The 55,517-nt window shown below is 69.4% G+C and carries 53 protein-coding genes and 2 tRNA genes (1 of these 55 running past the window's edge); 25 read left to right on the forward strand and 30 right to left on the reverse strand.

The window, feature by feature from the left end:
* On the reverse strand, positions 1-206 hold a 206-nt coding region (gene rpmE, locus V6M45_RS08660; RefSeq protein ID WP_332655534.1), incomplete at its 3' end, for a 50S ribosomal protein L31.
* 133 nt (positions 207-339) lie between these two features.
* Here rpmE and V6M45_RS08665 point away from each other — a divergent pair.
* The gene (locus tag V6M45_RS08665; protein WP_332655535.1) at positions 340-2,190 is read left to right on the forward strand and encodes an ABC transporter transmembrane domain-containing protein; all 1,851 of its coding nucleotides are present in this window, start codon (positions 340-342) and stop codon (positions 2,188-2,190) included.
* Positions 2,191-2,195: 5 nt separating this feature from the next.
* On the opposite strand, the gene V6M45_RS08670 is transcribed toward V6M45_RS08665, so the two are convergent.
* Positions 2,196-2,771, reverse strand: a complete 576-nt coding sequence (locus V6M45_RS08670; RefSeq protein WP_332655536.1) for a superoxide dismutase family protein — start codon at positions 2,769-2,771, stop codon at positions 2,196-2,198.
* Between the two features lie 125 nt (positions 2,772-2,896).
* On the opposite strand from V6M45_RS08670, the gene gyrA reads away from it, so the two are divergent.
* Genes gyrA through V6M45_RS08695 form a run of 5 tightly spaced genes read left to right on the forward strand, consistent with a single transcriptional unit; the run spans position 2,897 to position 8,804 of the window.
* Positions 2,897-5,674: a DNA gyrase subunit A gene (gene gyrA / locus V6M45_RS08675; protein ID WP_332655538.1), complete on the forward strand. Its 2,778-nt coding sequence runs from the start codon at positions 2,897-2,899 to the stop codon at positions 5,672-5,674.
* Positions 5,675-5,693: 19 nt separating this feature from the next.
* Positions 5,694-6,491 carry an aminotransferase class IV gene (locus V6M45_RS08680; protein ID WP_332655539.1) on the forward strand — a complete coding sequence of 266 codons (798 nt, stop codon included), beginning with the start codon at positions 5,694-5,696 and terminating at the stop codon, positions 6,489-6,491.
* Positions 6,492-6,541: 50 nt separating this feature from the next.
* Positions 6,542-7,024, forward strand: coding sequence for a pantetheine-phosphate adenylyltransferase (gene coaD, locus V6M45_RS08685; RefSeq protein ID WP_332655541.1), 483 nt, complete (start codon positions 6,542-6,544; stop codon positions 7,022-7,024).
* Between the two features lie 8 nt (positions 7,025-7,032).
* Positions 7,033-7,875: a peptidylprolyl isomerase gene (locus V6M45_RS08690; protein WP_332655543.1), complete on the forward strand. Its 843-nt coding sequence runs from the start codon at positions 7,033-7,035 to the stop codon at positions 7,873-7,875.
* Positions 7,876-7,907: 32 nt separating this feature from the next.
* Positions 7,908-8,804 carry a peptidylprolyl isomerase gene (locus V6M45_RS08695; RefSeq protein ID WP_332655545.1) on the forward strand — a complete coding sequence of 299 codons (897 nt, stop codon included), beginning with the start codon at positions 7,908-7,910 and terminating at the stop codon, positions 8,802-8,804.
* Between the two features lies 1 nt (position 8,805).
* Here V6M45_RS08695 and V6M45_RS08700 read toward each other — a convergent pair whose 3' ends face one another.
* On the reverse strand, positions 8,806-9,918 hold the full coding sequence (locus V6M45_RS08700) for a Ppx/GppA phosphatase family protein (RefSeq protein ID WP_332655547.1): 1,113 nt from the start codon (positions 9,916-9,918) through the stop codon (positions 8,806-8,808).
* A gap of 147 nt (positions 9,919-10,065) precedes the next feature.
* On the opposite strand from V6M45_RS08700, the gene hspQ reads away from it, so the two are divergent.
* Both hspQ and phhA read left to right on the forward strand, forming a co-directional pair.
* Complete coding sequence (gene hspQ / locus V6M45_RS08705) at positions 10,066-10,380, forward strand: heat shock protein HspQ (protein ID WP_332655548.1); 315 nt, start codon at positions 10,066-10,068, stop codon at positions 10,378-10,380.
* A 76-nt stretch (positions 10,381-10,456) separates the two neighbouring features.
* Positions 10,457-11,332, forward strand: coding sequence for a phenylalanine 4-monooxygenase (gene phhA / locus V6M45_RS08710; RefSeq protein WP_332655551.1), 876 nt, complete (start codon positions 10,457-10,459; stop codon positions 11,330-11,332).
* Here the strand turns inward: phhA and V6M45_RS08715 are convergent, their stop codons facing one another.
* The 6 genes from V6M45_RS08715 to V6M45_RS08740 are packed head-to-tail and all read right to left on the reverse strand — an operon-like array spanning position 11,333 to position 18,214.
* Positions 11,333-12,625: an MFS transporter gene (locus tag V6M45_RS08715; protein ID WP_332655552.1), complete on the reverse strand. Its 1,293-nt coding sequence runs from the start codon at positions 12,623-12,625 to the stop codon at positions 11,333-11,335.
* A gap of 13 nt (positions 12,626-12,638) precedes the next feature.
* Positions 12,639-13,178: a GNAT family N-acetyltransferase gene (locus V6M45_RS08720; RefSeq protein ID WP_332655553.1), complete on the reverse strand. Its 540-nt coding sequence runs from the start codon at positions 13,176-13,178 to the stop codon at positions 12,639-12,641.
* Positions 13,178-14,518: an N-succinylarginine dihydrolase gene (astB, locus tag V6M45_RS08725; protein WP_332655555.1), complete on the reverse strand. Its 1,341-nt coding sequence runs from the start codon at positions 14,516-14,518 to the stop codon at positions 13,178-13,180. Before astB ends, V6M45_RS08720 begins: the two co-directional genes overlap by 1 nt.
* The gene (astD, locus tag V6M45_RS08730; RefSeq protein WP_442880569.1) at positions 14,515-15,954 is read right to left on the reverse strand and encodes a succinylglutamate-semialdehyde dehydrogenase; all 1,440 of its coding nucleotides are present in this window, start codon (positions 15,952-15,954) and stop codon (positions 14,515-14,517) included. The genes astB and astD overlap by 4 nt, the downstream gene beginning before the upstream one ends.
* Positions 15,951-16,958, reverse strand: coding sequence for an arginine N-succinyltransferase (locus tag V6M45_RS08735; protein ID WP_332655557.1), 1,008 nt, complete (start codon positions 16,956-16,958; stop codon positions 15,951-15,953). Before V6M45_RS08735 ends, astD begins: the two co-directional genes overlap by 4 nt.
* Before the next feature lie 5 nt (positions 16,959-16,963).
* Positions 16,964-18,214 (reverse strand): hydrolase, encoded by a 1,251-nt coding sequence (locus V6M45_RS08740; RefSeq protein WP_332655559.1) that lies wholly within the window; start codon positions 18,212-18,214, stop codon positions 16,964-16,966.
* A 112-nt stretch (positions 18,215-18,326) separates the two neighbouring features.
* On the opposite strand from V6M45_RS08740, the gene V6M45_RS08745 reads away from it, so the two are divergent.
* On the forward strand, positions 18,327-18,857 hold the full coding sequence (locus tag V6M45_RS08745; protein ID WP_332655560.1) for a hypothetical protein: 531 nt from the start codon (positions 18,327-18,329) through the stop codon (positions 18,855-18,857).
* 3 nt (positions 18,858-18,860) lie between these two features.
* Here the strand turns inward: V6M45_RS08745 and V6M45_RS08750 are convergent, their stop codons facing one another.
* From V6M45_RS08750 to V6M45_RS08760, 3 genes are all read right to left on the reverse strand, one after another.
* Entirely contained in the window at positions 18,861-23,039 is a 4,179-nt protein-coding gene (locus tag V6M45_RS08750; protein WP_332655561.1) for a translocation/assembly module TamB domain-containing protein, read from the reverse strand.
* Positions 23,040-23,080: 41 nt separating this feature from the next.
* Positions 23,081-24,871: an autotransporter assembly complex protein TamA gene (locus tag V6M45_RS08755; protein ID WP_442880570.1), complete on the reverse strand. Its 1,791-nt coding sequence runs from the start codon at positions 24,869-24,871 to the stop codon at positions 23,081-23,083.
* A 101-nt stretch (positions 24,872-24,972) separates the two neighbouring features.
* Positions 24,973-25,230, reverse strand: a complete 258-nt coding sequence (locus V6M45_RS08760) for a hypothetical protein (RefSeq protein ID WP_332655562.1) — start codon at positions 25,228-25,230, stop codon at positions 24,973-24,975.
* A 137-nt stretch (positions 25,231-25,367) separates the two neighbouring features.
* On the opposite strand from V6M45_RS08760, the gene V6M45_RS08765 reads away from it, so the two are divergent.
* Positions 25,368-27,104 carry an ATP-binding protein gene (locus V6M45_RS08765; protein WP_332655563.1) on the forward strand — a complete coding sequence of 579 codons (1,737 nt, stop codon included), beginning with the start codon at positions 25,368-25,370 and terminating at the stop codon, positions 27,102-27,104.
* On the opposite strand, the gene V6M45_RS08770 is transcribed toward V6M45_RS08765, so the two are convergent.
* On the reverse strand, positions 27,074-28,189 hold the full coding sequence (locus V6M45_RS08770) for a CaiB/BaiF CoA transferase family protein (protein ID WP_332655564.1): 1,116 nt from the start codon (positions 28,187-28,189) through the stop codon (positions 27,074-27,076). The two genes, V6M45_RS08765 and V6M45_RS08770, sit on opposite strands and share 31 nt — an antisense overlap.
* A 106-nt stretch (positions 28,190-28,295) precedes the next feature.
* Between V6M45_RS08770 and V6M45_RS08775 the strand changes: the two genes are divergently transcribed.
* From V6M45_RS08775 to V6M45_RS08785, 3 genes are all read left to right on the forward strand, one after another.
* Positions 28,296-28,372 (forward strand) — tRNA-Lys (locus V6M45_RS08775).
* 61 nt (positions 28,373-28,433) lie between these two features.
* A complete protein-coding gene (locus V6M45_RS08780) occupies positions 28,434-28,682 on the forward strand; it encodes a hypothetical protein (RefSeq protein WP_332655566.1) in 249 nt (82 codons plus the stop codon).
* Positions 28,683-28,758: 76 nt separating this feature from the next.
* Positions 28,759-29,292 (forward strand): hypothetical protein, encoded by a 534-nt coding sequence (locus V6M45_RS08785; protein ID WP_332655568.1) that lies wholly within the window; start codon positions 28,759-28,761, stop codon positions 29,290-29,292.
* Here V6M45_RS08785 and tgt read toward each other — a convergent pair.
* From tgt to queA, 3 genes are read right to left on the reverse strand one after another with little or no spacing between them, the layout of a single operon-like run.
* On the reverse strand, positions 29,289-30,410 hold the full coding sequence (gene tgt, locus V6M45_RS08790; protein ID WP_332655724.1) for a tRNA guanosine(34) transglycosylase Tgt: 1,122 nt from the start codon (positions 30,408-30,410) through the stop codon (positions 29,289-29,291). The two genes, V6M45_RS08785 and tgt, sit on opposite strands and share 4 nt — an antisense overlap.
* Positions 30,407-30,877, reverse strand: a complete 471-nt coding sequence (locus tag V6M45_RS08795) for a hypothetical protein (protein ID WP_332655570.1) — start codon at positions 30,875-30,877, stop codon at positions 30,407-30,409. The genes tgt and V6M45_RS08795 overlap by 4 nt, the downstream gene beginning before the upstream one ends.
* Entirely contained in the window at positions 30,874-31,965 is a 1,092-nt protein-coding gene (gene queA, locus V6M45_RS08800) for a tRNA preQ1(34) S-adenosylmethionine ribosyltransferase-isomerase QueA (RefSeq protein WP_332655571.1), read from the reverse strand. The genes V6M45_RS08795 and queA overlap by 4 nt, the downstream gene beginning before the upstream one ends.
* Before the next feature lie 89 nt (positions 31,966-32,054).
* Between queA and V6M45_RS08805 the strand changes: the two genes are divergently transcribed.
* A complete protein-coding gene (locus V6M45_RS08805) occupies positions 32,055-33,725 on the forward strand; it encodes a lysine--tRNA ligase (protein ID WP_332655726.1) in 1,671 nt (556 codons plus the stop codon).
* Between the two features lie 127 nt (positions 33,726-33,852).
* Positions 33,853-34,341 (forward strand): SH3 domain-containing protein, encoded by a 489-nt coding sequence (locus V6M45_RS08810; RefSeq protein WP_332655573.1) that lies wholly within the window; start codon positions 33,853-33,855, stop codon positions 34,339-34,341.
* A gap of 56 nt (positions 34,342-34,397) precedes the next feature.
* Here the strand turns inward: V6M45_RS08810 and V6M45_RS08815 are convergent, their stop codons facing one another.
* The 7 genes from V6M45_RS08815 to V6M45_RS08845 all read right to left on the reverse strand — a co-directional run bounded on the left by V6M45_RS08815 (position 34,398) and on the right by V6M45_RS08845 (position 37,822).
* A complete protein-coding gene (locus V6M45_RS08815) occupies positions 34,398-35,033 on the reverse strand; it encodes a S24 family peptidase (protein ID WP_332655575.1) in 636 nt (211 codons plus the stop codon).
* Between the two features lie 93 nt (positions 35,034-35,126).
* The gene (locus V6M45_RS08820; RefSeq protein ID WP_332655577.1) at positions 35,127-35,555 is read right to left on the reverse strand and encodes a hypothetical protein; all 429 of its coding nucleotides are present in this window, start codon (positions 35,553-35,555) and stop codon (positions 35,127-35,129) included.
* Positions 35,556-35,599: 44 nt separating this feature from the next.
* Entirely contained in the window at positions 35,600-36,040 is a 441-nt protein-coding gene (locus V6M45_RS08825) for a hypothetical protein (RefSeq protein ID WP_332655579.1), read from the reverse strand.
* An 87-nt stretch (positions 36,041-36,127) separates the two neighbouring features.
* Positions 36,128-36,466 carry a hypothetical protein gene (locus V6M45_RS08830; protein ID WP_332655581.1) on the reverse strand — a complete coding sequence of 113 codons (339 nt, stop codon included), beginning with the start codon at positions 36,464-36,466 and terminating at the stop codon, positions 36,128-36,130.
* Positions 36,467-36,497: 31 nt separating this feature from the next.
* Positions 36,498-36,887, reverse strand: a complete 390-nt coding sequence (locus V6M45_RS08835; protein WP_332655583.1) for a hypothetical protein — start codon at positions 36,885-36,887, stop codon at positions 36,498-36,500.
* A 63-nt stretch (positions 36,888-36,950) separates the two neighbouring features.
* Complete coding sequence (locus tag V6M45_RS08840) at positions 36,951-37,349, reverse strand: PaaI family thioesterase (RefSeq protein ID WP_332655585.1); 399 nt, start codon at positions 37,347-37,349, stop codon at positions 36,951-36,953.
* Positions 37,346-37,822, reverse strand: coding sequence for a PaaI family thioesterase (locus tag V6M45_RS08845; protein ID WP_332655587.1), 477 nt, complete (start codon positions 37,820-37,822; stop codon positions 37,346-37,348). Before V6M45_RS08845 ends, V6M45_RS08840 begins: the two co-directional genes overlap by 4 nt.
* Before the next feature lie 85 nt (positions 37,823-37,907).
* Between V6M45_RS08845 and V6M45_RS08850 the strand changes: the two genes are divergently transcribed.
* The gene (locus V6M45_RS08850; protein WP_332655589.1) at positions 37,908-38,939 is read left to right on the forward strand and encodes a ligase-associated DNA damage response exonuclease; all 1,032 of its coding nucleotides are present in this window, start codon (positions 37,908-37,910) and stop codon (positions 38,937-38,939) included.
* On the opposite strand, the gene V6M45_RS08855 is transcribed toward V6M45_RS08850, so the two are convergent.
* Positions 38,936-40,573: a response regulator gene (locus V6M45_RS08855; protein WP_332655591.1), complete on the reverse strand. Its 1,638-nt coding sequence runs from the start codon at positions 40,571-40,573 to the stop codon at positions 38,936-38,938. The genes V6M45_RS08850 and V6M45_RS08855 overlap by 4 nt on opposite strands.
* A 185-nt stretch (positions 40,574-40,758) precedes the next feature.
* Here V6M45_RS08855 and queC point away from each other — a divergent pair, with 185 nt between their 5' ends.
* From queC to V6M45_RS08870, 3 genes are read left to right on the forward strand one after another with little or no spacing between them, the layout of a single operon-like run.
* Entirely contained in the window at positions 40,759-41,478 is a 720-nt protein-coding gene (gene queC, locus V6M45_RS08860) for a 7-cyano-7-deazaguanine synthase QueC (protein ID WP_332655593.1), read from the forward strand.
* Entirely contained in the window at positions 41,475-42,110 is a 636-nt protein-coding gene (gene queE / locus V6M45_RS08865; RefSeq protein ID WP_332655595.1) for a 7-carboxy-7-deazaguanine synthase, read from the forward strand. Before queC ends, queE begins: the two co-directional genes overlap by 4 nt.
* Positions 42,107-42,475 carry a 6-pyruvoyl trahydropterin synthase family protein gene (locus tag V6M45_RS08870; RefSeq protein WP_332655597.1) on the forward strand — a complete coding sequence of 123 codons (369 nt, stop codon included), beginning with the start codon at positions 42,107-42,109 and terminating at the stop codon, positions 42,473-42,475. Before queE ends, V6M45_RS08870 begins: the two co-directional genes overlap by 4 nt.
* 93 nt (positions 42,476-42,568) lie before the next feature.
* Here V6M45_RS08870 and V6M45_RS08875 read toward each other — a convergent pair whose 3' ends face one another.
* Entirely contained in the window at positions 42,569-42,841 is a 273-nt protein-coding gene (locus V6M45_RS08875; protein WP_332655599.1) for a hypothetical protein, read from the reverse strand.
* Positions 42,842-43,002: 161 nt separating this feature from the next.
* On the opposite strand from V6M45_RS08875, the gene V6M45_RS08880 reads away from it, so the two are divergent.
* Positions 43,003-43,716: a hypothetical protein gene (locus V6M45_RS08880; protein ID WP_332655600.1), complete on the forward strand. Its 714-nt coding sequence runs from the start codon at positions 43,003-43,005 to the stop codon at positions 43,714-43,716.
* A 15-nt stretch (positions 43,717-43,731) separates the two neighbouring features.
* Here the strand turns inward: V6M45_RS08880 and V6M45_RS08885 are convergent.
* Both V6M45_RS08885 and V6M45_RS08890 read right to left on the reverse strand, forming a co-directional pair.
* Positions 43,732-43,808, reverse strand: a tRNA-Val gene (locus V6M45_RS08885).
* Positions 43,809-43,866: 58 nt separating this feature from the next.
* Positions 43,867-47,175 (reverse strand): autotransporter outer membrane beta-barrel domain-containing protein, encoded by a 3,309-nt coding sequence (locus tag V6M45_RS08890; RefSeq protein WP_332655602.1) that lies wholly within the window; start codon positions 47,173-47,175, stop codon positions 43,867-43,869.
* Positions 47,176-47,374: 199 nt separating this feature from the next.
* On the opposite strand from V6M45_RS08890, the gene V6M45_RS08895 reads away from it, so the two are divergent.
* The 4 genes from V6M45_RS08895 (at position 47,375) to V6M45_RS08910 (ending at position 50,443) form a co-directional block, all read left to right on the forward strand.
* Positions 47,375-48,268: an SPFH domain-containing protein gene (locus tag V6M45_RS08895; protein ID WP_332655605.1), complete on the forward strand. Its 894-nt coding sequence runs from the start codon at positions 47,375-47,377 to the stop codon at positions 48,266-48,268.
* A gap of 28 nt (positions 48,269-48,296) precedes the next feature.
* Complete coding sequence (locus tag V6M45_RS08900; protein ID WP_332655606.1) at positions 48,297-48,452, forward strand: hypothetical protein; 156 nt, start codon at positions 48,297-48,299, stop codon at positions 48,450-48,452.
* A 133-nt stretch (positions 48,453-48,585) separates the two neighbouring features.
* Entirely contained in the window at positions 48,586-49,836 is a 1,251-nt protein-coding gene (locus V6M45_RS08905) for a glycosyltransferase (protein WP_332655728.1), read from the forward strand.
* A 55-nt stretch (positions 49,837-49,891) separates the two neighbouring features.
* A complete protein-coding gene (locus V6M45_RS08910; protein WP_332655607.1) occupies positions 49,892-50,443 on the forward strand; it encodes a phosphoglycerate mutase family protein in 552 nt (183 codons plus the stop codon).
* On the opposite strand, the gene parE is transcribed toward V6M45_RS08910, so the two are convergent.
* Both parE and V6M45_RS08920 read right to left on the reverse strand, forming a co-directional pair.
* A complete protein-coding gene (gene parE / locus V6M45_RS08915; protein ID WP_442880571.1) occupies positions 50,440-52,545 on the reverse strand; it encodes a DNA topoisomerase IV subunit B in 2,106 nt (701 codons plus the stop codon). The two genes, V6M45_RS08910 and parE, sit on opposite strands and share 4 nt — an antisense overlap.
* A complete protein-coding gene (locus tag V6M45_RS08920) occupies positions 52,511-53,956 on the reverse strand; it encodes an O-antigen ligase family protein (RefSeq protein WP_332655610.1) in 1,446 nt (481 codons plus the stop codon). Before V6M45_RS08920 ends, parE begins: the two co-directional genes overlap by 35 nt.
* A gap of 52 nt (positions 53,957-54,008) precedes the next feature.
* On the opposite strand from V6M45_RS08920, the gene V6M45_RS08925 reads away from it, so the two are divergent.
* The gene (locus V6M45_RS08925; protein ID WP_332655611.1) at positions 54,009-55,085 is read left to right on the forward strand and encodes a serine hydrolase domain-containing protein; all 1,077 of its coding nucleotides are present in this window, start codon (positions 54,009-54,011) and stop codon (positions 55,083-55,085) included.
* 6 nt (positions 55,086-55,091) lie between these two features.
* Here V6M45_RS08925 and V6M45_RS08930 read toward each other — a convergent pair whose 3' ends face one another.
* Positions 55,092-55,517: the final stretch of an ATP-dependent helicase gene (locus V6M45_RS08930; protein WP_332655612.1), read on the reverse strand. Its footprint extends 1,914 nt past the window's final position; 426 of the gene's 2,340 nt are visible here — the last part of the coding sequence; its start codon lies beyond the right edge, outside the window; the stop codon is at positions 55,092-55,094.

Genomic DNA, 55,517 nt, shown 5'->3' on the forward strand with positions numbered 1-55,517 from the left:
CCGAACTTGTTGTTGAAGCGCGAAACGCGGCCGCCACGGTCCATCAGCTGCTGATTGCCGCCGGTCCAGGCCGGGTGCGTCAGCGGGTCGATGTCGAGGTTCAGGACAGCGCCTTCCTTCTGGTAGGTGGAGCGCGTCTTGTAGGTCGTGCCATCCGTCATCGTCACGGTGATGAAGTGGTAGTCGGGGTGCGTATCGGCCTTCATGGTCGGTATCCGGTCTCTGCGCGATGACGATGCCGACCGTCGGTGCGCGAAAATGAGAAAACCCGCCGGGAGGCGGCGGGAATGAGCGGCGGCGTTTACACCGGGGGCCGTTCCGGGGCAAGAGGCGCGCGCCATGACAGACACGACCGCTCCCGTCCCCGACGCCGCCGACCTTCGCGGGCGGCCCGGCGCCGGCGCGCTGCTGATGGAGCAGATGGGCGAGGCGGGCCAGCGACGGGCGAAGCGGCGCGACATCCGTCCGCTGGGCCGGCTGCTGCCCTACGCCCTGCGGCACAAGGGCCATATGGCCATGGCGGCGATCTGGCTGATCCTGTCCACGAGCGCCTCCCTGGCCCTGACGGTGGCCGCACGCGGGGCGATCGACCACGGCTTCGAGAACAACGGCGAGCGGCTGAACCTGTGGTTCATGGTGCTGGCGGCCAACGCCCTGTTCCTCGGTCTGGCCACGGCCGTGCGCTACTATTTCGTCACCAAGACCGGCGAGCGGGTCGTCGCGGACGTGCGCAAGGGGCTGTTCGAGCGCATCCTGACGCTGGATCCGTCCTTCTACGCCCAGATGCGGACGGGCGAGGTGCTGTCGCGGCTGACCACCGACATCGCCTTGGTCGAGACGCTGCTGACGACCTCGGTCTCCTACGCCTTGCGCAACTTCCTGACCCTGATCGGCGGGACCATCCTGCTGTTCATCGTCAGCCCCAAGCTGACCGGTCTGGTGCTGCTGGTCGTGCCGCTGCTGCTGGGGCCGTTGTTCCTGTTCGGACGCAAGGTCCGCAAGCTGACGGTGGCCTCGCAGGACCGGTTCGCCAGCGCGGTGGGCTTCGCCGGCGAAAGCGTCGACGCTATCGAGACGGTGCAGGCCTTCGGCCGCGAGAAGAGCGCCATCGTCCGCTTCGGCGAGGCGGTCGAGGCGGCGTTCGGCGTGTCTCTGGTCCGGATCAAGGCCCGGGCCCTGATGACCGCCATGATCATCGCGGTGATGTTCGGCGGGGTCACCCTGGTGCTCTGGCTGGGGGCCCAGGACGTGATCGCCGGACGGATGACCCCGGGAGCGCTGCTGCAGTTCGTGCTTCTGTCGGTATTTGCAGCCGGGGCCGTCGGCGCGCTCGGCGAGAGCTGGGGCGACGTCCAGAAGGCCGCGGGGGCCATGGAGCGGATCGACGAGTTGATGCGCAGTTCGCCCTCGATCGCGCCGCCGGCCACGCCGCGCGCCCTGCCGCAGCCGCCTATCGGCGAGGTGTCGATGTCGGCGGTCCGGTTCAGCTATCCCGGGCGGCCCGACCTGCCGGCGCTGAAGGGCTTCTCCCTGACCGTGCGGCCCGGCGAGACGGTGGCTCTGGTCGGGCCGTCGGGGGCGGGCAAGAGCACGGTCTTCCGCCTGCTGCTGCGGTTCTACGATCCGCAGTCCGGCGTGGTGTCGGTGGATGGCGTCGACGTGCGCGAGGCCGATCCGGTGGCCGTGCGCGATCGCTTCGCCTGGGTCTCGCAGGAGGCGCCGCTGTTCTCGGGATCAGCGACGGAAAACATTCGCTTCGGGCGGGAAGCCGCCACGCAGGATGAAGTCCGTGCGGCCGCCGACGAGGCTCAGGCCCTGGGCTTCATCGAGGCGCTGCCGGAAGGCTTCAACACCCCGCTGGGCGAACGCGGCAAGAGCCTGTCGGGCGGCCAGCGCCAGCGGATGGCCATCGCCCGCGCCCTGGTTCGCGACGCCCCCATCCTGCTGCTGGACGAGGCGACCTCGGCCCTTGACGCCGAAAGCGAGCGGCTGGTGCAGGCGGCCCTGGACAAGGCGATGTCGGCCCGCACCACGCTGGTCATCGCCCACCGCCTCGCCACCGTCCTCCGGGCCGACCGCATCGTGGTGATGGAAGACGGCCGGGTGGTGGAGGAGGGGACCCATGCGGCTCTGATGGCCCAGGGCGGCCTGTACGCGCGGCTGGCGGAGCTGCAGTTCCGGGCCGGGTAAGGCCGCTACCCGGCGGCCATGATTCCGCAGGCGACCCGGTCGCCGGCGCCGCCGATCGGCTGGCTGCGGTGGTCGTCGACGTTGGCGTGGATCACGAGGGCCGAGCCGTCGGCGTCCCACAGCCACTGGCCCGGGCCGTCGGCGGCGATGCGGGCTCGGGTGGTGAAGACCTCGGCCCGCACCTGGCCCTGGGCGTCGGCATGGATGTTGGGCAGGTCGCCGTCGTCGGGTCCCTGGGCGTTCAGCAGGCCATGCGGCGCCTTCGGTTCGCCGTGGTTGATGTGGGCGCCAGCCGAGGTGAAGGGGGCGGCGCACTGGCCCGTGGCGTGGATGTGGACGCCGTGCCAGCCGGGGGTCAGGCCATCGGCCTCGATGCGGATCAGCAGGCCGGTCGGGCCCTGGGTCAGTATGGCCCGGCCGACATTGGCGCCGGACGCGTTGATCAGCGTCGCCTCGCCGAAATCACCCACGGCGGCCCGTTCGGGCGCGTCGCTATAGTCGTTGGCGGTGACGCTGACGCAGGCCGCCAGCGAGGCGGCGAGCGGCAAGGCGGCGAGAGCGGCGAGGCGGCCAGGACGCATGGTGATAATTCCCTGTCTGTCGGGAGGCGGTCCCGGCGGCTTCGCTTTGCCACCACAGCCCCCGGATGCTAGAAAACCCGTTAGCGGATCACGTTCCGATTCCGGCCATTTAAAGCCCGATTTCCTTGACCGACGACAGCTATAACAACGCCCTGCCGCCTTCGTCGGGCGCAGGCGGCGATATCTCCACCATCACGATCGAGGACGAACTGCGCCGTTCGTACCTCGACTACGCCATGAGCGTGATCGTGTCGCGCGCCCTGCCGGACGCGCGCGACGGGCTGAAGCCCGTGCACCGCCGCATCCTGTACTCGATGCACGACCTGAAGATGACGCCCGACCGCTCCTACATGAAGTGCGCGCGGGTCGTCGGCGACGTGCTGGGCCGTTTCCACCCGCACGGCGACGCCTCGGTCTATATGGCGCTGGTGCGGATGGCCCAGCCGTTCTCGATGGGCATGATGCTGGTCGACGGCCAGGGCAATTTCGGTTCGGTCGACGGCGATATGCCGGCCTCGATGCGATACACCGAGTGCCGCATGGCCCCCGCGGCGATGGCGCTGCTGACCGACATCGACAAGGACACGGTCGATTTCCAGCCGAACTACGACGAGAAGGAGCTGGAGCCGGTCGTCCTGCCGGCGCGGATCCCGAACCTGCTGGTCAACGGCGCCGGCGGCATCGCCGTCGGCATGGCCACCAACATCCCGCCCCATAATCTGGGGGAGATCGTCGACGCCTGCGTCGCCCTGCTGGACGACCCGAACGTCGCTGACGAGGCCCTGCTCGACATCGTTCCGGGCCCGGACTTCCCGACCGGCGGCGAGATCATGGGCCGCACCGCGCCGCGCAACGCCCTGCGCGAGGGCCGCGGCTCGGTCATCGTGCGCGGCAAGGCGACGATCGAGACCATCCGCAAGGACCGCGAGGCGATTGTCGTCACCGAGCTGCCGTTCCAGGTCAACAAGCAGACCCTGATCGAGCGGATCGTCGAAATGGTCCGCGAGAAGCGGATCGAGGGCATCTCGGACGTCCGCGATGAATCCGACCGCGACGGCATGCGGATGGTCATCGAGCTGAAGCGCGACGCCTCGGGCGACGTGGTCCTGAACCAGCTGTGGCGCTTTACGGCGATGCAGAGCTCGTTCGGCGTCAACATGCTGGCCCTGAACCATGGCCGTCCGATCCAGATGGGCCTGCGCCAGCTGCTGGAGGCCTTCCTCGAGTTCCGCGAAGAGGTGGTGGTCCGCCGCATCAAGTTCGAACTGGCCAAGGCCCGCGACCGCGGCCATGTGCTGGTCGGTCTGGCCGTGGCCGTGGCCAATATCGACGAGGTCATCCACATCATCCGCAGCTCGGCCGATCCGGCCGAGGCGCGCGAGCGGCTGCAGGCCAAGGCCTGGCCGGTGGGCGACATGATGGCCCTGATCGAGCTGATCGCCGATCCGCGCTCCATGTTGGTCGACGGCGACAAGCTGAACCTGACCGACGAACAGGCCCGCGCCATCCTGGGCCTGACCCTGAGCCGCCTGACCGGCCTTGGCCGCGACGACATCTTCGGCGAGGCGCGGGGCCTGGCCGACACCATCCAGGGTCACCTGACCCTGCTGTCGGATCGGGCCAACATCCTGGCGGTGATCCGCGAGGATCTGCTGCTGGTGAAGGAAGAGTTCGCCGTCCCGCGGCGGACCCTGATTGGCGACGGCGACTTCGAGCTGGAAGACGAGGACCTGATCCCGCGCGAGGACATGGTCGTCACGGTCACCCACGGCGGCTATGTCAAACGCGTGGCGCTGAACGCCTATCGGACCCAGCATCGCGGCGGCAAGGGCCGCTCGGGCGTGGCGATGAAGGACGATGACGCCGTGGTCGGCGTGTTCTCGGCCTCGACCCACACCCCGGTCCTGTTCTTCGCCACCAACGGCAAGGCCTACAAGCTGAAGACCTGGCGGCTGCCGCTGGGCAATCCGCAGTCGCGCGGCAAGGCCTTCGTCAACCTGCTGCCGATCGAGCCGGGCGACAGCATCATGAACGTGCTGCCCCTGCCTGAGGACGAGGCGGACTGGGGCGCCTATGACATCATGTTCGCCACGCGGTCGGGCGACGTGCGCCGCAACAAGCTGTCGGACTTCGCCACCGTCAACCGGGCCGGCAAGATCGCCATGAAGCTGGAAGACGGCGACCGCATGGTCGGCGTGGCCCTGTGCAAGGCCGAGGATGACGTCATGCTGACGACCGCCCTGGGCCGGGCCATCCGCTTCAAGGCCGACGATGTCCGCGTCTTCAAGGGCCGGGATTCCACCGGCGTGCGCGGCGTCCGTCTGCAGAAGGACGACGAGGTCATCTCCATGGCGGTGCTGGGCCGGGTCGACGCCACACCGGAAGAGCGGGCCGCCTATGTCAAACACGCCAACGCCATGCGCCGCGCCGCCGGCGACGAGGACGACACGCCGGTGGATGCGGACGACGAGGCTGTCGCCGACGCCGCCCTGTCGGTCGAGCGCATCGCCGAACTGGGGGCCGCCGAGCAGTTCATCCTGACGGTGACCGAGACCGGCTTCGGCAAGCGGTCTTCGGCCTATGAATACCGGCGCACGGGTCGTGGCGGCCAAGGGCTGACGGCCCACGGCCTCGGCGGCCGGGCCGGGACCCGGCTGGCCGCGTCCTTCCCGGTCGAGGAGGGCGACGACCTGCTGCTGGTCACCTCGGGCGGACAGATGATCCGCACCCCGGTTGGACAGGTCCGCATCGTCGGCCGCTCCAGCCAGGGCGTGACCATCTTCCGCACCGCGGAAGGCGAACGCGTCGTCTCGGTCGAGCGGCTGCCGGACTCCGGCGGCGAAGAGATCGAAGCGGGCGTTGACGGCGCCGCCGAGGGCGAGGGAGGCGGCGGCGAGAGCTGATCTCACCGCCGAACCTGACATGGCGCACGCCGGGGACATCCTGATCGACGGCGTCCCGGCCGCCCCGGGGGACTTGGCCCATGTCGCCCTGGTCAACTACGGCGCCTACACCTCCTTCCGCGTCGAGGGCGGCGGGGTGCGGGGGCTGGACCTGCATCTGCAGCGGCTCGAAGCCTCGGCGCTGGAGCTGTTCGGCGAGGCTGTCGGCGAGGCGCGGCTGCGCGAACTGATGGGCGCAGCGGTCGGGGGGCGGGGCGATTGCTGGCTGCGGGTCAGTCTGTTCGCCCCGGAGATATCGCCGCGGACGCCGGGCTGGATCGGGCGGCCGAAGGTGATGACCGCCGTTTTTCCGTCGCCCGCGCCCCTGGCGGAAAGCGTGCGGCTGCAGACCCGGCCCTATGCCCGCGAGGCGGCGCATCTGAAACATGTGGCGACCTTCGGCCTGATCCGGGCGCGGCGCGAGGCGCAGGCCGCGGGGTTCGACGACGCCCTGTTCGTGGACGCGGCCGGGCGGGTGTCCGAGGGCAGTCTGTGGAACATCGGCTTCCTGCGGGGCGGTCAGGTGGTCTGGCCGCAGGCGCCGATGCTGGCGGGCGCGGCCCAGGCGCTGGTTCAACGCGGGCTTGAAGCGGCGGGCCTGACTGGCGTGACCGAACCGGTCGTCGCCGCCGACCTGCCGCGGTTCGACGGAGCCTTCATCTGCAACAGCGCGACCCCAGCCTGCGCCGTCGACTCGATCGATGATCACCGGTATCGACCGCCGCCGCTGCCGGCCTTGCAGGCGGCATGGGCTTCACAGCCCTGTCAGCCGATCTAGGCCGTCCCTTTCGCACCTGCTAGACGACGGGAAAGGCGGGGGAGGAACGCATGCGCATCGGCCTGTACCCAGGCACATTCGACCCCGTCACCAACGGGCATATGGACATCATCGGCCGGGCCGTGAAGCTGGTCGACCGGCTGGTCATCGGCGTGGCGCGCAACGACGACAAGGGACCGCTGTTCACGACGGACGAGCGGGTGGTGATGCTGCGGGCCGAGGTCGCGCACCTTGGCGAGAGGGTGGAGGTGAGGGCCTTCGACAGCCTGCTGATGCATTTCGCCGAATCGCTGGACGCCAACATCATCGTGCGCGGCCTGCGCGCCGTCGCGGACTTCGAATACGAGTTCCAGATGACGGCGATGAACCAGCGCCTCAATGCCGACATCGAGACGGTCTTCCTGATGGCCGATCCGCGTCACCAGGCCATCGCCTCGCGGCTGGTCAAGGAAATCGCCCGGCTGGACGGCGCGATCGACAGTTTCGTCAGCCCCGCCGTCGCCGAAGCGGTGCGGGGCAAGGTCAAGGGATAGTCACCGCTTTGAAGATCATCACCGCCGCCGCGCTTTCGCTCTCCCTGCTCGCCGCCGCCCCGGCTGTCTCCCAGACGGCGTCGGCGGACTGGCGCACGGTCGCCCCCGGGAACCTGCTGATCATAGACACCGCCAAGGGCCGCATCCTGGTCGAGCTGGAGCCGCGCATGGCGCCGCAGGCGGTCGAGCGCATTCGCACCCTGGCCGACCAGGGTTTCTATGACGGGCTGAAATTCCACCGCGTGATCCCGAACTTCATGGCCCAGACCGGCGATCCGCTGGGGACCGGGCAGGGCGGCAGCGAACTGCCGGACCTCGCCGGCGAGTTCCAGTTCCGGCGCGGGCGCGACGCGGGCTTCGTTCCGGTGACGGCGACGCCCGAGGGGCAGGCGGGCCTGATCGGCTCCGTGCCGGTGGTCACCCAGCCCGACGCCCAGATGATGATCACGGCCGACTTCAAAACGGGCGCCCAGGGACTGTTTTGTCCCGGCGTGGCCGGCATGGCCCGGGCCAGTTCACCGGACAGCGCCAATAGCCAGTTCTTCCTGATGACCGGGCCGAAGGACGAGCTGAACGGTCGATACACGCCGTTTGGACGCGTCGTCGCGGGCATGGACGTGGTCCGCGCGCTCGAGGCGGGCTCCGAGGCCCAGAACGGCGCAGTCGAGAACCCCGATGTAATGACCCGCGCCCGCACGGCCGCGGCTCTGCCGGAGGGCGAGCGGCCGAACGTGCGCGTCGCCACGGGCGCCGCCGCCGTCCAGGCCGAGGTCGAGCGGGTCCGGGCCGCGCGCGGCGCCGCCTTTACCGTCTGCGATGTGCAGCCGCCGGCCGAGATTGTCGGGGGCTGATCCGGCCGTACTGAATCACTGGGGAGGCTGCCATGAAGTCGATTTCCACCGCCGCGCTGCTCGCCGCCGCCCTGTTCGTCGCGCCGGCCATGGCGCAGGACGTCGGCGGCCCGCCGCCTCCGCCGCCCGCGCCGACGCCTGAGACCACCATCGCCGCGGCCGAGTGGCGCGCCGTGCCGGCTGAGAACCTGCTGGTGATCGACACCACGCGGGGCCGCATCCTTGTCGAGCTGTTCCCCGAGATCGCGCCGCTGCATGTCGAGCGGATCAAGCTGCTGGCGCGGCGCGGCTTTTACGACAACACGCCGTGGCACCGGGTGATCGACTGGTTCATGGCCCAGACCGGCGACCCGCTGGGCAACGGGGAGGGTCAAAGCCCCTATCCGGACCTGAAGGCCGAGTTCACCTTCCGCCGCGACCCGGCCATGCCTTTCGTCGCCGTGGCCGAGCCGACCGGCGCGCGGGTCGGCTTCTTCCATTCGCTTCCGGTCCAGACCCAGCCCGACGCCGCCTTCGCCCAGACCGGAGACGGCAAGGTCCATGGCTGGGGCCTGTACTGCCCCGGCGTCGCCGGCATGGCCCGGGACGAGGGCAACGACACCGCCAACAGCCAGTTCTTCATCATGCGCCAGGCCTATCCGGCGCTGGACAAGCGCTACACCATCTGGGGCATGACGGTGGACGGGCTGCAGGTGGTCCGCGCCCTGCAGGTCGGCGACGGCGAGAACGGCATGATGGCCCAGGCCCAGGCGGACCGCATGACCCGCATGCGCGTGGCCGCCGACATCCCGGAGGCCGAACGGCCCGTGGCCCAGGTGCTCGCCTCCGACTCGCCGCGCTTCCGGGCGCTGGTCGATGAGGCGCGGGCGGGGCGCGGGGCCGACTTCTCGGTCTGCGACGTGACCCTGCCGGTTCAGGTGGCGAACTGAGTCAGCGCCGCCGCCGGCGTCGCCTCGGCCGGCGCTCCTCGCGCATCCGCTGCAGCAACAGGCCTTCGCGCAGACCCCGGTCGGCGACCCTGACCCGTTCCGAGGGCCAGGCGCGCTGCACCGCCTCCATGATCGCTGCTCCCGCCAGCACCAGATCGGCGCGGTCCGGCCCGATGCAGGACTCGGCGGCGCGTCCGTCCGGCCCGAGCTGGATCAACCGCGCGGCGGCCTTTTCGCAGTCGCCGCGCGTCATCCACAGGCCGTCGACGAGGTTGCGCTGATAGCGGCGCAGGCCGAGGTGGATGCCGGCGAGGCTGGTGATGGCCCCCGAGGTGCCGACCAGGTGCGCGCGCCCCGCGGCGAACACCTCGCGCAGGGCCGGATCGATCGGCGCGTGCGACAGGGCCTCGCCCATGTCGATGACCATGGACTCATACCAGTCCTCGATGGCGGCCGGCCCGGCTCCGGTGGGCTCGGGGTGCCGTTCGGCGAGGGTGACGACGCCGATCGGGGCCGACATCCAGCCCTCGAGGGCGAAGCCTGAGGCCGCCCGCCTCAACCAGCTGAGTTCGGTTGAACCGCCGCCGACGTCCACGACCAGCACGGCCTCGGCGCTGTCGTCGAACAGGTTCAGGCAGCCTTCGACGGCCAGCCGCGCCTCCTCGATCGGATCGATGATGCGCAGGCGCAGGCCGGTGCCGGCCCGGACGCGGTCGATGAAGGCGGCGCCGTTGTCGGCCTGACGGCAGGCCTGGGTGGCGACGGCCATGAGGCGGGCGGAGTCGACGCCCTTGCGCGCCACCCGTTCGCTGCACAGGGACAGGGCCTCATACGCCCGCTCCATGGCCGCGTCGTCCAGCCGGCCGGTGCGCGACAGGCCTTCGCCGAGACGAACAATGCGGCTGAAGGAGTCCACCACGCGAAAGCCCTCCCGCGCCGGGCGGGCGATTAGCAGGCGGCAGTTGTTGGTCCCCAGATCGAGCGCCCCATAGAGGGGCGGTTCACGACCTGATGCGCGGGATCCGTCGGAGGCGCCGCCGCGGGCGCGCTGGCCGCCGGACCCGGAACGCTGGGACCGTGGGGCGCTCCCGGGGGCGCCGTCGGTCTCCGGCATGGGCCGAACTTTCAAGGTGGGCGGTCCGAAGCGGCGCCCGTCCCCCACAACCTAGACCCGCAGCCGCGCCCGCGCCAAGGCGAGGTGACGCGAAAATGAACGGGACGACGACCATATCGCTCAGGTTGGGTGGCGCAGTCTGCGGCCATGACTGATGAAATCGTCGCCAAATTCGGCCTCGGCCAGATCGTCCGCCACCGCGAAGCCGCCTTTCGCGGCGTGGTGATCGACGTCGATCCTGTGTTCACGGGCCAGCCAGGGGACACGGGCGAAATCTCGCCTGACCAGCCATTCTACCAGGTGCTCGCCCTGGGCGCCGAGGGCGGCTTCGTCGCCTATGCGCCCGAAGACGCCCTTGAGCACGATCCGGAGCTGTCCGCCGTCGCCCGCGAAGCGGAGGCGCGCTGGTTCACCGTGGATGCCCGTGGCCGGCACGCACCGAAGTCGCACGCCATCCACTGACGCTGGCGCGGCGGGCGCCCGGGGCCTAGATTGGCGTCAGGGACCGCCAGAGTCCGAAGCGAGCAGGAGCGCCTCAATGTCCGATTTCGAACACGTCTTCGAAACGCCGCCCGAGGGCGCGGCGGCGGACTGGACGATCCCGCAGGACTGGGCCGCCTACACCGAGGTTGAGCACTCGACGTGGGACACCCTCTATGCGCGGCAGATGAAGATCCTGCCGGGGCGCGCCGCCGACGTCTTCCTCAAGGGGCTGACGGCGCTGGACCTGAACACCGGCGGCATTCCCGATTTCGAGACCATGAACCCCAAGCTCCAGGCCCTGACCGGCTGGACCGTGGTCTGCGTACCCGGGCTGGTGCCGGATGAGGTGTTCTTCGACCATCTGGCCAACCGACGCTTCCCCTCGGGCCAGTTCATCCGCAAGCCGGACCAGCTGGACTACCTGCAGGAGCCGGACATTTTCCACGACGTGTTCGGCCATGTGCCGATGCTGACCGACTCCGACTTCGCCGCCTATATGGAGGCCTACGGCAAGGGCGGGCAGCGGGCCGCGTCGCTGGGCATGCTGCAGAATCTGGCGCGGCTGTACTGGTACACGGTCGAGTTCGGCTTGATGCAGGACACCGACGGCCTGCGCATCTACGGCGCGGGAATCGTGTCGTCGGCGACCGAGAGCGTATTCTCTCTGGAAGACCCATCGCCCAACCGGCTAGGCTTCGACCTCGAGCGGGTGATGCGGACCCTGTACCGGATCGATGACTTCCAGCAGGTCTATTTCGTCATCGACTCCATCGAGCAGCTGAAGGCCGAGACGCTGAAGGATTTCGGCCCGATCTATGAACGGCTGAAGGGCGCTGACGCCATCGCCATCGACGCCATCCTGCCGACCGACCGGGTCTTCACCCGCGGCACCCAGGCCTATGCCGCGCGGGGCGGGCGGTTCGCGGCCTGATCAGTCCTTGTGGACGATCAGGCTGTTGCGGCCCGTGTCGCGCATCCGGACATAGACCAGCAGAGAGACGCCGATCAGGGCGGTGACGTACCAGAAATAGGCGCTCTCCATGCCTTCGTCCTTGAACCACAGGGCGGCGTATTCGGCCGTGCCGCCGAACAGGGCGTTGGCCACGGCGTAGGGCAGGGCCACGCCGAGGGCGCGGATATGGGCGGGGAACAGCTCGGCCTTCACCACGGCGTTGATCGAAGTGTAGCCGCTGACGATCACCAGCGCCGCCAGCGCCAGCAGGAAGGCGGTGAACGGACTGTCGACGCGGGCCAGGGAGGTCATGATCGGCACGGTGAACAGCACGCCCAGCACGCCGAAGGCGACCATCACCGGCCGCCGCCCGATCCGGTCGGACAGGGCTCCGACGGCCGGCTGGATCAGCATGAAGATCAGCAGGGCCCCGGCGCTGATCTCGGTCGCCGCCGCCTTGCTGAAGCCGCTCGTGTTGACGAGGAATTTCTGCAGGTAGGTGGTGTAGGTATAGAAGGCGACGGTGCCGCCGGCGGTCAGACCGAGCACCATCAGGGCCTCCTTCGGGTGCTTTAGCATCAGCAGCAGGGCGCTGGACCTGGGGGCCTCGCGGGCATCCGTGGCGATGAAGGCCGAGGTCTCGTCCAGCCGCCGTCTGAGCCAGAACACGATCACCGCCAGCGCCGCGCCGACGAAGAAGGGGATGCGCCAGCCCCAGCTCTCCAGCGCCGCTTCGCTGAGGGTGTTCTGCAGCACGATGAGCAGCAGCAGCGCCAGCAACTGGCCCGAGATCAGGGTGACGTACTGGAAGCTGGACCAGAAGCCGCGGTGCTTCGCCGTGGCCATCTCCGACAGATAGGTGGCCGAGGAGCCGTACTCGCCGCCGACGCTGAGCCCCTGCATCATCCGCGCGAGCAGCAGCAGCGCCGGGGCGGCGACGCCGATCTGGGCGTGGCCGGGCGTGACGGCGATGATCAGGGAGCCGGCGCACATCAGGCTGACCGACAGGGTCAGGCCGGCCTTGCGGCCCTTGCGATCGGAGTAGACGCCCATGATCCAGGCCCCGACCGGACGCATCAGGAAGCCGACCGCGAACACCGCCGCGGCCTTGAGCAGTTCCGCCGTGCCGTCGCCGCTGGGGAAGAAGACCGGGGCGAAATAGACGGTGAAGGCGGCGTAGGCGAACCAGTCGAACCATTCGACGAGGTTGCCGGCCGAGCCGCCGATGATGTTCCTCAGCCGGCGGGCCGGCGTCATGGCGGCGTCGGTCATCGCGGATCCCCCCTCAGAGGGCGGCATCATCCAGCGCTTTGCCCATCCTGACCAGCGGCACCGGCGCGCCGCCGCGGACGTCCTCGAACCGTTCGATCTCGTGATAGCCGGCGGCGCGATACAGGGGTTCGCCGCCGAGGGTGGCGACCAGTTCGGCGCGGTCGTAGCCGGCGGCGCGGGCCGCGTCTTCGCACAGGCCGAGGATCATCCGGCCGACGCCGCGCCGCAGGAATTCCGGGGCGGTGTACATGGCGCGGATGCGGGCCGCGTCGACGCCGGGGGTCAGCGGCGCGGGCTCTCGCCCGGGCGTGTGGTCGCCGCCGTATTCGGTGATGCGGCCGCTCCAGCCGCCGCAGCCGGCGAGGACGCCATCAGCCTCGACGATGAAATAGGTCCGGTCGGCGATGATCTGGCTGTCGATGCCCATCAGCTTGCGGCTGGCGGCGATCTGGTCGGGCGTCAGGAAGTCGGCCAGCGGCCCGCTGATGGCGCGGTCCATCAGGGCGACGAGGGCCGGGATGTCCGCCTCGTTGGCGATGCGGTGGGTGAACATCAGGCCCGCTGGAACGGGTAGAAATCCCCGCCCAGCTCGAGGATCGAGGTCAGTTCGTCCAGGGCGCCGCGGCTCTCGTCCAGCAGGGCGGGATCGGCGAGGTCGGCGGGGCTGAGCGTGTCGCGGTACCAGTTGGCAGCCCAGATCGACAGGCGGGCGTGAAGTTCGTCAGTCATCCGCATCGCCGGATTGGTCGCGGCCAGTTCGGCCTCCGTCAGGGCGACCCGCAGGCGCAGACAGGCGGGGCCGCCGCCGTTGCGCATCGACTGGCGCACATCGACGTATTCGACCTTGCCGATCGGGCCGTTGGAGGCGGCGAGCGCCTCGGCCAAGGCGTGGCTGCGGGCGTTGTCACGGGTCTCGGTGGGGCAGATCAGGGTCAGCCGGTCCTCGCCGGGGATCCGCACCAGCATCGAGTTGAACAGATAGCTGGAGATGGCGTCGGCGAGGGGCAGGTCGGCGGACGAGACCTCGACGAAGATTGGGTCGAACCGGTCTCCGGCGGCGACGCGGATGGCGGCCTTGGTCGCCGCCGTGTCCTCGAAGGCGAGGTCGTGGAAGAACAGGGTCTCCAGCGCCCCGACGCAGACGACGTCATTGTGGAAGGTCCCGCCGGCGATGGCCGCGCTTGATTGTCGGGCCAGGACGACGCCCGAGGCGCCGTGGCGGCGGGCGATGGCTTCGGAGGCCTCGCGCGTCTGGCGGGCGGGATACTCGCCCTTCCAGTGCTCCCAGGCCTCGCGACCCCAGACCAGCAGGTTGACGCCCGGCTCGCCGTGGTCGGCGCACAGGCGGACGTGGTTGGCGGCGCCCTCGTCGGCGAGGTGGGCGACGGAGGGCAGGGCGTCGTGGACCGCGAACCGCTCCGGGTCAGGGAACAGTCCATCCAGCGCTCGTTTCGTCTGCTGGTGCTCCAGCGAGCGGTGCAGGTTGGTGACGAGGTTGGCCGGGGTGAAGTGGACGCGGCCGTCAGCGGCATCGGCGGAGGGCGTCACCGTGGCGGCGTTGGCGGCCCACATCGGCGAGGCCGAACAGGCGGCGGCGGCGAAGGACGGCGCGTCCTTCCACGCCCGCTCCAGCACGGCGGCGTCGGAGCCGGCGAAGCCGAGGCTGCGCAGGAAGGGGATGTCGGGCCGCTCGTGCGGCGGCAGGACGAACTGCGGCAGGCCGAGGTCGGCGAGCCGCTTCATCTTGTCGAGGCCCTGCAGCACGGCCGCGCGCGGGTTGGACGCCTCGCCCTTGTTCAGGCTGGACGCGAGGTTGCCGGGGGACAGGCCCGCATAGGAGTGGGTCGGACCGATCAGGCCGTCGGCGTTGGCTTCGACGGCAGGCGAGGTCATGCGCGCAGGCCCTTGATCTCGCTCTCGATATTCTTCACCGCTCCGGCCTCGAAACTGGCCACCGGATAGGCGCAGTAGTCGGCGGCGTAGTAGGCGCTGGGCCGGTGGTTGCCGCTGGCGCCGAGGCCGCCGAAGGGCATGTCGCCGGCGGCGCCGGTGGTCGGGCGGTTGAAGTTCACGACGCCCGCGCGGATGCGGCGGATGAAGCGGTCCCAGTTGGCCGGATCGTCGCTGACGAGGCCGGCGGACAGGCCGTAGCGGGTGGCGTTGGCCTCGGCGATGGCGGCGTCGAAGCTGGCGACCCGGGTGACCGACAGGAAGGGCGCGAACATCTCCTCGTCGGGGACGGCGACGCCGGTGACGTCGATGATGGCAGGTCTGACGAAGGCTCCGGGCAGGTTGTCGACCGGGCCGGAGGCGCGGATCACCCGGGCGCCCATGTCGATCCGGTCCTGCAGTGCCTTCAGCGCGCCTTCCGCCGCCTTCACCGAGATCAGCGGTCCGGCGTAGGGCTCCGGCGTCGAATTCCACGGCGCGAGGATCAGGCGATCAACCATTGATTCCACCGCAGCGACGATCGCATCGCCGCGCGGGCCTTCCGGCACGATCAGGCGGCGGGCGCAGGAACAGCGCTGGCCGGTGGTGACGAAGGCGGACTGGACCACGATCCCCGCCACGGCCTCCGCGTCGGAGGCGTCCCAGACCACCAGCGGATTGTTGCCGCCCAGTTCGAGGGCGAGGATGACGTGCGGATCGTCGGCGAATTTGCGCCGGAAATGGGCGCCGGCCGCGCCCGAGCCGGTGAACATCAGGGCGTCGATGCCGCTGTCCAGCAGGGCCGCGCCCGTGTCGCGTCCGCCCTGGACGACATTGACGACGCCGGCCGGCAGGTCGGCCTCGGCGAAGGCCTCGGCCATGAGCTGGCCAGTGAGGGGCGTCTCTTCCGACGGTTTGAACACCACGGTGTCGCCGGCCAGCAGGGCCGGGACGATGTGGCCGTTGGGCAGGTGGCCGGGGAAGTTGAACGGGCCGAGCACCGCGGCCACTCCATGCGGGCGGTGACGCAGGGTCGCATGGCCAAAGGCGGTGTCCGCCGTCCGCTCGCCGGTGCGCTCGTCATAGGCCCGGATCGAGATGTCGACCTTGCCGGCCATGGCGCCGAGCTCGGCGGTGGTCTCCCACAGGGCCTTGCCGGTCTCGCGGCTGATGGCCTCGGCCATCTGCGGCGCGCGCTCTTTCAGCACGGCCTGGTAGCGTTTGACGGTGTCGATGCGGTCCTGGCGCGGGCGGTCGGCCCAGTCCGGGAAGGCGTCGCGGGCGCGGTCCGTGGCGGCCTGAACCTCGGCGGGCGAGGCGGCGGCGCCCTCCCAGACCGTTTCGCCGGTGGCGGGATCGATGGATTTGAAGGTGTTCATGGGGTCCAGATGGGGGCTCATGTCTTCACCCGCACGGTGTCGCCGGACCGCACCCTCAGCGCCTCGGCGGTCTCGCGGTTCAGGGTCACGGTATCGCCCTCGACCACGGCCCGCTGGCGGACGGCGCGGAAGGCGGCGACGCTGTCGGTCGAGATCAGGGCTGGCAGTTCCGCCTCCACCTCGTCGGCGATTCGCACCGTCAGGCGGCGGGCGTCGCGGACGGTGCGGATGTTGTCGCGCTCGCAGCAGACCGTCGGGCCGGCGTCGAAGATGTCGACCAGTCCGTTGGGGCGGAAGCCCTCGCTCTCCAGCAGGGCCATGGCCGGCACGCCCTGCGGATGGACCTTGCCGATCACCGCGCGGGCAGGCTCGGGCAGCAGCTCGACATAGATCGGGTGGCGCGGCGACAGGTCGAGGATGAACTGCTTGTCGGTCGAGCCGGTCATGCGGTCGGCGTCATCGAACTCCATCGGGAAGAATTTGTGCGCCACATGATCCCAGAACGGGCAGGCGCCGTCGGGGGTGAAGACGCCGCGCAGCTCGGCCAGCACATTGTCGGCGAACAGCTCGGGCTGGGCCCCGATCAGCATGTAGCGCGACTGGCTGAGCAGGCGGCCCGCGCCGCCCTTGCGCCGGTCGGCCTTGAGGAACAGTGATCCGACCTCGGTCCAGCCGCTGCATTCGTTGACCAGGACCAGGGTCTGGTGGTCCAGCTTGACCCCCAGAGACGGCGACGACTGGGTGTTGTTGACCAGCCGGAACGAGAAGAACGGCCGGTGGAGGCCCACCGCCGCCTTGACCGAGCCGACGCCGTCGACGTCGCCGGTCTCCGACTCCTCCAGCATCAGCGTGTACCAGCAGTCCTGCGGGGCCAGTTTGCCGGAGAAGCTGTCGCGGCCCAGCTCGAGACGTTCGGCCAGCTGGTCCGGATCCTCGGGCAGGCTGGTGAAGCCGGGGCCGCTGAGGATGGCCAGTTCCAGCAGGTGGTCGAGATCGGCGGGGCCGGCGGGGCGGACGACGAGCATGGGAGTTACATCGTCTCCAGGCGCAGGGACTTCAGTTTGAGGGCGTCTATCTCGCCCGTGGCGATCTTGCACAGGATCAGGGCGCTGAGCTGCGCGCGATCGACGAAGCTGGCGGGCCAGGCGAACTCCTGGTCCGAATGGATGTCGCCGCCCACCACCCCGAGGGTGTCGATATTGGGCAGGCCGGCGGCGTGCAGGTTGTTGCCCTCACAGACGCCGCCCGAGGGCTTCCAGGCTATGGTCTGGCCCAGCAGGGCGCCGGTCTCGCGCACCGCCTCGAACAGGGCCGACTGGCTGGCGTCCATCGGCTTGGGCGCGCGGGTCATGCCGCCGTGCAGGTCCAGGGTCAGGCCGGAGAAGGGCGGTTCCGCCGCGATCTCGCGCACCGCCGCCTCGATCCAGTCCGACGCCGCCTTGTCCGGCACGCGCACATTGAAGCGGACCACGGCGTTGTCGGCGACGACGTTCAACGGGCCGCCGCCGGCGATCTTCGCGACATTGACGGTGACGCCCTCGCGCCGACCGTTCAGGGCGTGCAGCCGGGCGGCGATGATGGCGGCTCCGGCGACGGCGTTGGCGCCCTCATCGAAGGCGCGACCGGCGTGGGCCGCCTTTCCGGTGACGATCAGATGGTAGTTGCCGCTGCCCTTGCGCGCCCCGGCCAGCGTCCCGTCGGCCAGAGCCGGCTCATAGGTCAAACCGATGTGTCCCCGCGCGCCCAGTTCGGCCAGCAGGGGGGCGGAGGCGGGCGAGCCGATTTCCTCGTCCGGCGACAGCAGTGCGGTCCAGCCGACGCCGGCCTTGTCCGGATGGGTTTCGAACGCCTCAAGCGCGGCCAGCATGACGCTGATCCCGCCCTTCATATCGGCGACGCCCGGGCCGTTCAGGGCGCCGTCCGGCCGGGTGACCACGGTCTGGAAGGCGCTTTCGGCGGGGAACACCGTGTCGAAATGGCCCGTCAGCACGATCTGCACCGGTGCATCAGGGCGCATGGTGATCTTCAGGGCGTCGGCGTGGGCCTCGACCCGCACCCGACCGTCGTCGCCGACGTTCGTCGAGCCGGCGGTGGGCAGGCGCTCGGCCGCGGCGGCCAGGGGCGTGGCGGCCGTCTCCAGGAGGTCCAGCATGTGCGCCAGACCCGCCGCGTTGCGGCTGCCGGAGTTGACGTTCGCCCAGTCGACCGCCCGGTCGACGATCGCCGTCCCGCGCGCCGCGACATGATCGAGCACGGCCTGATCGTGGGGGAGAATCCGCATGCGGGCGGACCCTAGCGGCCCCGGATGCAAAGGTGAAGGCGGCCGCCGATTGTGCGTTGCACAGGCGACGGGGCCTTATAGGGTGACCGGGCCAAACAGGGAGGACACAGGCATGGCTGACATGGTGAGGGCGATAAACCCGACCGCGACGATATCGACCGCCGATGAGGCGAAGGCGGCCGCGCGCGCCAGCGCGATCGCGATCTTTCTGGGCGTGGTCTGGGGGATCATCGGCCTCGTCTGGCTGATGGGCCCGGGCGCCGCGGTGATGGACGCCGCCCTGGCGGAAGCCGCCGCCTCGTCTCCCGAGGCGGCCGGCATGGCCGGCATGATGGCCGGCGCGGCGGTTGGGGTCGCCGGATTCATGATCGTGATCCAGCTGATCCTCGGCCTGGTGCAGTGGTTCAAGCCGAACATCGTCATTCCGATCCTCTTCACCGTTCTGGTGGTGTACGGCCTCGGCAGCAGCGCTCTGGCCATGGTGATGGCGGGTCAGGTCGATCTCGGCGCCGCCGCGGCGGCGACCCCCGCGTGGCAGACCTGGGGCGGGATCGTCCTGATGGTCGTGCAACTGGTGCTGCACATCGCCGGCATCCGCGGCGCCAACGCCCTGGGCAAATTCCGCAACGCCCAGGCCTACTGAAGCCTACCGGTTCGGGCGCCGGTCCTCGCGATCGGCGCCCGGCTCGCGCGACTGACGGCGCCAGCGGATCGACAGGCTGGCTTCGCCCTGTCCGCCGAATTTCGAGCTGACGGTCAGATTGCGCCGCACCTGCCATTCGACATTCACGGCCGCGCCGTTCTCGCCGCCGCCGATGATCTCCAGATAGACATCGTCGGTGATGTAGCGGCCGCCCGCCACGGTCAGGCTTGAGGCCTCGCCGCCGAACGACAGTCGGTCCAGTCCGGCCAGCTCGCGCAGATTGCCGATCACGTCGAAGCCGCCGCCCCCGGCCAGGGCGCCCACGCTCGCGGCCAGTTGGGCCGCCTCGAACGCCGACAACTGGGACGCCGAACGCCCGAACAGGACCTGCGACAGGATCTCGTCCTGCGGCAGCTGGGGCGTGGAGGTCAGGGCGATCTCCGGCCGCGCCGCCGTCCCGGTGACCCGGATGGTGGCCGTCAGGGCGGGATCGTCACGGGTGGCGGTGAGGTTGAGACGAATCTGCTCCGGGCGCGTCGACAGGGTGACCGTGCCCCGGTCGTCGAAGATGAAACGCTTGCCGCCGAAGTCGTAGTCGCCCCGGACCACGCGCGCGGTCCCGCTCAGGGTCGGCCGGTTGATGGTGCCGGTCACCCGGGCGTTGACGTTCATCTCCACGTTCAGACCGCGCCCGACCACGAGGACATCGCCGCCGGGGGAACGAATGGCGATGTCGACGCCGATCTGCGGACCGCGCGGGCGGTTCTGCTCTTCCTCCGGGATATCACCGCCGGGCTTGTTGATCTCGACCACATCCATGCGGACGATGCCGTTGGAGCCCGGCGGATTGGCCTCGATGCGGGCCTCGTCGATGTCGATGCGGCCCGTCAACTGGATCTTGCCGTCCTCGGCCCGGACGACGCTGAGCGGGCCGGAGGCGCGCGCCACGGCGATGTCGTTGTCGATGATACGGAAGCGGGCCAGCGTCAGCTCGACGCTGGATCCTGACCCTTCTCTCAGCCCGATGCGGCCGTCGCCCTCTACCGTTCCGCCCGAACCGTCCGTGGCCGAGAAGCTCTCGACCAGGGCGGTGGTGTCGTCGAACCGGCTCGCAAGGGTGACGTCGCGCAACTGCAGCCCCGTGGCGTTGTCGCGGAACCCGCCCTGCCACAGGTCCATCCGGCCGTTGATGCGAGGCGCGGCGATAGAGCCGGCAAGGGTGGCGCGGGCGTTGATGATGCCGGACAGCGAGCGTTCGCCGCCAAGGAACAGGTCCCAGACCGGCTGAACCTGACCCTGGACGTCGATCTCGCCGGACATCGGCCGGGTGCGGACCACAGCCAGACGCAACGGCGCCGCCAAGGCCTCGACGGGAAGGGTGATGTCCGCGCTCGCCCGCACCGCGCCGTCGTCGGCGACCCGGGCCTGGACCCGCAGGGCGTTGTCGACCAGCACGGCGTTCAGCGTGCCGTCAATCGCCAGGCCGCGAGGGGCGTCGACGCTGCGAACGTCTTCCAGCGTCACATTGGCCGAACCGGAGAGGTCGTCGCCGGACCCGCGCAGCGACAGCCGCCCTGTCGCCCGGCCGCGCAGGTCGGGCGCGATCGAACCCAGTTCCACGCTGGTCAGATTGGCCTCGATAATGGAGGCGCGGGAATCCTGGCGCAGTTCTCCGGTCAGAACGCCGCCGCCGACGCCGAGGTCGACACGGACCACGCGACCGTCGCCGGCCAGCGCCACCACTGCCGGATTGCGCGTGGTGAAGGCGATCTCGCGCACCCGGCCCGAACCTTCCAGCACGATGGTCTGGGCGCTCGGCTGGCGCGAATAGACCCCGGTTCCGTCGAAGCTGACCGGGGTCGCCCCGCCGACGTCCGCCTTCAGGGTGAAGGGCAGGCGGTCCAGGGTGCCGCGCCCCTTCAGGTCCAGCGAGCGGATGATCCAGGACGAACCGGCGAGGCGCACATTGCGGCCGGTGACATCGAGAATGGCGGTCTCCGCGCCCGCGCCCTCGGTCAGGCGGATGCGGCCGTCGGCCGTGCCCGAGGCGAGGAAGGCCCCGGGGCGGGCCGTGAAGGTCAGGTCGGCGCTGGAGGGAAATCGGTTGGACAGGGCGATCGCGCCCGTGGCCGTCACGCCGCCGGCGTCGAGGTCGACGTCGGTCAGACGAATGCGATCGCCGCCGAGATAGAAATTGCCGCTGCCGCGGGCGGGACCGTAGTTGGAGCCCGCGACAACCGAGATCCGGCCGTCCGAGGCGTCGGCTCCGCGTCTGAAGCTCAGATCCATGGTCGCGTCGGTCAGGATCAGGGCGCCGGCGGTGACCCGGCCGAAAGCGGCCTTCAGGTCGGCGCTGGGCCGGGCGAGGGTGCCGCCGACCGTTCCGGCGCCAGTCATGGCGCCGTCGATCTCGACAGGCCCGACGCCAAAGGGCCCGCGGGCGTTCCAGTTCATCGCTAGACGCAGGCGACCGTCGCCTTCGATGAAGCCGCGCGCCGCCGCATTGCCATGCGCGCCGCTCAGCCGCGCCGACTCGATGGTCACGCGTGCATCGTTCAACGCCCCGACCAGCTGCAGCCTCGGGGCCTTTCCGAGCAGGCGGTCGAGTTCGCCGATTCCGAGGGCGAAGCCACGCCCTCGACCGTCAAAGGTGATCCGCCACGGCTGGCCCCGGCGCGGCATAGACGCCGCGATGGTTCCGCCGAACGCCCCTTCCGCTCCCTTGCGCAGGCGCGAGGCGTCCGTGACCTCGGCCCGGCCCCGGAAACCGAGGCCGCCCAGCAGGTTGCGTCCACCCGTGCCGGTGACCTTCAGCGCCTGCCCCTCGGCCTCCAGACGTTCGAGCAGGATCGAACCGTCGGCCAGCCGCGCGGCCTCGAACTCAACCTGAGGCGTCGGGCCCAGCAGGCCGCCGACGATGCCCGCCGTCGAACCGCCCGCGACGCGCAGGTCGCCGTCAATATCGTAGCGGCCGTTGCGAGCCCGGATCTCGACCGGTCCGCGGACGCGGCCGGCCTGATAGCTCGACAGGTCGGCGTTCAGCACATCGATCGATCCGTCCAGGCTCCAGGCCGTCTGATCGCCCCGGAACAACGCCGACCAGGCCGCGCTGTCTCCCAGCGGCCGGCCGGCGAGGCGCGACAACGACGGCGTCGAGACCGTGACCCGAACGCCGCGCGGCACGCTGCGGTCGCTCATCCGGATCAGACCGCTGGCGCGCGAGCTCAGGTTCTCGGCGACCAGCCGCCAACCGACTCCCTGGAGGCCGTCGTCATTGCGATCGGGGGCCGTGACCAGGGCGAAGCGGGCGGTACGGCCGATCCGGCGGACGAAGGGATCCAGCAGATCCGAGCCGGAGAAGTCGGCGAAGCCGGTGATGTTGGTCTGTTCGGGTCCGTAGGTCCCCTTGATCGTCAGCGGCGTGAAATCGCCGGTCCGCACGACCGCGTCGACCACCTCGCCGTTGACGATCGCGGTGGCGAGGAAGGGCTCGTCCGGCGAATAGCCCAGTGCGCCGGCGATCGGGCCCCCGCGGGCCTCCTGGGCGCGCAGGTTCAGCCGCATGTCCGCGATGTCGTCGCCGATGGCCGCGGTCAGCCGCAGGAAGTCGCCGGGGCGACTGTTGCTGTCGGCGTTGACGGTGACCCGTTTCAGCCCCTTGCGGGGAACCTGGGCCTCGCCCGCCAGCTTCCAACGCCCGTATTCCTTGCTGAAATCCTCCAGCAATTCTACATCCGCTGTGAAGCGGTCGATGTCGATGGAAAGCGGTTGCGGGCCCGGCGGCTCGGTCTGTGGCTCGACCAGGGGACGGCGGATCAGCCTGACGACCTCGGCCTCGATCTCGGTGGCATGGAAGCGCCGCACGACCAGCGGCCACCAGTTCCAGTCGACCCGGACCTTGCGCGCCTCCAGCCAGACGCCGTCGGCGTCGGTGACCGTCACCCGGTCGATGGTGAAGTCGTCGAACAGGTCGCCGCGCACGCCCTCGACGTTGATGCGTCCGTAGCGGCCCAGTTTCTTGCCCGCCACGAAGCTGGTCACCAGGCCCCGGCCGGAGTCGGACAGCAGGTACATCCGCCCGCCGACAGCGGTCACCAGCAGCAGCGCGGCCAGGATCGCCGCGCCCATGCCGCCGAAGAAGGCCAGGGCCTGAAGCCGGGTGCGCTTCTTGCGCGCCTTCACGGCCGGCGTTTCTGGCGCTTCCGGGGGAGGCGGGGCGTCGGTCAAAACGCCTGTCCGATGCTGACATAGATCTGGAAGTCGGCGTCGCCCTCGCGCTTGTCGAGCGGAAGGGCGATGTCCGCGCGGATCGGGCCGAACGGCAGCTTGTAGCGCAGCCCGACGCCGGCGCCGTACCGCATATTGCTGAAGTCCGGGGCCTGGTCGAAGCCGATCGAGCCGGCGTCGACGAAGACCACGCCCTGGAAGTTCCGGAACAGATCGCGGCGCACCTCGGCCGAGGCATCGAACAGGCTGAGGCCCCCACGGGGGGTATTGTCCGGCAGGCGCGGGGCGACCCCCTGATATTCATAGCCGCGCACGGAGCCGCCGCCGCCCGAATAGAACAGGCGATCCGACGGAACGGTCAGTTCCTCGCCGCCGATGATCGAACCGAGCCGCACGCGGCCCGCCAGCACCGTCTTCGCATTGTCCTGGATCGGCAGATAGGCGGTGGCCTGGGTTTCGGCGCGCAGGAAGACGGTGGTGTCCTCGCCGGTCACGGCGGTGGGCTGGGCGGAGAGCGTCAGTCGCCATCCCGTGGTCGGGTCGAGCGGGTCATTCGAATAGTCGAGATAGGCGCTGCCCCGGCCGGTCAGGATGAACAGATCGCGCTCGAAATTGATCGGCGCCTGGGTGACCGGGTCGAAGCGGTTCTCGTCGTATTTGCCGGCGTCGAGGCCGACCCCGTAGCTGAACCACGAGGTCTTGCCGATCCGCTGCTGCAGGTCGGCGGCGGCCGCGACGGCCGTCCGGCGATAGGCGTCGGTGTCCTCGTTCAGCACCGCCGCCGACAGCTTCAGGGTCTGCCCCGGCCTGCGCCAGTGGGGCAGGCGCAGATCGACGCCCAACCGGCTGTCGACGTCCGCGGCCCGCGCCTGCCAGACCAGGGTGTCCGCCCGTCCGAACCGGTTGTGCCAGGTCCAGATCAGGTCGACGCCGGACCCCTCAGCGGTCGAGAAGGTCGCGCCGGCCTCGAGGATGCGGCGCGGCCGGTCCGTCAGGGTCACGATGACCGGACGGTTGCCGTCGGCGCGGGTCTGATCGGCCGGCGCGAGGGCGACGCCCACGCCGTCGTAGACACCGGTCTCGAGCAGCCGGCGTTCCAGCTCGGCCACGTCCTCCGGGTCGTAGACCTCGCCTTCGGACCATGGGGCCAGACCCGTGACCCAATTCGGATTGGTGGGGCCTCGCGTCTCCAGCCGGACCCCGTCGAGCCGCACCAGGGGGCCGGCGACGATATTGTAGGTCGGTTGCATCGTCAGGGTCGCGTGGTCGACCACGACCCGGCGCGGATTGGCCCGGGCGTCGGCATGGCCGCGTCTCGTCAGGCCGGCGACGACCCGTCCCTCGCCCGAGATGACATCTACGGCGCGGCCGGGGTCCCCGGCCTTCAGCGCCAGATCGCCCAGCACCTCGTCCTGAACCGCGGGGGCGGGCGGCGGCTCGATCCAGTTGACGATCGGATCGCTCAGGGCGAAGCGGGGACCGGGGGTGACCTCGATGATGGCGACCGGCGTTTCCTCGCCCTCGACCACGTCTTCGAGAACCGGCTGGTAGTAGCCTTCCGAGCGGAGGAGGGCCTCGGCCGCTTCAAGCGCGCCCCGGGCGCGCCTGCGGGCCTCGAACCGGTTGGCCGGAGGACCGTCCACCTCTCCGATGGCGCGCTGCAGCTGTTCACGCAGGGCCGCGTCCATCTCGCCGCGCACTTCCGCCCGAGGATCGGCCGCTGCGGCCGTAGCCAGAAGCGCGAACCCCGCCACGCTGCAGAGAAACAGGGCGGGCCTCGGCGTCAATCTGGAACCTTGGTCAACGGGCGTGCGCCCTGTGATTGGCGGGCGGCGGGCGGGATCGCATCCGCCGGCGGCGCAAATGCGGCGCCGCCCTGTTGGATCGGTCAGTAGAACAGGGTTTCGCTGTCGGGCTGGACCGATTCTTCCGAAGAGCGTTTCTCCGCCGGAGCCGCGCTGTTGTCCGTGGGCGGCGTGTCGGTCGCACCCGGTTCGGCGACCGGGGCCTGGACCTCTTCGATGCTGGGCGCGACAGGCTCCTCCATGGCCGGATCCATCACTTCAGGCTCGGCGGGACGGGGGTCGTCGCAGGCGGTCAGCGCGACCGCGCCGACGATGGCGACAAGGGCGAAAAGGCGTTTCATCTGGCGGCTCCCCGGATCGGCGTTCCAACGCGCGGCGGTTTCGACCGTTCCATAGCCAAGATCGCGTCTCGGGTCATCCCGCGTGGCAACCAATCCTTTTCCAATTCACGCCAAGGTGGCGAATGGGAGGGACTACAATGACGGCGACAGCTTACGCCATGGTCGCGCAGGTGCGTTTCCGGGAGCTCAGTACCCGGCTCGCTCTGGCGGCCTTCATCGGAGCCACCGCCTGGTTCGTCACCCAAACGATCTGGCCTGCGGTCTGGTTCGCCGCCGTGATCGGCACCCAGGTGATCGACTGGGCGGTGTTCCGGCGCTTCCGCCTCCACCCGGAGTGGCCGCCGACCCGCGCATACCTGGTCTTGTGCTGCATGACCACGGTGCTGGGCGTGGCGGTTTACGCCGGGATCACGGCCTATCTCTGGTTTCAGGGCGGCGAGGCGGGACGAATCTTCGCCATGGTCCAGTGCGCCGGCGGACTGCTGCACGTCAGCCTGCATATGCACCACGCGCGACCGATTCTGATCTCGGCCGTGGCCGCGCACGCCACCTATTTCCTCGGCCTGCCTGTCTACAGCGCGGCCAGCACCGGCCGTTGGCACGAATTGCTGATCGCCATCGGCTGCCTCCTCTACATGAGCCATCTGGTGGTCGCGGTGCGCCAGAGTTCCACGACCACCACCGCCCTGAAGATGGCCCGCGACGCCGAACAGCGCGCGCGTCAGAAGGCGGAGGTCGCCAGCGCCGCCAAGTCCGACTTTCTCGCCGTGGTCAGCCACGAGATTCGCACCCCGATGAATGCGGTGATCTCGGCCGCCAACCTCCTGCGGGGGACCCGGCTCGACGCCCGCCAGCGCGAGCATGTGGCGATGCTGACCGACGCCGGCGATGTGCTGATGGGCCTCCTCAATGACGTCCTGGACTTCTCCAAGATCGAGGCCGGCAAGATGGAGCTCGAGAGCGCCGACATGATCGTCCGCGAGCGCCTCGCGACCCTGCATCGACTGTGGGAACCGAGAGCCGTCGGCAACGGCGTGCAGCTCGACCTGCGGATCGCGCCCGGGGTTCCGGAAGCGGTCCGGACCGATCCTCTCCGCTTCCAGCAGATTCTGTTCAACCTGCTGTCCAATGCGGTGAAATTCACCCCGAGGGGCGAGATCGTCGTCGACGTCGGCTGGGACTGCGACCGGCTGATGGTGGCGGTGAGCGATACCGGGTGCGGCATACCCGCCGACCGTCTGTCCCAGGTGTTCAACAGCTTCGAACAGGCCGATGTCGGCACGACCCGCCGCCATGGGGGCACGGGCCTCGGCCTGTCGATCAGCCGCAAGCTGGCCGAGATCATGGGCGGGACCCTGACGGTCGCCAGCGTCGAGGGCCAGGGCTCGACCTTCACCCTGTCCCTGCCGATGGAGGCGGTCGTGGGCGAGGCGGTCCGGCCGGAACGCCAGGTCGCCACGGCGGGCGCGCTGCGGGGCCGGTCCATCCTGGCCGCCGACGACCACGAGGTGAACCGCCGCATCCTCAGCCTGTTGCTGGAACCGCATGGCTGTCGGCTGACACTGGTCGAGAATGGCGCGGAGGCCGTGGAGGCCGCCGCCAACGCGCCGTTCGACGCCATTTTGATGGATATGCAGATGCCGGTCATGGACGGGCTGGAGGCGACGCGTCGCATACGCAACGGAACGGTAAACGGCGGCACGCCCGTGATCGCCCTGACCGCCAACGCCCTTGACGTCCACCGCGCCGCCTGGGACGCCGCGGGCGTCCACGCCTTCCTGACCAAGCCGATCGACCCGGTGCTGCTTGCGGGCACCCTGGCCGAGGCCTGCGCCGCCGTGCGTCAGGACGCGTCGGCCTCCGCCGTCGCCTGAGTCCACCGAACGAGGGCGTCGTCCAGCGAGAGGGGCGCGGGCTGCGGTTCGGGGCCGGTCGTGTCGCCATCGAACCTCGGCGCCGGCGCCGGCGCCGGTTGAACAGGTCCTGCGGCCGTGAACGTCCCCCGCGCGGCGTTGTGCGGATGGCCGGGGGCCTCAGCCAGGGTCAACACCGGCGTGACGCAGGCGTCGGTGTCCGCGAACCGGGCCGCCCAGTCGTCCCGGTCGCGTGTGGCGAAGACGGCGGCGAACCGGTCGTGAAGCGCGCTCCACCCTGACAGGTCGAACTGCGGCGCCTCGGCCGCGGGGATTTCCAGCCCCTCCAGCAAGGCGGCGTAGAACTGCGGCTCCAGCGCACCCACGGCGACGAATCGTCCGTCGCGGCAGGCGTAGCAGCGATAGAAGGGGGCTCCGCCGTCCAGCAAATTGGTCCCGCGCGCCTCGTTCCACAGTCCGCGCGCCGCCAGGGCGTGGAACAGGCTGGTGAGCAGCGCCGAGCCGTCTGTCATGGCGGCGTCGACCACCCGCCCCCGGCCGGTGGTTCTCGCTTCCAGCAGGCCCGCCAGCACCCCGGTCACCAGCAGCATGGCCCCGCCGCCATAGTCCCCGACCAGGTTCAGCGGCGGCCGGGGTGGCCGATCGGGCTCGCCCATCATCGACAGGGCCCCGGACAGGGCGATGTAGTTGAGGTCGTGGCCAACCTGCTGCGCCATCGGTCCGCTCTGGCCCCAGCCGGTGACGCGGCCGTAGACCAGACGCGGATTGCGCGTGACGCAGGCGTCCGGTCCAAGGCCGAGCCGCTCCATCACTCCGGGCCGGAAGCCCTCGATCAGCGCGTCGGCCGTGGCGATCAGGGCGTGAACCCGGGCCAGATCAGCCGGCTTTTTCAGATCGACGGCGACCGCCGCTCGTCCGCGGTGCAGGACTTCGCCCCCGACATCCGTGAACACCGGCGCCCCCGCTGACGCGCTGCGGGTCAGGCGCAGCACCTCCGCGCCCAGGTCGGCCAGAACCATGCCCGCGAAGGTGACCGGCCCGAGGCCGTCGAACTCCAGGATGCGCAGACCGGACAGGGGTTTCATGACTTTCCCCTAGCGTTCACCGCCGCAACCGTCGAGGCAGCCCTTGACCCGGCCGCCGCTTTGCAACAGAAGGCGCGTCGCCGGTTCGTCATGACCGGCACGGTATGCGCCCTTAGCTCAGTTGGTTAGAGCATCTGACTTTTAATCAGAGGGTCCTCGGTTCGAGCCCGAGAGGGCGTACCACCCCCTTCAGGAACAAGCTGCGGGCGGCCCGGTTGTCGAGACGACAACGATGGAGCTCGCCATGCCGCACCAGAACGTCGATTCTTCCAACGCCGCGGCCCGCGACGCCGGCGGCGACCCTGCGGGGCCCGTCGAGATCGCCGGCTACCTTGATGAAGGCGATCCGATTGGCGCGGACGATGTCCAGCAGGGCTCGAATCACACCAACCGTCCCGCACGATCGGAGAAGCTGGATCAGCAGGGCCGGAAGACTCGCGCCGGCAACCTCAATCGCCTGAAGACCGGGTCCGCGGACGGGCGTCGGGCGTAGGCCCCGGGCCCGTTCAGGAACTGGACCGACAGGTCCCGACCCTTCCGGTCCGGCCCGTCGCGTGGTTCAAGGGCGCATGCGCCCCCTGCTGTTCCTTGCCCTTGTCTCCATTCCGCTGGCCGGTTGCGCCGGCGCCAGCGACTTCGGGGCCGGGGTGGGAGCCGCCGTGACGGCCCCGCTCGACGATCTGAACCTGCGCCGCCAGTACATCCCCACCGTGCTGTTGCAGGCCGAGGCCAATCCCTACGACCTGCGCAACCTCGACCAGTGTTCGACCATCGGCGCCGAGGTCGTGCGTCTGGACGAGGCCCTGGGCCCGGACCTCGACGAGCCGCCCGCGCCGGACGGTTCGACCATGGGTGAACGCGCCCGGGACGCCGCCTCGAAGGCTGCGCTGGACGCCATCCGCGACACGACCACCGACTTCATCCCGGGCCGCAGCTGGGTTCGCCGGCTGTCGGGCGCGGAGCAGCACAGTCGGCATGTGCAGGCGGCCATTCAGGCCGGACGGATGCGCCGGGCCTTCCTCAAGGGCGTGGGCATGAACCGGAACTGCGCCCCGCCGGCGGCCCCGGGCTGGTTCCGGCCGCGGGGCCGTAGCCAGCGCTAGACGCCGTTCGGAACCTGTCGGGCGTGGAAGTCGCGCCGGAAGACCTCGAACCGACCCTGCGCGATCGCCGCCCGCATCGCCGCCGTCAGGGCCTGGAAATAGGCGATGTTGTGCCAGCTCAGCAGCACCTTGCCGAGAATCTCGTCGGCCCGGATCAGGTGGTGCAGATACGCCTTTGAATAGTCGGTCGAGGCAGGGCAGGGGACATCCGGGTCCAGCGGGTCCTGATCCTCGGCGAAGCGGGCGTTCTTGAGGTTGATCGGCCCGTTCCACGTCCACGCCTGACCATGACGACCGGCGCGGGTGGGCAGGACGCAGTCGAACATATCGACGCCCCGCCAGACCGCCTCGACCAGATCGACCGGCTTGCCGACGCCCATCAGGTAGCGCGGTCGGTCGGCAGGCAGCATCTCGGGCGCATAGTCCAGCACCTCGCACATCGCCTGATGGCCCTCGCCGACGGCCAGCCCGCCGATGGCGTAGCCGTCGAAGCCGGTCTCGATCAGCCGGTCGGAAGACTCGCGGCGCAGGTTCTCGAAGGTCGAGCCCTGCTGAATGCCGAACAGGGCCTGGGTCTCGCGCGTGCCGAAGGCGGCCTTGGACCGCGCGCCCCAGCGGGCCGACAGCTCCATCGCGGCGCGGGCGGCGGGCTCCTCGGCCGGCCAGCTGACGCACTGGTCCAGCTGCATGGAGATGTCGGCGCCGATCCGGTCGGCCTGGATCTCGATCGAGCGTTCGGGGCTGAGGACGTGTTTCGAGCCGTCGATATGGCTGGCGAAGGTGACGGCGTCTTCCTTCACCTTCGAAATGCCGGCCAGCGACATCACCTGGAAGCCGCCGCTGTCCGTGAGGATCGGCTTGTTCCAGCCCATGAATTTGTGCAGCCCGCCCAGCCGCTCCATCCGCTCGGGACCGGGCCGCAGCATCAGGTGGTAGGTGTTGCCCAGCAGGATGTCGGCGCCGGTGTGGGCGACCTGATCCACGGTCATGGCCTTGACCGTGGCGGCGGTGCCGACGGGCATGAAGGCGGGCGTGCGGATGTCGCCGCGCGGCGTCTTCAGCACCCCGGTGCGGGCGCGGCCTTCGGTGGCGGAGATGTCGAACGGAAAGGGCATCAGCTGATCAGGGCCTCAAGGCGTCGGGCCCGCTCCAGGTCCTTGGGGCGGCCGAACAGGCGGCAGGTGGCGATCTGTTCCGCCACCGCGGGAATGAAGACCACGGCGCTGCCGACATCAATTGGCTTCCGGCTGTGAAAGGCGACCGGGGTCCAGTCGCCGCCGGCGCGGACCTCCATCTTGGCCATCACGTCCAGAGGCACGGGCGTCGTCAGGATCTGGCCGAACACCCCGGACCGGAACAGGCCTTCGCCGGGGTCCTGCACGACCTCCCCATGCAGGAGGTCGATCAGGGCGCGGGCGTCACGCGGACTGGCCATGATGTCGACGTCGGGCACGTGCGACTCGTCCAGCCCGGCCAACGCCATCGCTGCGCCGCCGAAGATCCACCAAGGGTCCCGCAGGCCGGTCGCGGCCGAGGCGACGATGTCGAGGGTGGCGACCAGATCGTCCGTCAGGGCGCCGATCATCCTTCGCTCCTGAAAAGCAGGCTGCCGTCGCCATACGAATAGAAGCGGTATCCATCGGCCACCGCATGCGCATAGGCCGCCTTCATCGTCTCCAGCCCGGCGAAGGCGCTCACCAGCATGAACAGGGTCGACTTCGGCAGGTGGAAATTGGTCATCAGCACATCGGCGGCGCGGAAGCGGTAGCCGGGGGTGATGAAGATGGCCGTGTCGCCATGGAAGGGTCGGACGTCGCCATCCCCGGTCGTGGCGCTCTCAAGCAGCCGCAGGGAGGTGGTGCCGACGCAGACGATGCGGCCGCCGGCGGCGCGCACGGCGTTCAGGGCGGCGGCGGTTTCGGCGGAGACCTCGCCCCATTCGCTGTGCATCTTGTGGTCGGCGGTATCGTCGGCCTTGACCGGCAGGAAGGTGCCGGCCCCGACGTGCAGGGTGACGGCGTGGGTCGAGACGCCCTTGGCCTCGATCGCCGCCATCAACGCCGGGGTGAAATGCAGGCCCGCCGTCGGCGCGGCCACCGAGCCGTCCCACTTTGCGAACAGGGTCTGGTAGTCGGTGCGGTCGCGGTCGTCCTCTGCCCGTTTGGCGGCGATATAGGGAGGCAGGGGCATGACGCCGACGTCGCGGATGGCCTCGTCCAGCATCGGTCCGGCGAGATCGAAACGCAGTGTGACGAGCCCGTCTTCGCCCTTGCTCTCAACCGTGGCGTCGAGGCGGCCGAGCAGGCAGGCGCCCTCGGCCCCGGGGCCGAAGCGGATGCGATCCCCCGGCTTGATCCGCTTGCCGGGCTTCATGAAGGCCGACCAGACGTCAGGGGCGTCGCGGTGGTGCAGGGTCGCCTCGACCTCGACGGTGAGCGTCTCCCCTTCCGGCCCGACCCGCTCGCGCAACCCCGACAACCGCGCCGGGATCACCCGCGTGTCGTTGAACACCAGGGCGTCGCCGGGCCGCAGGAAGTCCGGCAGGTCGCGGATGATGCGGTCTTCCAGAGCGCCGTCCTGCACCACCAGCAGGCGCGCGGAATCCCTGGGTTCGGCAGGACGCAGGGCGATCCGGTCGTCTGGCAGGTCAAAGTCGAAATCCGCGGTCTTCATCAGGCGGCGCAAAGGCCACGGGGGAGGGGCGGGGTCAAGCGGCGGCGCTTTCCTTGACCCGGCCCCATTCAGACGCCAAACCGCCCGCCATGCTGCAGAACCTCGAAACCCTCGCGCGCGACGCCAAATCCTGGCCGTTCGAACAGGCCCGCAATCTTCTGGCCCATGTGCTGAAGAAGCGGCTGTCCGACGCCGATCGCAACGCGGCCAAACTGCTGATCGACGCGGGCAAGGCGGGCGAGGCGCTGGCGACGTTCGAGGCCTTGCAGAAGCCTGTCATATTCGAGACCGGCTATGGTCCGTCCGGTCTGCCGCACATGGGCACCTTCGGCGAGGTGGCGCGCACGACCATGGTGCGCAACGCCTTCCGCGCCCTGACCGGCGACCACTGGCCGACGCGGCTGATCGCCTTCAGCGACGACATGGACGGCCTGCGCAAGGTCCCGGAGGGCATTCCCAACCCGGAGATGCTGACCGAGGACCTGCACAAGCCGTTGACGGTGGTGCGCGACCCGTTCGGGACCCACGATAGCTTCGGGGCCCATAACAACGCCCGCCTGCGCGCCTTCCTCGACGGCTTCGGCTTCGAGTACGAATTCCTGTCCTCGACCGAGCAGTACAAATCCGGCCGCTTCGACGCGACCCTGCTGACCCTGCTGGAGCGGTTCGACGCCGTTCAGGCGATCATGCTGCCGACCCTCGGCGAGGAGCGGCGCGCAACCTACTCGCCCTTCCTGCCGATCAGCCCGATCACCGGCCATGTGCTGCAGGTGCCGACGCTGGAGCGCAACGTGGCGAAGGGCACGATCATCTTCGACGACCCGGCCGGCGGGCGCACAGAGGTCCCGGTCACCGGCGGCCATGTGAAGCTGCAGTGGAAGCCCGACTGGGCCATGCGCTGGACGGCGCTGGATGTCGACTACGAGATGTCTGGCAAGGACCTGATCGAGAGCGTCCGCGAGAGCTCCAAGGTCTGCCGGGCGCTGGGCGGCACGCCGCCCGAGGGGTTCAACTACGAGCTCTTCCTCGATGTCGAGGGCAAGAAGATCTCCAAATCCAAGGGCAACGGCCTGACCATGGAGGAATGGCTGCGGTACGGCACGCCGGAGTCGCTGAGCTGGTACATGTTCCAGTCGCCGAAATCGGCCAAGTCACTGCATTTCAACGTCATTCCGCGCGCCATCGACGATTATCTGAGCTTCATCGAGCAGTACAAGACACAGGAGCCGGCCAAGCAGATCGACAACGCCGTCTGGTCGATCCACGCCGGTTCGCCGCCCGATCATACCTCGCCGGTATCCTTCGCCCTGCTGCTGAACCTGGTCGGCGTGGCCAACGCCTCGTCGAAGGCGCAGTTGTGGGCCTATTTCGCCAAATATCTGCCGGACGCCACGCCGGAGAGCGAGCCGCTGCTCGACCGTCTGATGGACCGGGCGCTGAACTACTACGAAGACTTCGTGAAACCGACGAAGTCCTACCGCCTGCCGGACGACAAGGAGAAAGCCGCGCTGCTCGATCTGGCGGGGCGGCTGAAGGCCCTGCCGGCCGACACCACGGACGGCGAGCTGATCCAGGGCGAGGTCTATGCGGTGGGCAAGGAACATGCGTTCGAGCCGCTGCGGGCGTGGTTCGCCGCGCTGTATGAGGTCCTGCTCGGCGCATCCCAGGGGCCGCGGTTCGGCTCGTTCGCGGCCATCTACGGCCTGCCGCAGACCATCCGGCTGATCGAGGACGGGGCCAACGGCAAGCTGGCTTCCTGAGACCTCGCCGAGCGGCGGTCGTCCGGTAACGTACATGAACCGAATATAACGGCCCGCCTCCGGGAGCCTTCATCTAGGGGCGCGCATTGTCCCCTGCATCGACCAACTCGATGACAGGAGATGAGCCATGTCGAAGAACAAGATCACCGCCGCCGTCGCCGCCGCCGCCCTGCTGGGCGGCCTGGCCCCGATGGCCCTCCCGACCGCCGCCGTCGCCCAGCAGGCCAACGGCGTCACCAACTGCGACGCTCCCGGCGGCCGCCAGCGCGCGGGCGCCCTGATCGGCGCCGTCGTCGGCGGCCTGGCCGGCAGCCAGATTTCCAGCAATGAGCGCGCCCTGGGGGCCGTTGTCGGCGCCGGTGCGGGCGCCGCGGCCGGCTCCTACATCGGCTGTAACCAGCAGCGGGCCCGCTCGTACAGCTCGGACTACAGCTACAGCAGCGGCGACACCTATCGCGCCACCTCGAACCTGCGAATTCGCTCGGGTCCGGGCACGAACTACCGCCAGGTCGGCAGCCTGTCCGCCGGCCAGCCCTTCTCGGCCGTCGCCTCGCAGGGTGAATGGGTCCAGATCGCCGGTGGCGGCTGGGTCAACGCCCATTACGTCAGCCGCTGATACGGCCACATCTAAAGGAAGGGCCGCTCCACCCGGGGCGGCCTTTTCTTTGAGTCCTACTGGCTCACCCAGAGAATCCGGCCCATCCAGACGATCTCCTTGCGCGGCACGACGCGGGGCTCATAGGCCGGATTGACCGAAGCCAGGGTCACGGCCCGCGCGGTCAGCGCCGCCACCTCCTTGGCCAAGGTCTCTCCCCCGGTCGTTCGGACCACCACCCGGTCGCCCTTGCGCACGTCCGAGGCCTCGCGGTCGACGATGACCCGATCGCCCTCGCGGTACAGCGGGACCATGGAATCGCCGGCGATGCGCAGGCTCAGCAGCGTCTCGCGCGGGCGCGGCAACTCGGTCTGTTCCCAGCCGTCGCCGACGGGCAGGCCGGCGTCATCGAAAAAACCGTCCTGGCCCGCCTGGGCCATGCCCAGCATCGGCACCGTCGAGGGTCGCTCGGGCGCGTCCTGCGCCAGCGCCGCGAACTCGCCCAGCGAAAGCCCGGTGGCCTGCAGGATTCGGGTCAGGCTCTCGGTCGAGGGCCAGCGGGGTCGCGGCGGATCACCCGGACCGAACCGCTTCGACGGATTGAAGCTGGTCGCGTCCAGCCCCGCCCGCCGCGCCAGCGCCGAGGCGCTGAGCCCCTCGCGCCGCGCCAGGCCGTCGATCGCCTTCCAAAGCTGGCCGTGAGACAGGGACATGATCGGCCAAGGGCCTCCGCGACGGCCATGCGGCCGAGTCGGGGTAATGATACCGCGCCGGCATAGGAATATCCACCTATCCGCTTCGGGCGGCTACGCGATCCCGAGTGCGCGGCGCTCGCGCCAGGCCCGGAAGACACCGATTGTGAGGGCGAGGAGGATGCCGTAGCTGGCCAGATTGACGACGGCGTAGAAGGCGGCGATCGGCGGGCGGGCGTCGACGGCCGTCAGGATGTGGCTCATGACGATGACCGACTGGAGGGCGCTGGCCCAGACGGGCCAGGACCGGCGGCTTTTCCACGCCAGCGCGGCATAGGCCACGAGCATGACCGTATCGACGATCATCAGCCCCCACTGGGTCCCGTACAGCTGGCTGTCCTCCTGGACCAGCAGCCCGGCCAGGGCGCCGAGGGCATAGGCGCCGCCCCCGACCCGTTCGGGCTCGTCACCCTTGAGAAAGGCGAACGCGACGACGACCACGCCGACCGCCGCGCCGATCTGGGAATAGAGGGTGTCGAACATTGCAGATGCTCCGTGCGATCCGCTCACACGAGGGGGTCGATCGACTAGATCTCGCCTGCGCTCATGGAGGCGGCCTTTCGCTCCTGCCAAGCCCAGAAGGTGCCGACAGCCATCGCGATTAGCACGCCGTAGTTCGCCATATTGTTTACGGTGGCGAAGGCGTCGGCGGGCGGCCGAAGGTTTGCAGCCACGAGAATATGGCCGGTAACGATTAAAGCCTGGAAACCGGCGGCCCACATAAGCCACGCCCGGCGGGTGTGCCAGCCGAGGCCGACGAAGACGGCGAGGAGGACGAGGTCCATCCCAAGCGCGCCCCAGCGGGGGAGGCTGAAGCTGCTCCCGTCCCGGATCATCAGGGTGGCCAAAAAGACCAATGCGTAAGCCGCGCCACCTATCCGTTCGGGCTCGTCGCCCTTCAGAAATACAAACGCGATGACCAAAAGCGCGACCGCGGCGACAGCTTGGGAATAGATGGTCTCAAGCACAGAATCGCCCCCACGCGGCATGCATGGGGGCGACAATGCCTCAAGTCAGTGCCGGCGGGAATGACCGCTAGCGGACATTACCTCGAATTAAACTGCGCGCAGACGGTGCTCGCCCGTTGTCGTGGGCCGCTGCTGGCCCTTGTCCATCCCGGCTTCGGCATAGACACCCCAGCCCATACGGCGGTGATCCTTGGCCAGCTCCTCGTGGCAGGCGACGACGGCCTGACGCGCGGCGGCCAAGGCCGCGATGGCTTCCATCGCCTTGGCCTGCGATTCCGCGCCGACCACCGGCGAGACGTTGAGGGCGGTTCGACCGCCGATCATCGACTGCACGAGTGTCGTGGCGTGAGCGATGGCCGCGTCAACGGACTGTTCCGTCGCTTGCAGATCGCCGGCGAGGCTGGCGATGACGTGGGCCTTATCCATGGGAAGCCTCCAACTAATGGTAAGCGAAGCCTTAACATAACTCGGCGGCGTCTGGTAGGGTTTCGTTCACCATGTTTCCCGTTGTGTCGCCTTCCGGACACACGCCCCCGCCCACGGGCGGCGTGTCGCCCGGCTTGTCGAGAGGACCGACGGCCAGCGCGTCCAGGCCCAGTCTGCGGGCAAGCGCGGCGAGGGTGTGGTGGGTCTGGACGAGGTGTCCGCGGGCTTCCGCCAGGGCGCCGACCGCGGCGGCGGCCTCACTGAAGGCGCGTTGGCCGGTGACGGCGGACAGCCAGGCCCCGGCGCGTGCGGCGGGCAGGGCGGCGGTCAGAGACGCCGTCTCGGACATGGCGTGATCAATCGCGGCTTCGGCGGCGTAGAGTCGGACGGCGAGCGCCTCGCCGATGGTCTGTCTGGTCATGGGTGGTCCTCCTGTGAGGACCCCAGCTAATCGAACACCATTCGGCGTTGCAACGACCTACAACTACAGGTCGTGATCGGCGACGAGGAAGTGAGCGGTGAGGGAGGCGATCGGCTGGGCCTCGTCCTCCTGCCAGGCCTCGGCCAACACATGGGCGACCCGTCGGCCGGCCTTGCTGATCCGGGCCCGGGCGTGGACGTCCACGGGGCGGCCGGGGCGCAGATAGGCCACGGTGACGTTGATCGGGCGCGGCAGGCGCAGGCGCGGATACGACAGCGCCACCTGGCCCACGGCCGTCAGCTCCAGAAGGGCGGCGGTCGCCCCGCCGTGCAGGGCCGGCAGCATCGGGTTGCCGATCAGCCGGTCAGCGAACGGCATGGTTACGGTCAGGGCGTCGCCGTCCTGCCGCGAGACGAGGCCGAGGAAGCGGGCGTACGGCAGGCGGTCCAGCAGGGCGCTCATCGGGCCGCTTCCGCGCTCGCGGGCCGGGGAGCGCCCGGCGTGCGTCCATCGCTGGCGCTGAGGATATAGGCCGCCTGGGCCGCCGCGACGGGGTTCTCCGGCCCGTCTTCGAACGCCCAGGCCCGGACGAAGGCGATCGAGTGGGTCAGGCGATAGCACCGCGCCTCGGCGATCAGGTCGCGACCGGGCTCCGCCGCCCGCATGTAGTCGACCCGCAGGTCCAGGGTGGCGATCGGCTCGAATCGATCCAGCGCGATCCAAACCGCCAGCCCGCCGACGTGATCCAGCAGGGCGGTCACCAGACCGCCGGCCAGGACGCCGGTGTCAGGGTCGCCCACCAGATCCTCGCGCCACGGCACGCGGAGGCGCACCCGGTCGCCCTCCAGCCCCTCGAAGGCGAAACCGAGGGCGTGGGTGTGGGCCGCGCCGGAGGCCAGCTGGGGCAGCAGGGACACGAGGGTGGAGGAGGCCATGTCCTGCTATCGCCCCGGGGCGGGTTGGGACGCAAGCGCGCTTCGTGCGTTCACCCCCGGCTGCAAAGGCTCCATATGGGTTTCCATGATCCGTTTCGAGGACCTGCTCAGGCCGACGCCGGCCGGCCTGTACTGCCCGCCGGGCGACTTCCATGTCGACCCTGTGCGCCCGGTTGACCGGGCGGTCATCACCCACGGCCATTCGGACCATGCCCGGGCAGGGCACGGCGCAGTCCTGGCCACTCCGCAGACTCTCGCCATCATGGCCGAACGCTACGGCGTCGATTTCGCCGGTCGCGAACAGCCGGTCGCCTATGGCGAGACCGCGTCGCACAACGGCGTCGAGGTCACCCTCGTCCCCGCCGGCCATGTGCTGGGCTCGGCCCAGGCGGTGATCCGCTGGAAAGGCCTCACCATGGTGGTTTCGGGCGACTACAAGCGCCGCCGCGATCCGACCTGCGAGCCTTTCGAGCCCGTGCCCTGCGACGTCTTCATCTCGGAAGCGACCTTCGGCCTGCCGGTCTTCGCCCATCCGCCGGACAGTGAGGAGATCGGCCGGCTGATCCACTCGCTGCAGCAGTTCCCGGACCGGGCCCATCTGGTCGGCGCCTATGCCCTGGGCAAGGCCCAGCGGGTCATCCGTCTGTTGCGGGAGGCCGGCTGGGAGCGGCCTGTCTACGTTCACGGCGCGCTGGAGCGGCTGAACCGGCTGTATGAGCGCGAGGGCGTGGATCTTGGTCCGCTGGCGCCGGCCACCGGGCTGAAGCCCAACGCGCTGGGGGGCGAGGTGGTGATCGCCCCGCCTTCCGCCACCCAGGACCGCTGGTCGCGCCGCTTCGCCGATCCGGTGCTGGCCTTCGCCTCGGGATGGATGGGCGTGCGCGCCCGGGCGCGCCAGAGGGGCGTGGAACTGCCTCTCGTGCTCTCCGACCACGCCGACTGGCCTGAACTGACCGCGACCTTCGCCGAGCTCCGGCCCGAGGAGGTGTGGATCACCCACGGGCGCGAGGAGGGTCTGCTGCGCTGGTGCGAACTGAACGGCCAGACCGCCCGCGCGCTGCGGCTGGTTGGCTACGACGAGGAGGACGAGGAGGTCGCCCCGGAAGAGCGGGGCTAGGCCGCCGACCGCGACGATCGCCGCCGGGTCGGGGTCTCGCCGGCCGCCGGGACGGCCGTGGACTGCTCCAGCGCGGTGTTCATGGCCATGCGCAGCCGTTCCGGCTTGATCGGCTTCTCGACCACGGCGGCCATGCCGCAGGCGATGTATTTGCGCGCGTCCTCGGGATCGGCGTTGGCGGTCAGGGCCACGATTGGAATGCTGCCGACGGGCCCGTCGAGGGCGCGGATCGCCTGCGTCGCCTGCACGCCGTCCATGCGCGGCATCTTGATGTCCATCAGGATGAGGTCGAACTGGCGCTCCTGAACCGCCTCCAGCGCCTCGACCCCGTCTTCGGCCGTCTCGGAGGTGCAGCCGAACATCTCGCACAGCGCCTGGGCGACCACGCGGTTGGTGGCGTTGTCGTCGACGATCAGGACGTGCGGATTGCTCCGCATCTCCAGGTCGGACAGCGACTGCACGTTCGAGGCGGGAACGGCCTCCACGCGCGTGCGATCGACCTCGACATCAAAGGCGAAGGTTGCGCCCCGTCCCGGGTTGTTCTCGGCCCAGATGCGGCCGCCCATGCGTTCGATGATCTGGCGGCAGATCGACAGCCCCAGACCCGCGCCGTCTGGCCCGGCTCCATGGAAGAAGGGCTCGAAGATCATATCCACCCGGTCGGCCTCGACGCCGGGCCCGTCGTCGCGAACCCGGGCCTCGAGCATGATCCGGTCACCCGAGGCCACGGCCTTCAGACTGGTCTCGACCACGCCGTTGCGGGCGAATTTGAGGGCGTTGCCGATCAGGTTGTTGAACACCTGCTTCAGCCGGACCCCGTCGACGACGGCGGCGAGCTCGGTGTCGCCCTCGTAACTGATCATCAGGGTGACGTCGTCCTGGGAAGCCCGCGGCGCCCACATGGCCTGGACGTCATCCATCAGGCTCCGCAGCGGAGTGGGCTCGGCGTTCAGTTCCAATTCGCCGGCTTCGGCCCGCGACAGGTCGAGGGCGTCCTGCAGAATGCGCAGCAGCGTCTCGGAGGACTCCACGATGGTGGTCACGTGGGCGTGCGCCTGCGCGTTCAGCGGCTGGCGGCGCAGCAGTTCGGCCACCGCCAGCACGCCGTTCATCGGCGTGCGCAGCTCGTGGCTCATGATGGTCAGGAACTGGCTCCGGGCGCGCGCCGACATCAGGGCCTGGGTGCGGGTGTCGTTGAGCTCGCGGGCCTGCTCCTCCAGCTCGGCGTTCTTGCGCCGCTGGCTCTCGTTGACCGCCCGTAGCAGGGAAACCGCCGTGCCCACGCCGTGATAACGCCCGTTGCGGGTGACGATGAAGCCGCGCATCAAGGATCCCGCGCCACCCTTCATCAGGGCGTCGCAGACGATGTCGATCGACACCCCGGCCTCGATGATCGCGGGGTCCCGATCCATCAGATAACTCACCGGCCGCCCGGCGTAGAGGGCATGGCCGAACGGAGTGGCGATTTTCAGCAGGAAGGCGTTGCGCTCGATCAGACCGACCGGCTTGCGGTCCTCGACGACGGGGATCACGAGGGTGTCGGGATCGCTCTCGAAGCGGGTGAACACCTCGCTTGCCGGCGTCTGAGGCGACACCGCCTCCGCGCGCTCGGTGAGAACTTCAAGGGTCGGCATACTCACCGGCACTCCACTGCGACCTTTGGACACTGGCGGGGAACCGTTTGCGGAAGGGTTAAGGATCGCCGCTTTTGCGCCGTTTTTGCGCGACCTCTCCGGCTGGTGTAGAAGGCCCGCCCCGTCCTGGAGCGGCCCATCCCTTTGTCCATGCGCGCGGCCGACCGGCCGACCGCAGGTTTGTCATGAGCGATTCACTGCAAACGCCTGCAAATTCCGCTCTCGTCCTGTTCTCCGGCGGACAGGACAGCGCCACCTGCCTGGCGTGGGCGGTGGGACGCTACGAGCGGGTCGAGACCGTGGGATTCGACTATGGCCAGCGCCACGCCGTCGAGATGCAGGCGCGGCTGAATGTGCGGGACGGCATGGCGCGGGTGCTGCCCCGGTTCGCGGACCGGCTGGGCCCGGACCATGTGGTCGACCTGACCGGCTACGGCCGCATCGCCGAGAGCGCCCTGACCAGCGAGCGCGCCATCGAGCTGGACGCGCGGGGCCTGCCGACCACCTTCGTCCCGGGCCGCAATCTCGTGTTCCTCACCGTCGCGGCGGCCTTGGCGGACCGGCGCGGGCTCGACGTCCTGGTCGGCGGCATGTGCGAGACCGACTTCTCCGGCTATCCTGACTGCCGACGGGACACGATCGACGCCATGGCGCGCGCGCTCAGCCTCGGCCTCGACAAGCCGGTGGTCATCGAGACCCCGTTGATGGCCTTGACCAAGGCGGACACCTGGGCCCTCGCCGACGTCCTGGGCGGCAAGCCCCTGGTCGAACTGATCATCGAGGCGTCCCACACCTGCTACCGCGGCGACCGGGAACACCGGCAGCCCTGGGGTTACGGCTGCGGCGACTGCCCGGCCTGCGAGTTGCGCGCGGCCGGCCACGCGGACTGGTCGGCGCGGTCATGACCTATTCCGCGAAAGAGGTCTTCCTGACGGTTCAGGGCGAGGGCGGGCAGGCCGGACGGCCGGCGGTCTTCCTGCGTTTCGCCGGCTGCAACCTGTGGAACGGGCTGGAGCGCGACCGCGCGATGGCCGTCTGCAGCTTCTGCGACACCGACTTCGTCGGGACCGACGGCGACGGCGGCGGCAAGTTCGCGACCGCCGAGGCCCTCGCCGATCACGTCGCGGCGATGTGGCGGGGCAGGGCGGGGGATCCGAAGCTCGTCGTCTGCACCGGCGGCGAACCCCTGCTGCAGCTCGATCGGCCCCTGATCGAGGCCCTGCACACGCGCGGTTTCGAGATCGCCATCGAGTCCAACGGCACGCTCGCCGCGCCCGCCGGAATCGACTGGATCTGCGTCAGCCCGAAGGCCGACGCGCCGGTGGTCCAGATCTCGGGTCAGGAGCTCAAACTCGTCTTCCCGCAGCCCGCCGCCATGCCCGACCGGTTCGAACACCTCGCCTTCGAACGCTTCTGGCTCCAGCCCATGGACGGCCCGGAGCGCGAGGCCAACACCGCGGCGGCCATCGACTATTGCCTGACCCACCCGAAATGGCGGCTCAGCGTCCAGACCCACAAATACATCGGCGTCAGATGAACGTTTTCGAGATCACCAAGGCGGCCACCTTCGACGCCGCCCATCACTTTCCGAACGAGCCGGAGGGCAGCATCTATCGCCGTCTGCACGGCCATTCCTTCCAGGTCGAGGCCACGGTGCGCAGCGAGACGCTTGACGCGGCCCACGGCTGGGTCGCCGACCTCGGCGCCCTCGACCGGGCCCTGAAGGCGGCGGCGGGAGAACTGGACCATGGCATGCTCAACGAGCACGCCGGGCTGGAGCTGCCGTCGCTGGAGAATCTGTGCCTGTGGTTCGCCAATCGCCTGAAGCCGGAGTGGCCCGGCCTCAGCCGCATCACCGTCTCGCGACCGACCATCCACGAGCGCTGCGTCCTGACGCTGTAGGCTGGGTCCACTGGTGTCGCTGGTGTCCCGCATGTCGTCAGCGGGAAGGTCGCGCATGCCACTGCCGGAATGTGTCGGCCTGCCGGAGACTCGCTAGCAGTCCTGGCCCTGGCGCTGGCGCTGTTCGCAGCGGCGCTGCTCGCGCTCATGGTCGCGCTGTTCCCGTTCGCGTTTGGCCCGGGTTTCCTCGTCGGAGGTGGTGACGGCGTCGACGCCGGCGCCGACCACGGCGCCCGTGGCCTTGGCCGTTCCGCCGACCACGGCGGCTCCGGCCCCCACGACGGCGCCTACCAGGCAGCCCTGCAGCATCAGGCAGACGCCGGCCAGCGCCAGCAGCCGTCCGCCCGTTCCGATGGTCTTGTTCATCCAGAATCCCTCATCTTCGAGACCGCTTTGTAGGCGCACCCTGACCGTCTTGTCCGGCGGAATAGCGGCGGCCGGTGCGCGGATTCGCGCATGAGGTGCAACCGCGCGCCCTCATCATCGCTAAAGGCGTATGAACAGGTCCTGTTTGGAAAGGTCCGGTAATGCGCGTCTTGTTGCTTGGGGTTTGTCTCGTCTCGTTGTCGGGCGGCGCCGCCTCGGCGCATGAGCCGGCTCGAATGCAGGATGGGCGGGCCTACCACCATGATCACGGCGGATATGGCGACCCGCGGTCCGGGGGCGCTTGGGAACGCCGCGAGGCGGTCGGCTACCGCGCCCCGCCATGGAGCGGTCAGTACGCCTATCAGTCATCCGCGAGCCGGATGTGGTCGTCGTCCTGGGTCGGCGAATCGTACCGGGAAGTCGGCCCGCGCGAGCACGGCTACGGATACGCCGAGCGGGACTACCGCGACTGCCGCTGCGCTCCGGCGCCGCCCGTCCGGCCCGCCGAGGTCTATGTCCGTCCCGGGCCCGTCTACATGGACCGCCGACCCGTCTATATCGAGCAACGCCCGGTCTACATCGAGCAGCCGCCGATCTACGTGAGCTCGCCGCCCATCTATGTCGAGGGCCCGCCGGTCTACGTCGAATCGCCGCCCGTCTATGTCGATCCGCCCGTGGTTCATGTGACCCCCGGGCCGGTGCATGTGGCTCCGCCGGAAGTGCACGTTCGGCCCCCGGAGGTCGTGCACGAGGCCCCTCCGCCTCCGCCGCCGCCGCCGCCGACCCATTTCGGCGACCTGCCGCCGCCGGGAAACGTCCCGCCGGTGGCGCCGCCTCCGCACAACTACCGCCAGGAACCGGGCGAGCGCGGCTGAGCCTGCAAGGGCGGCTGGTGGGCGGCGAGGGGTTCGAACCCCCGACCCCCTCGGTGTAAACGAGGTGCTCTGACCAGCTGAGCTAGCCGCCCGATTTTCTTGCCCTGGCGCCCGCCGCGCGGCGGCTCACTGCTTGAGGGCGATCTCGTCCTAGAACCGGAAGCTTGCCCGCAGGAACAGCATGTAGCGGACGTAGTCGTCGATCATCTCCGCGTCGGCGCTCACCGACAGCATGCCCAGCTCGTTGCCGACGTTGAGTCGGAAGCCCAGGATCGGTCCGCCGCCCTCGATGGTGTCGGGCGTCAGGGTGAAGTCGCCGCCGCCCGAGCGGAAGCGGGCGATGGTTTCGCCCGGATCGACCGAGATGTTCTGACGCCAGCCGACCCGGACTTCCGGACGCAGCCAGTCGTCCTGGCCCATCTTCATGCCGAAATTGATCGCGGCCGTGGCCGAGAACAGATGACCTTCGCGGTCGTCGATCTCAAGATCGAACCCGTCGCCGCCGCCCTCTTCCACATGGCCGTCTTCGCTGAGGCCGAAATACTCGACGTAGGCCTCGGGCCGGACGCTGAAGCGACCGAAGTTGCGCTCGTAGGACAGGCCGCCCGACGCGGCCAGCGAGAGACCGTTCCAGTCGGACTCGTTGGACAGGTTCAGACCGGCTCCGACGAAGCGTCGCTCGGAGTTGAACGACGCGTAGCCGGCAGCAGCCCGGGCCCAGGTGGTCCAGTACTGCCCCTGGGCGCGCCAGTAGAGGCCCAGCTCCAGCAGGCTGGCGGACAGGACCTCCTCGGCCTCGGCCTCGGGATCCTCGAGATCCGACGAGGTGAAGGCGAGGCTCAGGCCGACGGCGCCGAGGCCGGTGCCGCGTTCAACCCCGCCCGCGACGCCGAAGCCCTCCGAACGGAAGCCGTAGGTGTCGGTCTTGTCCTTGTCGGCGTAGAAATTGATCTCCTGCACCCAGGCGCTGGTCTCGCCCGGCGCCGCCGAGGCGTTGCGGCCGGTGAGGGCGCGGGTCACCGCGTCGACGCCCGAGGCCAACGACAGCAGCGGGCCGCCGGAATGGTCCGGCAGCAGTTGCTCGTACAGGTTCAGGAAGTCGTCGCGGTTGGTCTGCCCAAGGAAGGCGTCGCGCACGGCGTCGGCGTCGGCGCCGCCCAGAGCCCCGTAGAAGGCGTCGAACATCTGCGCCTCGACGGCGATCAGGTCGGCCTCTTCCGCGGTGCGACGGCGGACGTCGGCGAACACTTCGCCGGCAGGCACGTTGGCGCCGGCATCGACCACATACAGGAAGGGCGAATTCGTCTCGAGCGAGCTCAGGTCGACGGCGCCGTAGTTCAGCGTCGTGGCGTCGATCAGGGTGAACCGCCCGGGCGCTGCGAGAAGGGAGTTGAAACGCACGCCCAGCCCGGCGCCGTCGGCGAGGGTGGCCGTCCCCGATACGTTGAAGACGCCGGAGGTGCTGTTGGCCGGATCCACCGTCACCACCAGGGTGCCGTCGGCGCCGACGTTGAGATTGGTCAGATTCAGCGCCGAAGTGTGCCGGCCTTCGAGGGAACCGTTCGACACATCGATGTTTAGAGCCCCGTCGCTGTCTGACAGGGCGCCGCGCACCCGCGCGCCGCCGGTGACCAGCAGGCTGTCGGCTCCGGCGCCAAACGCGATGTCGCCAATCACCAGACCGTTGCGGACATCGAGCGTGTCGCCGCCGCTGCCCAGATTGATGGCGCCGAAGATGCTCGGCTCGTTGCTGTCCGGAACTCCGTCGCCATCAGTGTCAGGGTTGGCGCTCGTCGCGGCGGCGGGAATCCCGTCCTGGACGATGGTGACGCCGGTGGTGTTGGCGCTGACGTCGATGGCCGTTCCGACGCCGGTGATCGGGTCACCCGCCTCGTTCGGGGTGATCGTCGCCTGGATCGAACGGTTGTTCGTGATCGACGCCAGAGTTCCACTGAGGTCCTGGATGCCGAAGGTGTTGGCCGTGCCGCCGCCGGTGGTGGCGAGGATGGAGCCGCTGTTGACGAAGCTGTTGACCGTGGCGCCCGCGTCGATCCGGATCCCGGTGTTGGTCGTCGCCAGGTCGCTGTTCGAACCGGCGGTGATCGTGCTGGTGTTGATGATCGCGGGAACGGTGGCGCCCGCGCCGATGCGGATGGCGGTGGCGTTGGCGTCGAAGGCGAGGGCGGCGACCGAACCGTCATTCCGCAGGCCGCCCGCGACATTGACCGTCTGCCCCGGATTGCCGCCGATCACGATGGCGTTGGCGGTCACGCCGTCATAGACGCCCTGGGCGGTGATGTTGCCGCGGTTGATGACCCCATAGGCGCTGTCGCCGGCGCCGACGGCTCCGAGGCTGACCGACTGGGTCGCCGACCCGATCTGGACCGCCGGGGCCGAGCCGAAGACGCTGATCGAGGCGGTGGATTCATTGGCGTCGAGCAGGCCGTCCCCATCCCGATCGCTGTCGGTCCGGTTCTTGACGCCGTCGCCGTCGTCGTCCTCGTCGCCGTTCTTGACGCCATCCCCGTCGTCGTCGCCTTCGATGCCCAGGCTGGAGTAGGCGGGGGCCCGGTCGAACACCACGCCTCCGGCGACGTTGGCCTGGATGCTGACGGCCGGACCGCCCTGCAGCAGGTCATCCGCGTCCAATTCGTCCAGGAACAGCACCTGTTCGTCGTTAGCTGCCGTTTCAACGAAGCCCGCCGGACGTTCGCCGGGGCGCGTGGTGTAGCGGTAACCGGAAGCCGTGACGTTGGAGTGGATGACCATCGCGCCGCCGACGTCGCCCTCGACGGACAAGCCCGTGGAATTGGGTCCGCGCGCCGTGATGCTGCCGGCCGTCCGCACGTTGCCGCTGACGTCGCCGAGGATCCGGACGCCGTAACTGTCCGAGCCGGTGACGGTCGTGTTGCCGAGCATGTCGAAATTGCCCGTCAGGGGGGCTTCGAGCAGGATTCCGTAGGAGTTGTTGCCGTCGACCCCGATCTGCGCCCCGGAGGAGACAACGATGTTGCCGATCAGCGGGGCCGCCCCGGCAAGCCGGACGCCATAGCGATCCGATCCCGTTGCGAAGGCTCCGTCGATGTCGCCGTCATTGTCGGTGTCGGTGTCGGTGTCCGACGAGATGCTGTCGGACAGGGAGATCGTTCCCCCGATGGTGATGTTCGCGGTATTGCCGCCTTCGATCAGAATTCCCGTCGCGCCGGCGGGCGCGTTGTTCAGGGAGATCGTGCCCCCTTCCATGACGAAGTTGTGGCTCGAGTTCACGGTCACGGCCACGCCGCTGTTGAGAGCGATCGAGCCCGCGCTGGTCATCCGGATGCTGTCCGGCCCGCTGCCCGTGGCGTTCGCCGTAGTGATCGGCGTGGTGCGGGCCGTCGAGATGACGACCTCGGCCATGGCGCCGGAAGCCGCCATCAGGGGAGCGATCGCCACCGCGGTCGCAAGCAGAATACGCATTCGGAATTAACCCCTGTGGACGACACGCGCAGAGACGCCGGCGATCCTCTAACAGGGACCATGCCAGCCTGCCTCAAGTTTCGCGAATTTGAGGCGAATGCAAGGCCGAAGGCGCCGGTTCCCCAACGACGCCCAGCTCGGCTGTTGCGGAAAGCGGTATCAATATGATATCATTTTTGTATCGATTCAGGAGGGACTGATGACCGCACCGACGCACTCAAAATCCACCGAGCGCCCGGCCGCCACGGCCAATGGCATTCTCATGCTGCTCGTCGGCCTGCTGCTGATCATCGGCGGACCGGTCGCCATCGCGCAGGATCCGGACAGCATCCTGCTGGTGGTGGCGGGCATCCTCGCTGGCGTCCTCGGCCTGTTGCTGCTCTGCGGCCTCTATTCGCTCCAGCCCAACGAGAGCATGGCCATCCTGCTCTTCGGCGACTACCGCGGCACCGACCGCAAGACCGGCCTGCGCTGGGTCCTGCCGTGGTACAGCCGCAAGAAGATCAGCCTGCGGGTCCGCAACCTGACCAGCGACAAGCTGAAGGTGAACGACAAGCGCGGAAATCCGATCGAGATCGCCGCCAACGTCGTGTGGCGGGTCGAGGACTCGGCCCAGGCCCTGTTCGACGTCGATGACTATCAGGCTTTCGTGAACATCCAGGTCGACACCGCCCTGCGCGACATCGCCTCGCACTATGCCTACGACCACGGCGAGGAAGACGCCGAACCCGAGATGACCCTGCGCTCCGACGCCGAGGACGTCGCCAGCCGCCTGCGCGAGGAACTGGTCGGTCGGGTCAGCGTCGCCGGGGTCGCGGTCGACGAGGCGCGGCTGGCCCACCTGGCCTATGCCCCCGAAATCGCCGGGGCCATGCTCCGCCGCCAGCAGGCCGAAGCCGTGCTGGCCGCGCGCCGCCTGATCGTCCGCGGGGCGGTCAGCATGGTCGAGAGCGCCCTCGTGGATCTGGGCGAGCGGGGCGTCGTCGAACTGGACGAGGACCGCAAGGCGGCCATGGTCTCCAACCTGCTGGTGGTGCTCTGCGCCGACCGGGACGCCCAGCCGGTCGTCAACACCGGCACCCTGTACGGCTGAGATGGCGCGAAGCAGGAAGCCCTTCCTGATGCGCGCCTCATCCGGCGTGATGGCGGCGGTCGAGCGATTGGCCGCCGCCGAGCTGCGCTCGGTCAACGCCCAGTTGGAGACGCTGCTGCGCGAAGCGCTGGCGCGGCGCGGCATAGTTCCCTCGGAAGACCCTCCGGCGACGGATGACGCTTGAGCTTCGCCGTCGCGGGCGCTAGGGCGCGCGGATGGTCAAGTCGCATATGTCCAAGGTCCGCAAGGCGCGCCGCATCCAGAAGCGGGCCCGGCGCGTCGGTCCGCTCGGTATCAGCGCCGCCGAGAAGGAGCTGATGAACCTGGCGGGGCTGGAGGTCCAGGAGGGGGAACTGCGCCTCATTCCGGGCTGGGACGAGGAGGTCTCCGAGACCCTGAGGGCGACCAAGGCCGCCGGCGAGGACGAACGTCCCCGGTTGGTCGACACCACCATGCTGTATGCGCCCCGGTCGGGCGGGGTGAAACGCTACCTGCTGTCGAAGAAGGCGTGGCTCGAGGCCGAACGGCCCGGCGTGGCCCATTCCCTCGTCGTGCCCGGGGCTCATCACAAGGCGGGCTCCGACGGCATTGTCCAGTTGCACGCCACCAAGCTGCCGTTCGGCGACGGCTACCGCTGGCCCACCTCGGTGCGTCGCTGGGGCGCCTGGGTCGCCTCTTTGAATCCGGCCCTGATCGAGGCCGGCGATCCCTACACCCCGGGGCAGGGCGCGCTCGAGGCCGGCCAGCGCGCCGGTTGCCCGGTCGTCGGTTTCTGCCACTCGGACCCCGCCGGCCTCGCCGCGCTGCACTTCGGCGAATGGGCCAAGAAGCCGGTCGAAAAGCGCTGGGCCCGCCTGTTCGGCCAGTTCGACCGCGTCATCTCGCCCAGCCGCTATATCGCCCGCCGGCTCGAGGAAGCCGGCATCCGGGACATCGTCATCCAGCCGCTGGGGGTCGAGGTCGACACCTTCCGGCCCGATCGCCGCGATCGCGACTGGCTGCTGGCCAAGCTGGGCCTGCCGGCGTCGGCCCGCCTGCTGTGCTTCGCCGGCCGCCCCGCCCGCGAGAAGAACATCGGCGTCCTGATCGAGGCCGTGCAGCGACTGGGCGCGCCCTACCACCTCGTCCTCGTCGGCGCCGGCGCCGGCCTCCCGGCCGAGGACCGGGTCATCTCCCTGCCGTACGAGGCCAACCCCAAGGCCGTGGCCCGGATCATCGCCTCCTGCGACGCCTTCGTGCACGCCAATGACAAGGAGCCTTTCGGCCTGATCGTGCTCGAGGCCATGGCCTGCGGCCGGCCCGTTGTCGGCGTCGACGCCGGCGGCGTGAAGGAGACCGTCGACGACAGCGTCGGCCAGCTGGCGAAGAGCGCCGACCCTGTGCACTACGCCGCGGCCATCGAGGCCCTGTTCGCCCGTGACATCGAGGCCATCGGCGCCGCGGCCCGGATCAAGGCGGTCGAGCGCTTCTCATGGGGCCGGGTGTTCGAGAACCTCTGCATCACCTACGCCGACGTCAGCGGCGAGCAGGCCTTCGTCCAACCGCGGGGCGAACAGGCCGGGACCTGACGGCCTCGACAGCGAGCACGCACACGGTCAGTCTGCGCCGAAACGGGGATCTTCCATGAAACGCCTGCTGCTCGCCGCCGCCCTCTCGCTCGCCGCCGCCCTCTCGCTCGCCGCCGCCCTCTCGCTCGCCGCCGCCCTTCCGGTCGCCGCCCAGACGGTGGTCATCGTCCGCCACGCCGAAAAGGCCGACGCCAGCGCCGATCCGGCGCTGTCCGAAGCCGGCGAGGCGCGGGCCCAGGCGCTTGCGGCCGCCTTGGTCAACGCCCACCCCTCGGTGATCCTGACCAGCCCGCTGCAGCGCACGCGGCTGACGGCGGCGCCGACGGCTGAATACCATTCGGTGAGCCCGGAGGCCGTGCCGCTCGAGGGGGGCGTCGAGGCCCATGTCGCGGCCGTCGCCGCCCGGGTCCGGGCCGCGCCGGAGGACGCCACCATCCTGATCGTCGGCCACAGCAACACCGTTCCGCTGATCGCGCGGGCCCTGGGCTACGCCGAAGCCGCCGACATGCCGGAATGCGAGTATGACCGCCTGACCCGCCTCAAGCTGGAAGGCGGCAGCGTCATGGCGATCGTCACCACCTATGGCGACCGGACGAGCTGCTCCTAGACGTCCAGGTCGTCCACCACGAAGCGGGCGTTGTCCTGGATGAACTGGTAGCGGGCCTCGGCCTTCTTGCCCATCAGCCGCTCGACCAGATCCTCGATCTCGTCCTCTGAGGCCGGCACCGTGACCCGCGCCAGGGTGCGCTTCTTCGGGTCCATGGTGGTCTCCTTGAGCTGGGAGGCCATCATCTCGCCCAAGCCCTTGAACCGCCCGATCTCGACCTTCTTGCCCTTGAACACCGTGGCCAGCAGCTCGTCGCGGTGGGCGTCGTCGCGGGCGTATTCGGACAACGGTCCGGCGCTGATCCGGTAGAGCGGCGGCAGGGCCATGAACAGCCGGCCCTGACGGATCGTTTCGGGCATCGAGCGGTAGAAGAAGGTGATCAGCAGGGCCGCGATATGCGCCCCGTCCACGTCGGCGTCGGTCATGATGACGATGCGCTCATAGCGCAGGTCCTCGATGTTGAACCGGCTGCCGGGTTGGACGCCCAGCGCCAGCGCCAGATCCGACAGTTCGATATTGGCGCGCAGCTTGTCGGCCGTGGCCGACGCCACGTTCAGGATCTTGCCGCGCAGGGGCAGGATGGCCTGGGTCGTGCGGTCGCGCGCCTGTTTGGCCGAACCGCCGGCCGAGTCGCCCTCGACGATGAACAGCTCGGTGCCGTCGGCCGACTGGCGCGAACAGTCCGACAGCTTGCCCGGCAGGCGCAGCTTGCGCGTCGCCTGGGCCCGCTGGACCTCCTTGTCCTTGCGCCGCTTCAGCCGGTCCTCGGCCCGCTCGATGACGAAGCCCAGCAGGGTGTTGGCCTGTTTCGGGCTCTCGGTCAGCCAGTGGTCCAGCGGGTCGCGCATCAACTGCTCGACCAGCCGCGCCCCCTCGGGCGACGACAGCCGGTCCTTGGTCTGGCCCTGGAACTCGGGATTGCGGATGAACACGCTGATGAGCGCGCCGGCGTTGGCGATGACGTCCTCGGCCGTGATCAGCCCGGCCCGCTTCTCATTGGTCAGCTCGCCATAGGCCTTGAGGCCCTTGACCAGGGCCGCGCGGAAGCCGGCCTCGTGCGTGCCGCCGTCGGGCGTGGAGACAGTGTTGCAGTAGGACGAGACGAAGCCGTCGGCCTCGCCGAAACCGATCGGGCTCCAGGTCACGGCCCATTCGACCGCCCCGGCCTCGCCCTTGCGTTCGACCCGTCCGGCGAAGGTCGGGGTGACCGTCTCGATCTCGCCGATCCGCTCGGCCAGGGCGTCCGCCAGACCGTTGGGGAAGTGGAACACCGCCTCGGCGGGGGTGTGGTCGGTGATACGCTCCGGCGCGCAGGTCCAGCGGATCTCGACGCCGCGGAACAGATAGGCCTTCGACCGCGCCATGCGGAACAGCCGCGCCGGCTTGAAGGCCGCGCCGACGCCGAAAATCTCCTCGTCCGGCTTGAACCGGATCAGGGTGCCCTTCTTCCTCGATGGCTGCACCTGGACGATCGATCCCAGCGGCAGGCCGCGGCTGAACGCCTGTTTCCACTCGAAGCCGTCGCGCCAGACGGTGACCTCAAGCTTCTCGCTCAGGGCGTTGACCACCGAGACGCCGACGCCGTGCAGGCCGCCGGAGGTCTCATAGGCCTTGCCCGAGAATTTGCCGCCTGAGTGCAGCACCGTCATCACCACTTCCAGCGCCGACTTGCCGGGGTGTTTCGGGTGCGGATCGACCGGAATGCCGCGGCCGTCGTCCCTGACCGACAGCCAGCCGTCGGCGTCGAGATCGACGGTGATCAGCTTCGCGTGCTTGGCGACCGCCTCGTCCATGGCGTTGTCGAGGACTTCGGCGAACAGATGGTGCAGGGCCCGTTCGTCGGTGCCGCCGATGTACATGCCCGGGCGCTTGCGGACCGGCTCCAGTCCCTCCAGCACCTCGATCGACGAGGCGGAGTAGCCGGTCGCGGCCGCTGACTGGGAGGAGGTGGTCTCGGCCGGGCGGGGGGTCGGGGCGGGCTCCGGCTTCGGCGCGACGGCCTGCGGCGTCAGGGCCGGATCGGGCGTCGGGGCAGGCGCCGGCGCCGCGCCTTGCGACTCGGGCATGTCATCGAACAGGGAAGGCGCGGCGTTGGGACCCATAACGATACTGTGCTGCGATTCGGGAGCCGGTCTGGTAGGCCCGGCGGCGCTTCTCCACAAGCGGCGCGGCGTCCGGGGCCAGGGCCGCGGCCGGCGCCGGCAGGATGGCCCGCGTCATCACCGCCATGAACAGCACCCACGGCAGGCCCTGATGCGCCAGCAGGATGCTCTCCGACAGGCTCAGCACGAAGAAGGCGGCCAGGAAGCCCAGCGCCCACCAGCCCTCGCGCACGCCCTGGCCCATCGACCGGAACAGGGTGATCAGGGTGGTCGCCGCCATCAGCGCCCCGACCAGAATCGCGCCCGGCCAGCCCAGCTGCACCAGCAGGTCGATCCAGCCGTTGTGGGCGTTCGGCACCGGCCACTGGGTCTCCTTGCGCACCCAGTCGGCCGGCACGGACTCGCCCGCCCGGCCCCAGAAGGCGCCGTAGCCGTAGCCGGTCCAGGGCTTGTCGGCGACCTTGCGCATCAGGGCGTCCCAGATCTCGGTCCGTCCGGTCAGCGACGGATCCTTGCCCAGCGCCTCCAGCACCGCGACCGAGTGGGTTTCCCACAGCCACACCCCGAGGCCCGCCAGCACCACGCCGGTCCAGATCGCCGCCACGCTGAAGGCCGCCCCGCCGCGCCGCAGGCTCCAGAAACCGCCCACGAAGGCCAGGCCCAGCACCAGGCACAGGAGCGAGGTCTTCGACTGGGTCGCCAGCACCAGAATCGATGACAGGACCAGGGCGATGACGGGCAGCAGCCGTCTCGGGTCGGGTGAGGCGAGACAGGCGGCCGAGGCCGTGGCCCCGATCACCATCACCGCCCCCATCTGGTTCTTCTCGTACCAGAGCCCCCGCCACAGGCCGGCGTTGTCGTATTGGTGCACCCCGATCGCGGGGAAGGCGAAGACCATCACCAGACTGCCCACCGCCATGATCAGGGCCGTGTGCATCAGCAGCCGCGGCAAATGCGGCCCCCGGAACACGGCGCCCAGATACAGGGCGAATATCCCGCTGATGGCCAGGGCGATCACCCGCCGGCTGGTCGTCTCATAGTCGATCGACCAGTACCTCGACGCGAAGGTCAGCCCCACCAGCAGCACGACCGCGATCGCCGCCGGCCACGCCCGCCACAGCCGGTCGAGGCGATACAGGGCCATGGCGAAGATCGCCGCATAGGCCGGCAACCACACCAGCCGCAGCACCGGCGTCTCTTCCTGCAGCGGCGCGAACACGGGGCCGATCAGGGCGCCGGTCATCATGGCGATGATGACGCCGCAGACCGCCCGCTCCCAAAGGCTGGGAGCAGGCTCGGTCAGGACCTCGTCTGGACGGGACTTACGCACCGGTGCAGGGTCCGCCCTCAGGCTTAACGAAGGGTTGGAATCGATGGCGGCGATCTGCTCAGGCGCAGAGATGGCGGTCACGCGCGCTTCATCCCGCCGGAAGCCTGAAAGGACCCCCATGGAGCGTTCTGGAATGCGTCGAGCATCTTGTGTTGCGGCGGTCATCGTCGCCTGCGGGCTTCTCACACCGACGATGAGCCACGCGCGGGCGTCAGCCCCGGCCGTCTCCGACCTCGTCCGCACCTATGCGGCGACGAACGCATTCAGCGGTACGGTGCTGGTCGATCGGGGAGGCGAAACCCTCGTGTTCGAGAGTTTCGGACAAGCGGAACGGGCGTTCGGCACGCCTGCCACGAACGCAACCCGCTACCGGATCGCCTCGATCACCAAACTGTTCACCGCCACCCTGATCCTGCAACTCGTCGACCGCGGACAGGTCGATCTGCAGGCCGGGATCGCGACCTATCTACCAGATTACATGGGTGATCCGCGCATCACTGTGCACACCCTCCTGAATCACACCTCCGGCCTGCCCAACCCCGACGCCGGGGCCGATCCTGCGAAGGGCGTGCCGCTTTACCAACTGCCGCATACCCTGGATGACGTGGTGCGCGAGTACGCCTCCGGCGCAGCGGTTCACGATCCGGGCACGAGGTGGGACTACAACAACGCCGACTATTTCGTCCTTGGACAGATCATCGAGGCGGTCACGGGGCAGCCCTATGCGGACGTTCTGAAGCAGAGAATTCTGGACCCGCTGGGTCTGAAGGACACCGGCATGGCGCGCCATAGCGACATCGTGCAGGGCCTGGCGGTCTCCTATTTCCGGATGGGCGATGACCAGCCCCTGGGCGCCGACCTGCCAGTCTATCACGAGAACTGGTTCGCCGCCGGGGCCATGTATTCCGACGCGGACGACCTGCTGGCTTTTTCCAACGCCTTCCATGACGGCGATCTGTTCAGCGAAGAAAGCCTGACGCGGGCGCTGACGCCCGGGCTGGAGGACAACGGCTACGGTCTCTTCGTCTGGGACCTCGATCACCGCGGCCGCACCTACCACACCACGGTCCGCTTCGGCGGCATCATGGGTGCGAATGCGGTAATCTACCGGGTGCGCGAGACCGACCTGACGATCATCATTCTGGCGAACACCAACCTTGTCGATATGGGGTCGTTCGCCCGCCGCATAGCCGAAGGCGCGCTGGAATAGCGACTATCAGGCCTTCTCCACAAACGTATCGATCACCTTCTTCTCCCCCGCCTTCTCGAAGTCGATCAGCAGTTTGTTGCCCTCGATGGCCCGCACGGCGCCATAGCCGAACTTCTGGTGGAAGACCCGCTCGCCCTTGCTCCAGTCGCCGCCCGACTTCGGGTCGGCCGTGGCGATCAGCCGGCCGTCCCCCTCGATCAGCGTGTGCCGCGCCGGCCTGGCCGCGGGGGCCCGCCCGGCCGTGAACGACTGCGCCCGCTTCCAGCCCGGCGAGGAGTAGCCGCTGCCGAAGGTGGGCGCCTCGTCCCAGCGGCTCTTGGCCTCCTTCATGCCCGACGACACGCCATAGTAGCCGGTGTCGCTCTCGGCCTCGACGTGATCGATCGGCAGTTCGTCGACGAACCGGCTCGGCAGCTGCGAGGTCCAGCGCCC

Source organism: Brevundimonas sp. (assembly GCF_036676055.1).
Classification (GTDB): Bacteria; Pseudomonadota; Alphaproteobacteria; order Caulobacterales; family Caulobacteraceae; genus Brevundimonas.

Excerpts from the sequence above, each read along its gene's own strand:
- V6M45_RS08720 (WP_332655553.1), bottom strand. The coding sequence starts at position 13,178 with ATGTTCACCCACCGCATCGCCAACGAGGCGGACATCCCGGCCCTCGTC.
- V6M45_RS08815 (WP_332655575.1), bottom strand. The coding sequence starts at position 35,033 with ATGTCCCTGTCTCACGGCCAGCTTTGGAAGGCGATCGACGGCCTGGCG.
- V6M45_RS08890 (WP_332655602.1), bottom strand. The coding sequence starts at position 47,175 with ATGCGTATTCTGCTTGCGACCGCGGTGGCGATCGCTCCCCTGATGGCG.
- hspQ (WP_332655548.1), top strand. The coding sequence starts at position 10,066 with ATGACTGATGAAATCGTCGCCAAATTCGGCCTCGGCCAGATCGTCCGC.
- V6M45_RS08715 (WP_332655552.1), bottom strand. The coding sequence starts at position 12,625 with ATGACCGACGCCGCCATGACGCCGGCCCGCCGGCTGAGGAACATCATC.
- V6M45_RS08670 (WP_332655536.1), bottom strand. The coding sequence starts at position 2,771 with ATGCGTCCTGGCCGCCTCGCCGCTCTCGCCGCCTTGCCGCTCGCCGCC.
- V6M45_RS08855 (WP_332655591.1), bottom strand. The coding sequence starts at position 40,573 with ATGCCGACCCTTGAAGTTCTCACCGAGCGCGCGGAGGCGGTGTCGCCT.
- V6M45_RS08910 (WP_332655607.1), top strand. The coding sequence starts at position 49,892 with ATGAAACGCCTGCTGCTCGCCGCCGCCCTCTCGCTCGCCGCCGCCCTC.
- V6M45_RS08875 (WP_332655599.1), bottom strand. The coding sequence starts at position 42,841 with ATGAACAAGACCATCGGAACGGGCGGACGGCTGCTGGCGCTGGCCGGC.
- V6M45_RS08770 (WP_332655564.1), bottom strand. The coding sequence starts at position 28,189 with ATGAAACCCCTGTCCGGTCTGCGCATCCTGGAGTTCGACGGCCTCGGG.
- V6M45_RS08835 (WP_332655583.1), bottom strand. The coding sequence starts at position 36,887 with ATGACCAGACAGACCATCGGCGAGGCGCTCGCCGTCCGACTCTACGCC.
- V6M45_RS08780 (WP_332655566.1), top strand. The coding sequence starts at position 28,434 with ATGCCGCACCAGAACGTCGATTCTTCCAACGCCGCGGCCCGCGACGCC.
- V6M45_RS08895 (WP_332655605.1), top strand. The coding sequence starts at position 47,375 with ATGACCGCACCGACGCACTCAAAATCCACCGAGCGCCCGGCCGCCACG.
- V6M45_RS08680 (WP_332655539.1), top strand. The coding sequence starts at position 5,694 with ATGGCGCACGCCGGGGACATCCTGATCGACGGCGTCCCGGCCGCCCCG.
- V6M45_RS08735 (WP_332655557.1), bottom strand. The coding sequence starts at position 16,958 with ATGCTCGTCGTCCGCCCCGCCGGCCCCGCCGATCTCGACCACCTGCTG.
- V6M45_RS08745 (WP_332655560.1), top strand. The coding sequence starts at position 18,327 with ATGGCTGACATGGTGAGGGCGATAAACCCGACCGCGACGATATCGACC.
- queC (WP_332655593.1), top strand. The coding sequence starts at position 40,759 with ATGAGCGATTCACTGCAAACGCCTGCAAATTCCGCTCTCGTCCTGTTC.
- astB (WP_332655555.1), bottom strand. The coding sequence starts at position 14,518 with ATGACCTCGCCTGCCGTCGAAGCCAACGCCGACGGCCTGATCGGTCCG.
- queE (WP_332655595.1), top strand. The coding sequence starts at position 41,475 with ATGACCTATTCCGCGAAAGAGGTCTTCCTGACGGTTCAGGGCGAGGGC.
- V6M45_RS08925 (WP_332655611.1), top strand. The coding sequence starts at position 54,009 with ATGCGTCGAGCATCTTGTGTTGCGGCGGTCATCGTCGCCTGCGGGCTT.
- V6M45_RS08900 (WP_332655606.1), top strand. The coding sequence starts at position 48,297 with ATGCGCGCCTCATCCGGCGTGATGGCGGCGGTCGAGCGATTGGCCGCC.
- V6M45_RS08840 (WP_332655585.1), bottom strand. The coding sequence starts at position 37,349 with ATGAGCGCCCTGCTGGACCGCCTGCCGTACGCCCGCTTCCTCGGCCTC.
- V6M45_RS08765 (WP_332655563.1), top strand. The coding sequence starts at position 25,368 with ATGACGGCGACAGCTTACGCCATGGTCGCGCAGGTGCGTTTCCGGGAG.
- queA (WP_332655571.1), bottom strand. The coding sequence starts at position 31,965 with ATGAAGACCGCGGATTTCGACTTTGACCTGCCAGACGACCGGATCGCC.
- V6M45_RS08850 (WP_332655589.1), top strand. The coding sequence starts at position 37,908 with ATGATCCGTTTCGAGGACCTGCTCAGGCCGACGCCGGCCGGCCTGTAC.
- coaD (WP_332655541.1), top strand. The coding sequence starts at position 6,542 with ATGCGCATCGGCCTGTACCCAGGCACATTCGACCCCGTCACCAACGGG.
- V6M45_RS08760 (WP_332655562.1), bottom strand. The coding sequence starts at position 25,230 with ATGAAACGCCTTTTCGCCCTTGTCGCCATCGTCGGCGCGGTCGCGCTG.
- phhA (WP_332655551.1), top strand. The coding sequence starts at position 10,457 with ATGTCCGATTTCGAACACGTCTTCGAAACGCCGCCCGAGGGCGCGGCG.
- V6M45_RS08810 (WP_332655573.1), top strand. The coding sequence starts at position 33,853 with ATGTCGAAGAACAAGATCACCGCCGCCGTCGCCGCCGCCGCCCTGCTG.
- V6M45_RS08795 (WP_332655570.1), bottom strand. The coding sequence starts at position 30,877 with ATGATCGGCGCCCTGACGGACGATCTGGTCGCCACCCTCGACATCGTC.
- V6M45_RS08870 (WP_332655597.1), top strand. The coding sequence starts at position 42,107 with ATGAACGTTTTCGAGATCACCAAGGCGGCCACCTTCGACGCCGCCCAT.
- V6M45_RS08820 (WP_332655577.1), bottom strand. The coding sequence starts at position 35,555 with ATGTTCGACACCCTCTATTCCCAGATCGGCGCGGCGGTCGGCGTGGTC.
- astD (WP_442880569.1), bottom strand. The coding sequence starts at position 15,954 with ATGAGCCCCCATCTGGACCCCATGAACACCTTCAAATCCATCGATCCC.
- V6M45_RS08695 (WP_332655545.1), top strand. The coding sequence starts at position 7,908 with ATGAAGTCGATTTCCACCGCCGCGCTGCTCGCCGCCGCCCTGTTCGTC.
- V6M45_RS08880 (WP_332655600.1), top strand. The coding sequence starts at position 43,003 with ATGCGCGTCTTGTTGCTTGGGGTTTGTCTCGTCTCGTTGTCGGGCGGC.
- V6M45_RS08740 (WP_332655559.1), bottom strand. The coding sequence starts at position 18,214 with ATGCGGATTCTCCCCCACGATCAGGCCGTGCTCGATCATGTCGCGGCG.
- parE (WP_442880571.1), bottom strand. The coding sequence starts at position 52,545 with ATGGGTCCCAACGCCGCGCCTTCCCTGTTCGATGACATGCCCGAGTCG.
- V6M45_RS08785 (WP_332655568.1), top strand. The coding sequence starts at position 28,759 with ATGCGCCCCCTGCTGTTCCTTGCCCTTGTCTCCATTCCGCTGGCCGGT.
- V6M45_RS08665 (WP_332655535.1), top strand. The coding sequence starts at position 340 with ATGACAGACACGACCGCTCCCGTCCCCGACGCCGCCGACCTTCGCGGG.
- V6M45_RS08845 (WP_332655587.1), bottom strand. The coding sequence starts at position 37,822 with ATGGCCTCCTCCACCCTCGTGTCCCTGCTGCCCCAGCTGGCCTCCGGC.
- V6M45_RS08700 (WP_332655547.1), bottom strand. The coding sequence starts at position 9,918 with ATGCCGGAGACCGACGGCGCCCCCGGGAGCGCCCCACGGTCCCAGCGT.
- V6M45_RS08805 (WP_332655726.1), top strand. The coding sequence starts at position 32,055 with ATGCTGCAGAACCTCGAAACCCTCGCGCGCGACGCCAAATCCTGGCCG.
- V6M45_RS08905 (WP_332655728.1), top strand. The coding sequence starts at position 48,586 with ATGAACCTGGCGGGGCTGGAGGTCCAGGAGGGGGAACTGCGCCTCATT.
- V6M45_RS08830 (WP_332655581.1), bottom strand. The coding sequence starts at position 36,466 with ATGGATAAGGCCCACGTCATCGCCAGCCTCGCCGGCGATCTGCAAGCG.